The following is a 54,522-nucleotide window of genomic DNA, read 5'->3' as shown; positions in this document are numbered from 1 at the left end:
CGAGAGCCGCTACAACGGCGTGACGGCGATCTCGATCGGCATCGTCAAGACCGCGGTGGCCAACCCGCTCGACGTGGCCAGCGAGGTGAAGGCCCTGCTGCCGCGCCTCAACGGCGAATTGCCGAAGGGCACCTCGATCACCGTAGGCTTCGATTCCACGGTGTTCATCGACCGCTCCATCGACAATGTGTTCAAGACCATCCTCGAGGCCATCGGCCTCGTGCTGCTCATCATCCTGCTGTTCCTGCATTCCTTCCGCGCGGCGGTGATCCCCGTCGTCACCATCCCGGTGTCGCTGATCGCCACCTTCGCCATCATGTATGCGACCGGGCTCACCGTGAACACGCTGACGCTGCTCGCCATGGTGCTGGCCATCGGCCTCGTCGTCGATGACGCCATCGTGGTGCTAGAGAACATCTACCGCCACATCGAGGAGGGCATGAAGCCCTTTGACGCGGCGATCAGGGGCGCGCGCGAGATCGGCTTCGCCGTCATCGCCATGACGCTGACGCTCGCCGCGGTCTATGCCCCCATCGCCTTCACGCCCGGGCGCACCGGACGGCTGTTCATGGAATTCGCGGTGACGCTCGCCGGCGCCGTCATCGTCTCCGGCTTCGTGGCCCTCACGCTGACGCCGATGATGTGCTCGAAGCTGCTGAAGCATTCCGAGCGGCGCAACATCTTCGCGCGCCTCATCGAGGGCATGCTCGACGGGCTGGAGCGGGGCTATCGGGCCATGCTTTCGGCCGCGCTCACGCTGCGCTGGCTGGTGCTGCTGCTGGCGCTCGGCGTGGGGCTTTCCGGAGGCTGGCTGTTCACGCAGATGAAGTCCGAGCTGTCGCCCACCGAGGACCGCGGCACCATCATCATCAATGCCAGCGCGCCGGAAGGGGCGAGCTTCGGCTATACCCAGCGCTATGCCTCGCAGGCGGAAGAACTCCTCGCCCAGGTGCCGGAGCTGCAGTCCTACCTGATGATCGTGGGGCCCGGCGACGTCACCCAGTTCCTGTCCTTCGCACGGCTCAGGGACTGGGCGGAACGCGATGTCTCGCAGCAGCAGGTGGTGCAGCAGCTGTCGCCCAGGCTGAGGAAGATCGCCGGCGTGCAGGCCTTCGCCACCAATCCTGCGTCCCTCGGCGTGCGGGGCTTCGGCAAGCCGTTCCAGTTCGTCATCCAGTCGTCTGCGTCCTACGAGGAGCTGAATGCGCTGGCGCAGAAGCTGGTCGAGAGGCTGAAGGACAATCCCGGCCTCACCGACCTCGATACCGACATGCGCCTCAACAAGCCCGAGGTCGAGATCGAGATCGACCGCGCCCGCGTGGCTGACCTGGGGCTCGATATCTCGGTGATCGGGCGCACGCTGGAAACGCTGCTGGGCGGGCGCAACGTGACCACCTTCCAGATCGGCTCGCAGCAATATGACGTGACGGTGGCGCTGCCTGCCTCGGAGCGCACCAGCCCCGAGACTCTGGCCAACATCTTCGTGCGCGGCAAGAACGGCGAGATGGTGCAGCTCTCCAACATCGTGACGGCGAAAGTGGGCGTGGCACCGCGTGACCTGCGCCGCTTCAACCAGCTGCGCGCCATCACCATCCAGGCCAATCTGGCGCCCGGCTATACGCTGGGCGAGGCGATCGCGGCGGTGGACCAGGCGGCGGCCGAGGTGCTGCCGCAGGGCACGCTGACCGACCTCACCGGCCAGGCGCGCGAGTTCCGCGATGCAAGCTCCAACCTGGCGCTGGTCTTCGTCATGGCGCTGGCCTTCATCTATCTCGTGCTGTCGGCCCAGTTCGAGAGCTTCCGCGATCCGCTGATGATCATGGTGTCGGTGCCGCTCTCGATGACCGGCGCACTCGGAGCTCTGTGGCTCACCGGCGGCACGCTGAACGTCTATTCGCAGATCGGGCTGGTGACGCTCATCGGCCTCATCACCAAGCACGGCATCCTGATCGTCGATTTCGCCAACAAGCTGCAACTCGACGGCATGGAGCGGCGACAGGCCATCCTCGAGGCGGCACGGCTGCGGCTGCGGCCGATCCTGATGACCACGGCGGCGATGATCCTCGGTGCCATCCCGCTGGCGCTGGCCACGGGGGCCGGAGCCGAAAGCCGCCAGCAGATCGGCTGGGTGATCGTCGGCGGCATGAGCCTCGGCACGCTGCTCACGCTGTTCGTCGTGCCCTGCGTCTATGCCGTCATGGGCTGGCGGCCGAAGCCGGGCGGGGCGCCGCAGGTGGCGGCCCCTCACCCGGCGGAATAGTTACTGCGCGCGCTTGGCGGTCCAGCAGGCGATCACCTTGCTGTCCGGCTTCGAGTGGTCGTAGCACAGCTGCATGGTGTTGGCGTCGCTGAGGTTGAAGAAGTACTGGCCGTCGTCATCCAGCATCATGCCCGACTTGTTGTCGGGGTAGAGGTGGCCGATCAGCGTCTCGCTGCGCTTCGGCGCCACCATCTCGCCGCCGAAGCGCGCGCCCACCTGCTCCTTGATGTCGAAGGTGAATTGCAGGGTCTCGGTGGCGAAGGTGATCTTCTTGCCCGGTTCGGCATTGCGGTCCGGCGTGTTGCCGACCATCACGGCGCTGTCCACCATGCCCACCCACTTGCCCACCATGTTCGGGGCGTCATCGGCAAGGGCCGGGGCAGCAAGGGCCAGAAAGGCTGCGGCGGAAAGGACGGAACGGAAAAGCATGGCGAATCTCCTCTGTGAAGGAGCGCCACGCTAAGGCTGCATGCGGCGAAGGTCGATGGAACTCCGGTTGCGCCGGACGCCGGTTCTCAGGCGCTGCCGCTGTCGTCTTCGCCGGGCTCGTCGTCCTGCGCCGGGATGGCGTAGTTGCCGCCGAGCCAGCGGTTCAGGTCCACCTGCGCGCAGCGAGCGGAACAGAAGGGATGATATTTCTGCTGCGAGGCCTTGTTGCAGATCGGGCAGGGGCGGCGGGGACGGAGCCGGACGGGCTCGGTCATCTCAGACCTCGGATTGCGGCGCCGTCATCCAGCTGTGGAACACCGGGTAGCCGGCCCCTTCGAGAAGGCTGACCGTCTCGAAGAGCGGCAGTCCGATCACGCCGGAATAGGAACCGGTGAGAAGCCGCACGAAGGCCTCGGCCCGGCCCTGGATGGCATAGCCACCCGCCTTGCCCCGCCATTCGTTGGAGGCGATGTAGCTGTCGACGTCCTCGCGCGACAGGCGCTTGAAGCGCACCTTGGTCTCGACGCAGCGGGTCGAAAGCTTCTTGCCGGGCGCGACGAGACAGACGGTGGAATAGACCCAGTGCGAACGGCCCGAGAGCAGCGACAGACAGTCGAGCGCATCGTCGATGGTCTCGGCCTTGGGCAGGATGCGGCGGCCGAGGCCGACCACGGTGTCCGCCGCCAGCACGAAGGTGTTCGGCCCGAGTTCCTTCACCAGCGGCATTTCCAGCGCGCGGCTTGCCTTCTCCTTCGCGAGGCGGATGGAGAGGGCGCGTGGCGTCTCGCGCTTGTGCGGGATCTCGTCGACGTCGGACGGGTTGAGGAGGTCGGGCGTCAGCCCGACGCGCTCGAGCAGTTGCAGCCGGCGCGGCGAGGCACTGGCCAGCACCAGCTTGACGGGGGCATGCGCGCCCTTGGCTTTACTTGAAGCGGTAATTGATGCGGCCCTTCGTCAGGTCATAGGGCGTCATCTCGACCATCACGCGGTCGCCCGCCAGGACGCGGATGCGGTTCTTGCGCATCTTGCCGGCGGTGTGGGCGATGATCTCGTGATTGTTGTCGAGCTTCACGCGGAAGGTTGCGTTGGGCAGAAGTTCGGTCACGGTACCTTCGAATTCGAGCAGTTCTTCCTTTGCCATGTGGCTCCTTGGAGGGGGGTTCTGAAATTCGCGCGGAAAATGGACCTGTTCACCCGTAAAATCAAGCCATTCGGGCCTAAATCACCCCGGCATCCATGAGATAGAGCAGGATCGAGGCCGAGAGGGCCGCCAGGGCCGTCCCCAGCGCGATGGCGCCGGAAACCGCCGCCACCGCCTCGTTGTTCCGCTGCGAGAACAGGAAGGCATTGGCCCCCGTCGGCATGGCGGCGAAAAGGATCGCCACATGGCCCCAGAGCGGCGGGATCGAGACCACGTAGTGCACCAGGAGGAAGACGAGGAAGGGCATCAGCACCATCTTGAGCCCGATCAGGCTGAACATGCCGCTCCACGAGCCCCGGAGCGAATAACCAGCCAGCGAAACGCCCAGCGCAAAGAGCGCGGTGGGAACGGAGGCATCTGCCAGCATGTCGAGCATGGTGCCGAAGACGGGGTGGAGCCCCCAGCCGGTGAGCCGCCACAGCGTGCCGGCCAGCAGGCCCAGCACGATCGCATTGGTGGCGAGGTTGCGGAACAGGTCCCAGGCCGTCCTGCCGATGGAGAAACCGCCGGTGGTCTGGAACAGCGCCCGGTGCAGCATGGCGGTGAACCACAGGATGGGCGCATGGATCGACAGGATCATGCCCAGCGGGATCGCCACCTGCTGGCCGAAATGGGACAGCGCCAGCGGCGTGCCGAGCAGTGCCAGGTTGCCGAAGCCCGCCGCCATTGAGGCGGCAGCACCGCCCGAGACGTCGAGCGACGGCACCACGCGCGAAACCAGGGCGGCCGCCACCCAGGTGATGCCGAGGCCGCCGAAGAAGGCGATCCAGAGCTCCCAGGGTGCTCCCTGCTGGGCGCCCATGGTGGCCACGGTCTTGAACAGCAGCGCCGGGATGGCGAGGTTGAAGACGAAGAGTGAGAGGCCCCGGCCTGCCGCGGCGTCGAATACCTTGGCCTTGGTGAAGCCGTAGCCCAGCACGATCATGCCGAAGACCGGCAGGACGGTGTTGAGGATCGAGTCCACTTAGGCGGAACGAATGGGAGTGAGCATCATCCACCCCATCATGGCGTCACCCCGGCGAAGGCCGGGGTCCCGCTTTGCGTCCGCATGCAGGGTGAAGGAAGCGGGATCCCGGCCTTCGCCGGGATGACGGCATCTTCTGTTGCCTCTTCCCGCTACGCTCACGGGATCAAAGCCAGGGCTGGCTTGCCGCCTGCTTCTTCTCGAAGCTGTCGATCGAGGAGACCTTCTCGAGGCTCAAGCCGATGTCGTCGAGGCCGTTCAGCAGGCAGTGCTTGCGGAAGGGGTCGAGGTCGAACTTGATGGTGCCGCCGTCGGGGCCGCGGATCTCCTGGTTGGGCAAGTCGATGGTCATGGTGGCGTTGGCGCCGCGCTCGGCATCGTCCATCAGCTTCTTCAAGTCTTCAGGCGAGACCTTGATCGGCAGGATGCCGTTCTTGAAGCAGTTGTTGTAGAAGATGTCGGCGAAGCTCGTGGAGATCACGCAGCGGATGCCGAAGTCGAGCAGCGCCCAGGGCGCATGCTCGCGCGAGGAGCCGCAGCCGAAATTGTCGCCCGCCACCAGGATCTCGGCCTTGCGATAGGCCGGCTGGTTGAGCACGAAGTCGGCGATTTCCTTGCCGTCCTGCGTATAGCGCATCTCGAAGAACAGCGACTTGCCAAGACCCGTGCGCTTGATCGTCTTCAGGAACTGCTTCGGGATGATCATGTCGGTGTCGATGTTGACGATGTTCAGCGGAGCGGCGACACCGGTGAGCGTTTCGAACTTCTGCATCTCTTGTGGTCCTCAGGCAGCTTGCGGGAGATCGGTGCCGAGGGTTTCCTCCGCGCCGATCATGATGTTGAGATTCTGCACGGCAGCACCGGAGGCGCCCTTGCCGAGATTGTCGTAGATGGCCATCAGCAGCACGTGCCCGCGCGCATCATTGGCAAAGACGTGGAGGCGCATGCGGTTGGTGTTGTTCAGCGCTTCCGGGTTGATGTGCGGGGCGCGCTCGATCGGCTCGTAAGGCGCCACCTCGATGAAGGGCTGGTTGGCATAGGCCAGCGACAGGCAGTCGCGGATGTCCTGGCCCTTCGCCTTCTTCCTCAGGAGTTCTGCGAAGAGCGGCACGCAGCCCATCATGCCCTGCGCGTAGTTGCCCACCGCCGGCTGGAAGATCGGCGCATGGGCGAGCTCGGCATAGACCTGCATTTCGGGCAGGTGCTTGTGGGCGAAGCCGAGGCCGTAGGGGTGATAGGGAATGGCCGCCGTGCCCTTCGCCTCGTAGTCCTCGATCATCTTCTTGCCGCCGCCCGAATAGCCCGACACGGCATTGTAGGTGACGGGATAGTCGGTGGACATGATGCCGGCATTGACGAGCGGGCGGACGAGCGCGATCAGCCCCTGCGGATAGCAGCCGGGATTGGCGACGCGGCTCGCCGATGCAATCTGCTGGCGGTGGAGTGCGGAGATCTCCGCCATGCCATAGGCCCAGCCCTCGGCCACGCGGAAGGCGGTGGAGGCATCGATGACGCGGGTCTTCGACGCAGGATCGATCATCGCCACCGCTTCCTTCGCCGCATCGTCGGGCAGGCACAGGATCGCGACGTCGACGGAATTCAGCAGCTCGCGCCGTGCGTCCGCGTCCTTGCGGCGATCCGGGTCGATCGAGACGAGCGTCACGTCGGAACGGTTCTGCAACCGCTCGCGGATCTGGAGCCCGGTGGTGCCGGCCTCGCCATCGATGAAGATGCTGGTCATGAGGCGCTCCTATAGAGGGGAAGGGCAGTGGCTGCAACATGGGCGCCTTTCAGGGGAACCATTCCACCGCGACAGGGGTTTTCAGGGGCAGTGGAGACAGCCCGAAGCACTGTTCTCCCCGTCACTGCGGGTCCCGATCCCCTATCCCCTGCAAACCCCGTGACCGGAACTGCGCAGTCCCTGGAGAAGCCGGCCGTGACCCTTCCCTCCACGGCCGGTTTCGCCGTTTCAGGGGGTGCGATCCTCGATTCCGTACATGTCGTCGTCGGAGAGGCCGAAATGGTGGCCGATCTCGTGCACCAGGACGTGGGTGACGATGGCGCCCAGCGTTTCCTCATGCTCGGCCCAGTAGTCGAGGATGGCGCGGCGATAGAGGAAGACCATGTTGGGCATGCGGCCCGTCTCGGGCGTCGCTGAATCATGGGCGAGCCCGATGCCCTGGAACAGGCCAAGGAGATCGAAGGGCCCCGCGTCCATGTCCTTCTGCACCTCTTGCGTGGGGAAGTCGGCGACGGAGATGACCACCTCGCCGCAGAGCGCGCGGAAATCCGGCGGCAGGGACGCATAGGCCTCTGCCGCAAGCTCTTCGATGTCGCTGATGGAGGGGGCGGAGAGTCCGGCCAGCCGGTGGTCCGCCATGAAGGTCAGGCTATTCGCAGGCAACCGCGCAGCTGCCGGCGGAACCGGTCATCGCCTGCACGGTGGTGAAGCCGGCAAGCCCGCCGGTGACGAGGGTCAGGAACACCAGGCCGAGGAAAATGCGGCGCAGGAACTTCGCGTCCGCCTGAACAGATGAACTAGCCACTTTAACCCCCACTCGAATATTGGCGCCGGCCTTGACGTTGGCATCACCTTATCGCCACGCCGGTGACATAAGGTTTAACGAGAAGTTCAGCAACCGTTAATGATCTGCATCACAGTCGTGATGCGACCATTCAATTTCCCCAAGATGTCTTTGTTCCTGCCGAAGTCTTCCCCGTGCCGGAACGCAGTCGGGACTAGCCCCTAGCCGAGCCGCGGATTGTTCGCAAATGAACTTTCCCGGGTAGAAAATTCAAAGTGCAATCAAGGGGAAGGGCGAACCTCCCTGGCGGAATGCGAACGGCCCCGCGGGTGAGGCGGGGCCGATCAGCAGAATCACCGCAGGGGGACTCAGCCCAGGTTGCGCACGTCGACGAAGCGGCCGGCCAGTGCGGCCGCCGCCGCCATCTCGGGCGACAGGAGGTGGGTGCGGCCCTTGTAGCCCTGGCGGCCCTCGAAGTTGCGGTTGGAGGTCGAGGCACAGCGCTGTCCGGGCTTCAGCTGGTCCGGGTTCATGCCGAGGCACATGGAGCAACCCGGCTCGCGCCATTCGAAGCCCGCCGCCTTGAAGATCTTGTCCAGCCCCTCGGCCTCGGCCTGTTCCTTCACCAGGCCCGACCCCGGCACGATCATGGCATAGGCCAGCCGGTCGGAGACCTTCTTGCCCTCGACGATCTTCGCCACGGTGCGCAGGTCCTCGATGCGGCCATTGGTGCAGGAGCCGATCCACACGACATCGAGGTCGACGTCGGTCATCTTGGTGCCGGGCTTCAGTCCCATGTATTCGAGGGCCCGCCACTTGGACTGGCGCTTGCCTTCATCCGCGATGTCGTCCGGGTTGGGGATGACGGCCTCGATCGACATCACGTCCTCTGGGCTCGTGCCCCAGGAGACGATGGGTGGCAGGTTGGCGGCATCGAGCGTGATGACGCGGTCGAAATGCGCACCCTCGTCGGTCTTCAGGGTGTTCCAGTAGGCAACAGCCTTGTCCCAGGCCTCGCCCTTGGGCGCCATGGGGCGGCCCTTGAGGTATTCGTAAGCCTTCTCGTCGGGGGCGATCATGCCGGCGCGGGCGCCGCCCTCGATCGTCATGTTGCACACCGTCATGCGGCCTTCCATCGAGAGGTCACGGATCGCCTCGCCGGCGAATTCGATGACCGAGCCCGTGCCGCCCGCCGTGCCGATCTGGCCGATGACGGCGAGGATGATGTCCTTCGCGGTCGAGTGCCTGGGCAGCTTGCCGTCCACCTGGACGAGCATGTTCTTGGCCTTCTTCTGGATCAGCGTCTGGGTGGCGAGCACGTGCTCGACCTCGGAGGTGCCGATGCCATGCGCGAGTGCCCCGAAGGCGCCGTGGGTGGAAGTGTGGCTGTCACCGCAGACGATGGTGGTGCCGGGGAGCGTGAAGCCCTGCTCGGGGCCCACCACGTGGACGATGCCCTGGCGCTTGTCGAGCTCGTTGAAGTACTTGATGCCGAATTCGGCGGCATTCTTGGCCAGCGTCTCCACCTGGACGCGGCTTTCCTCCTCCGCGATGCCCTTGGAGCGGTCGGTGGTCGGCACGTTGTGGTCGACCACGGCCAGCGTCTTCTCCGGGTGGCGCACCTTGCGGCCGGTCATGCGCAGGCCCTCGAAGGCCTGGGGGCTGGTGACTTCATGGACGAGGTGGCGGTCGATATAGAGCAGCGCCGTGCCGTCCTCGGCCTCGTGGGCGAGGTGGTCATCCCAGATCTTGTCATAGAGCGTGCGCGGCTTGGCCATGGTCGAATGCCTTCGGAAATGGATTTTGGGGCGTATTTAGCGTGTCGGGGGCGCAAGTCAAACCCCGGGGGCGGGCACCAGCCATACGCAAATTCCCCTCCCCCTTGGCGGGGAGGGGACGTCGATCTTCAATCCGGGTTGATCCGGAAATCCGCCCCCTCGGGCAGCGTCTGGCCGCCGTCGACGATGATGGTCGTCCCCGTGATGTAGGAGGCATCGTCCGAGGCGAGGAACAGGGCGCAATTGGCGATGTCACGCGGGGTGCCCAGCCGCCCCAGCGGCACGGCCACCTCCATCGAGCGGATGAATTCGGGCGAGCGGTGCATCTGCATCCCTGAGGTGAGGATGTTGCCGGGCTCGATGCCGTTGACCGTGATGCCGTAGCCCGAGAATTCCAGCGCCGCCGACTTGATGAAGCCGTTGATGCCTGCCTTGGAGGCCGAATAGTGGCCGTGCCCGGGGCTCGTCACCCGCGGGCCGGTGATCGACGAGGTGAAGATCATGCGGCCCGCCTTCTTCGCCTTCATGTGCGGCAGGGCGGCGCGAGCGGCGAGGAAGGTGCCCTTGAGGTTGACGGCCAGCACCTTGTCCCATTCCTCAGGCGAGGTTTTCTCGATCAGCGTCCAGGGATAGATGCCGGCATTCTGGACGAGGATGTCGAGGCTGCCGAAGCCGTCGAGTGCGGTCTGGACTGCGCGCTGCGCATGGTCCATGCGCGAGATGTCGGTCTCGATGAAGAGGCCCTTCAGGCGCGCCGCCGTCTCCTTGCCGGCCTCCACCTCGGTGTCGGCGATGACGACCTTCGCCCCTTCCTCGACGAAGCGCTGGGCGATGCCCTCGCCGATGCCGCGCGCAGCACCAATGACCAGCGCGACCTTGCCTTCAAGCCGTCCCATCATGCGAACCTCTGGCGGATCTGGAGTTTCAGCGTGTCGAGCAGCACCGCCGCGAGAACCAGGAGACCAAGGATCACCTGCGTGTAATGGGCGGGCAACCCCATCAGGTTGATGGCGGTATGGATGGAAGAGAGCAGCAGCACGCCGGCATAGACGCCCGGCAGCTTGCCCACGCCGCCTTTCAGGCTGACGCCGCCGATCACCACGGCGGCGAAGGCGTTGAACAGCATGCCGGTGCCGAGATTGGCGGTGGCGCCGGAGGTGCGGATGGCGAGCAGCCAGCCCGCCAGCCCCGCGATGGCGCCCGCGAGGATGAAGGAGATGAACATCAGCCGGTCGACCTTGATGCCGGCACGGAAAGCCGCCACCGCATTGCCGCCGATCAGCGTGATGTGACGCCCGAAGGGCGTTCGCTGCATGATGAAGGAGAAGACGACGAAGCAGAGGATGGCGATCCACGCGATGAGCGGGATGTAGAGGAACTGCTCGATGCCGATGAAGCGCAGCGAGGGCGACAGGTCCTGCGCCGAGCGCCCGCCGGAGATGGCCACCACGAGGCCGCGCACCCAGATATAGGAGGCGAGCGTCACGATGAAGGCGTTCATCTTCATCTTGACGGTGAAGAAGCCGTTGAGAAAACCGATGACCGCGCCGACGGCGAGCGCGACGGCGAGCGACACGGGGATCGCCAGCCATTCCGGCGTCAGCACCAGCCCCATGCCGATGCCGCGCGAGCAGAACAATATGCCGGTGATCATGGCGGCCAGCGCGGCAGTCGATTCCACCGACAGGTCCATGTGCCCGGCGATGATGACGATGGCGAGCCCGATCGCCATCACGCCGACGAAGGTCGACTGCTCGATGATGTTGGCGAAGATGCCGATCTGGAAGAAGTTCGGCACGAAGAGCGAGAACGCGATCAGCACCACCGCCAGCATGAACCAGACGAGATGGTCGAGGATGAATTCGGCTGTCGCGCGCTGGCGGGGTGAGGTCATGGTCCGGATCCGTGTTTCGTTTCCCCCTCTGCCGTCACCCCGGCGAAAGCCGGGGCCCAGCTTTGGGCGTCATGAAGGAAGCTGGGTCCCGGCTTTCGCCGGGATGACGGTCGTTGGGGGAAGCGTCCCTACTGCACCGGGGTGATCTTGTCGGCGGGTGCCTTCAGGTTGCCCCAGAAGCGCGGCTCGTCGACATTGTCCTTGGTGATGGCAGCACCCGGGATCTTGATGTTGGGGCCCCAGCTCTCCACGGTCATCACCGAGTCGAGGCCGAGCACCTTGTAGTCGCCGGGCTTGATCTCCTGCTTGTTCACCACCTTGTCGGCGAACATGGCAAGCGCTGCTGCCTGGGCATAGAGCGGCTGCTCCACCTCGACGTTCTCCCAGCCCTTGCGGATCAGGTCGAGGCCGACGGGTGCGCCGTTGGAAGAAACCAGCATCACGTCGCCCGGCTTCTTGCCCTTGGCCTCGAGCGAGGCGACCGCGGCCACCGCGAGGTGCGCGGCGTGCACGAAGATGAGGTCGATGTCGGGGTTCGCAACCAGCTGGTCGGCGACGATGGTGCCGGCATTGGAGGCTTCCCACTGCATGGCCGGAAGCGAGATGATCTCGACGCCGGGGAAGGGCTTCATCTTCTCCTCGAAGCCCTTCTGGATGTCGAGCGTGTAGGGGTCGGACGGATCGCCCAGCACCTGCAGCACCTTGCCCTTCACGTCGCCGTTCTTGGCCTTGAGCAGCTTGGCGATCTCGTCGCCCGCCACATGGCCGATCTCCACCGTGCCGGCCACCGAGGTGAGGTCGGACGGCGTCGAGGTGATCTGGCGGTCGAAGATCATGACCGGGATCCCCGCGGCGCGCGCCTTCTCGATCGAGGGGGCGAGCGCGTTGAAGTCCACCGCGGCAAGGATGATCGCCGAGGGCTTCTGCAGGATGGTGTCGTTCATCTGGCTCTGCTGCAGGTCGGTCTTGTTGTCGGCATTCAGCGTGACCACCTCATAGCCCACGTCGCCCATGAACTTGGTGATGGCGGAGACCGACTCGGTCTGGAACTCGTCCAGCAGCGTCGGCACCATGTAGTAGATCTTGCCCTTGGACTGGGCGAAGGCGGGCGAGACCAGCCCCACCGCGGCAATCGCGATGGAGGCAGTCAAAAGACGGCGCAGTCGGTTCATGTTCGTCTCCTCTGTGGGTTGCTCTTGTCGTGGCTCAGTGCAGTGGGCCGTTCGGCCTCGTTTCTTGGGCTTGGCTGGTGAGAGCCTCGCCGGTGATGAGCCCCACGACCTCGTCGGGGCTCGTCTGTTTCGTCGGCACGTCTCCTGCGACGCGGCCCTGGCGGATGACCACGATGCGGTCTGCCACCTGGAAGGCCTGCTGCATGATGTGGGTGATGATGATGACGCCGATCCCCTGCGCGGCGATGCGCTTGATGAGGTCGAGGCCGCGCCTCGTCTGCTCCACGCCCAAGGCCGCGAAGGGCTCGTCGAGTAGCACCAGCTTGCCGCCCCAGTGGGCGAAGCGGTTGAGCTCGATGGCCTGGCGCTGGCCGCCGGACAGGTTCTCGACATTGGTGCGGAGCGACGGGATTCGCGTGCCGGCGTTCTTCAGTGCCTGCGCCACCACCTGCTCCATCTCCTTCTCCTGCAGCACGGGGATGAGGCCCAGCCACTTCTTCACCATCTCGCGGCCCATGAAGAAATTGCCGACGACGTCGACGTTGGTGCACAGCGACAGGTCCTGGTAGACGGTCTCGATGCCTTGCGCCTTGGCCTCCGCCGGGGTCGGGAAGAAGCGCTCCGCGCCATCGAAGACCATGCGGCCGGCACTCGCCTTGAGGCCGCCCGAGATGATCTTGACGAGGGTGGACTTGCCCGCGCCATTGTCGCCGAGGAGCGCCACCACCTCGCCCCTGCCGACCTTGAAGGAGACACCCTTCAGCGCCTCGATGGCGCCGAAGTTCATGCGGATGTCGTCGAGCTCGAGAAGGGTGGGAAAGCTCATGCAACACGGCTCCTTGCGAAGAGTGGGTCCTTCTCGCCGCCATCCTGGCCGAAGCGCGGCGACAGGACGCCGGAGAAGGCGAGCGAGGCCGCGCCCCGCAGCACCGCGTCCTGCCCGCTGGCCGAACGCATGATGCGCGGTGCGGTGCGTCCCTTGCGGTCGGCCACCGAGGTGGGCAACGGGTCGAGGGCGGCCACCAGCTCGCCGAGCAGTTCGTCGTCCATGATGCCGCCGATCACCACCGTCTCGGGGTCGAAAAGGTTTTCGATCGTCACGATGGCGTTGCGCAGAAGGGGCGCTGCCTCCTCGATCCAGGCGGGCTGGCCGATGATCGGCGCACGGCGCTGGAAGGCCTCGAGTGACACATAGCGTTCGAGGCAGCCCTTGTTGCCGCAGGAGCAGGGCCTGCCATTGGGCACCATCGGCACGTGGCCGATCTCGCCTGCATTGCCATAGAAGCCGCGCAGCGGCACCCCGTCCTTCACCATCGAGCCGCCGAGGCCGACCCCGAAATAGAGATAATAGAAGGCGCTGACATTGCGTCCCGCACCATGCAGGCTCTCGCCCAGGGCTGCGGCGGCCATGTCGGTCTCGACGAAGGCGGCAAGGCCGGTCGCTTCCGACAGTCGCTCGGCCACCGCAACGCCGCGCCAGCTTTCGAGCGTGGTGGGCCCCACGAAGCTCATCTTGTCGACGTCGAAGGGGCCGGGCATGGCAAGGCCGATGCCGAGCAGCATGCGCCCGCTGGTGGCGGCGCGGAAGGTCTCCACCAGCCGGCCGATCTCGCGGAAGCTGTCATCGGGGTGGGGCGGCGACATGGCGAGGCGCTGCACCTCCACGATGCTGCCGGCAAGGTCGACCAGGGCCGCCTCGATGCCGCGCGGCGTGACATTGACGCCGATGGCATAGGCGCCCTGCGGGTTCAGCGTCAGGCTCATGGGCGGCGAGCCGCGGCTCTTGCGGTGGGTGCGCTCGCCGGACACCAGGCCCAGCTCCTCCAGCTCGCGGATGATGTTGGCCACCGTCTGGACGGTCAGGCCCACCTTCTGCGCGATGCCGGCGCGTTCGATCGGCCCGTGCTGCCGGATCGTCTCGAGCACGATCCGCCGGTTATAGGGCCTGCCGAATTCCTGGTTCGTCCCCTTGAGGGACATGGCTCCATCCCTGTTTCTTGACGGGGATCATGCGCCGAATCCGGAATAATGCAAATGAATTTATAATTCCCGCAGAACGCGCGCGATCTGCTCGCCTGTAACCTGCGCTTCCCCCGGCCTCAGGCACATGGGGTTGACGGTGACGATGCCCTTGTCGCGCTGCCCCGGGTCGAGGACCACGGCCGGCTCCCCCGTCTGCAGCCTGAGGCACAGTTCGGTGGGGCTCATCTGCTCCGGGTCGAGGGTGATCTCCACGATGGGCACGGCCCCCGTGTCGTTGCTGCCGGTGATGGTGACGAGGAAGCCGTCGAGGGCGGCGGCCACCGTCTCGCAGTCCTTCAGCCAGCGGGCATGGCGCGCCGCGTCGCCCTCGGCGATGAACAGGCGCAGCGCCGTCAAGAGCCCGACGATTTCCTCCTTCCCGGCCTTGCAGCTCCGCCCGATGCCGTGGGCGGGGGCACCCTTCAGGCGATATTTGTCGATCAGCGTCGGGGGCGGTGACCACATGTCCCAGAAGATGTCGAGGTCGAGGTGCTGCAGCGCCGCCGCCATGACGAGGTCGCGCCGCCCGGCGAGGATGCCGCTGGCCTGGGGGCCGCCCAGCGCCTTGCCGCCGGAGAAGGCCACGAGATCGGCGCCCTCGGCAATGAAGCGCCTGAGGTTGGATTGCGGCGGCAGCTGTGCCGCGGCATCGACCAGCACCGGCACGCCGCGCGCATGGGCCACGGCGGTGACGTCGGCCAGCGGCGGCCGCGCCTGCGCATCGGCGACATAGAAGACGCAGGCGGTCCGGTCGGTGATCGCGTCGTCGATCTCCCAGCCTTCCGCATCGCGCACGCCGGCGCCTGCATAGCGGTCCGGCAGGCCCACCTCGATGATCCTCAGTCCCGCGGCGCGGATGGCGTGGTCATAGAAATTGCGCTGGCTGCGCACCATCACGCATTCGTTCTTCATGCCGGCGGCATCGGGAAGCCGCGCCATCCTGCCCGGGTCGAGCCCGGTGATGCAGGCGGCAGCCCCGAGCAGCAGGCAGGCCGATGCGCCCGAGGCGACATAGCCCGCTTCGGCGCCGGTCGCTTCCGAGATGATGCGCGAGGCCGCCGCCTGCAGCTCGGCAATGTCGACGCAGGCCTGCGAGGCCGCCACCATGGCAGCCGAAACCTCCGGCCGCATGATGCCGCCCGAAAGCCTGGTGGCCGTGCCCTTGGCGTTGATGAGTGTCCTCACACCCAGGTCGTCATAAACCGTCACGGCACCCTCCGGAATTGGCCGAGCTTAGGCGCGCCCGTCACGGCCGATCAAGCCAGTCGCCCACCGCCGCGAACTCGGGGCGGAAATAGGCGATCATCCGGCCTTCCGGCGGCGCGGCCGCTCCGTCCTCCCAGGGCGCCACGCCATGCAGGAGATGGCGATGCACAAGCACCGCCTCGCCGGGTGCGGAGGCCAGCACCACCCGCTCGCAGCTGTCGAAGACCCGGCGCCGTGCATCCTGGTAGGCAGCGGTCACGTCGATGTCCTTCCAGGTCTCCGGCGTGTGGCCGGCGAAGGCCTGTGCGAACATCGCCCGCATCACCTGGTGCGAGCCCCGCCACACGGTGAGCGGGGCTGCCCCGGCGGCGTGCTCGGTGAGCGTCACGCCAAGGACATAGGCATGGGGTTCGCGCAGGTAGCGCCGCTTCTCCGGCCCTTCGGCCAGCAGGCCGTCGACATGGGCGGCATCGCGGGTGCGGCGGAAGGCAAAGGCAGCGGCACTTTCCTCCTCCGAAGGGCGCGGGTAGCCCGGGTAGCACACCGAGACCTGTGCCCGGTGCAGGGGCAGGGAAAGGCCCAGCCCGTGCCGGATGAAATCCATGGCCGCCCCGGCCAGCGGCGGGCCGTCCGCCACCCGTCCGGCATGGTCGTTGGGCAGGGCATCGACGCCGACGAACCACGTGCCGCCGCAGCGCAACCAGTGGGCCTGGGCCTCATCCTTCGCGGCCACCGCGGCCAGGGGGCGGGCATGGCGGGCCCATGCAAGCATCGGCTCCTCCGCCGCAAAGCGGAGGAAGCCATTGTCGAGAAAGCTGTCGAGACGGCGCATGCCGTTCCCTAGCACGGGCCGCGCCGCCTTCAACGGCCTGCAGCGGCACCAAAACAGCGGGTCATGGTGAAGTATCTCTGAATCGTTTGCAGCCCGAGGCCGAGTATAATCGCCACAAACCGGCTAGAGAACGGAGACGAATGCCCGCATTGCGCTAGAATGCGCGAGTACAGCCAATGAATACAACTGAACAGTGTGGCAATACTGCGCTTTTGATCGACATCAACGAGACATTAAGCCATGTGATCCCCATATTTCGACCACATGGGGCTGCCAAAGGGGCGTCCGAAAACCAAACGGGCAAGCGGCCAGGGGGCCTTGGCTTGCCGCAAACAAGGGGCTTCATCACCATGAACCTTCGCACCGCTCTTGCGGCAAGCCTGATTGCTGCCACCACTCTCCCCCTCGCCGGCATGGCTGAGGCGGCACCCCTCGGCCGTGCCGAGGTCACCAAGCTGTTCCCCGGCCAGTTCGAGGCCCAGGTGAAGGGCTACCGCGTGAATTTCACGGGAAGCCGTGGCGGATCGATCACCGGCGTCGCCTATGGCCAGCAGGACACCGGCCGCTGGTTCATGAAGGGTTCGGCGCTGTGCGTCTCCTTCGACAAGTGGACCAAGGGCGAGGCCAAGTGCGGCCGCATCAGCCAGCAGGGCGGCTGGTACGTTGCCAAGGGCAATGACGGCGACGTGCTGAAGTTCCGCCGCACCGACCTGGCGCAGAACTGATGTTCCGGCAGCGGGCCTGAAAGACCCGCTGCACCGCCTCCTGCGATTGACGCGGCAGGTTCCTCGCGCCAAGGTGAGTCGATTCCCGAACTGGAGACTTGGCGGCGTTGGTTTCGATCACGATGGGCGGCGCGGTGCTGCGCCCAGGCATGCGGCAGGCGATGGCCGCCCTCGTCAGCATCAGCCTTCTGGCCGGCTGTGCCAGCCTTCCCAAGGGTGAACTCCAGACGCTGGGCTCGGAAGTCGTCCAGGAAAAGATCGACTTCGCCACACTCGACGTGAACGCCAAGCGCGCCAAGGCGGCCTATGCCAGCCCGGCGCAGATCCGCAGCGCCTATCCGAAGGCCACCCGGGTGGCGACGCCCGGCGGCCGCGACGTGCAGTACTTCATCGAGACCGACGACAAGGCCAAGGTGCAGTATCTGGTGGTGCGCGGCACCACCGACGACACCACGCTGAAGGAAGACTTCGATGCCAAGCTGCGCGTCGACCGCGCCACCAAGATCCCCATCCACACCGGCTTCGACCAGGATGCCCGCGCCGTGTGGAAGGATGCCCAGCCCTACCTGAAGACCGGCTACAAGACCTACCTCGTCGGCCATTCGCTCGGCGGCGCGGTGGCGGCCATACTCGGCATCTACATGATCGAGGACGGCTACAAGGTGGACAAGATCTACACCTATGGCCAGCCGCGCTTCACCACTTCGGAAGGCGTGGCGCAGCTTGGCTTCCTGCCGCTGCTGCGGGTGGTGGACGAGAATGACGTGGTGCCGCTGCTGCCGCCCGGCGCGATGGCAAACAGGAAGTATGGCCGTTACGAACAGTTTGGCCCGGAGGTCATCCTGCTGGAAGGGCCGGACTATGTCTACCTGCCCTCCCAGGCCGCGACCGAGCTGAGCCTTGGCGAGTTCTGGCGCGACCTGAACGTGGCCGACCTCAAGGACCACAAGCTCAACAACTACATCCGCCGCATCGAGGACAAGATGAACGGCGGACGCCAGGTCGCCTACAATGCGCGGGAGAACTATGTTGCCAAGCAGAACACGGTGGCGGCGCTGAAATCGCGGCAATGACCGACGCCGAAACGCTGATCCTCACCTATCCCCTGGCCGAGATGCTGATCGGCCTTGCCATTCTCAGTCTCGTCATCCTGGTGCATGGCGTGGGGGTCCGGCTGGTCTACCGCCACTTCACCCGAAGATGGTCCGCCGACCACGCTCCCTGGCACCGCAATGCCGTGCTCTCGGTCGCCACCGCCTCGCTTGCCGGGCTGCACCTCGTCGTGACGCTGATGTGGGCCTGGCCCATCTGGTGGAGCGGCCTCATCCCCGGCCTGAGGGATGCCTATTACTTCGTGCTCGAGAACTACACCACGCTGGGCGACAATACGGTGAGCTTGCCCCCGGCCTGGCGGCTGATCGGTCCGGTCATCGCCATTTCCGGGCTGTTCAACTTCGGCTGGACCGCCTCGATCTTCGTCAACATGATGCACGACGTCGGCACCGCGGACCGCGCCGAGGTCCGCCGCGAACACCACTGAGCCCCGCCGCCGCCCCCGGCCGTTAACTTAACTTTTCGTTTACGATTGCCCGTCCGGCGGCCCCAAGGCATGTTTACGCCATATTAACGATATGGCCGGGGCATGGGGATGGGTAAGATCGGAAAGGGAGTGGCACTGCTGCTGGGCTGCCTTCTGGCGCTCGCCGCCCCGTCGCTCGCCGCTGCCGCCCAGAAATCAGCGGCCTTCGCCCGCGAGTATTCCGAAACCCTGCCGCCCATCGGTTTCGTCGAGTTCTGCCAGCGCAACCCCGAAAACTGCCAGCCCGACGGTGCCCACAAGCGCCGCGCCTCGATGAGCGAGGAGAAGTGGCTGCTGGTGCGCATGGTCAACGCCTTCGTCAATGGCGCCATCGCACCGGTCACCGACGAAACCCTCTATGGCACGCCCGAATACTGGACCATCCCGACCGATGCCGGCGACTGCGAGGACGTGGTGCTGCTGAAGAAGAAGATCCTGGTGTCGAAGGGCATTCCGGAAGAGGCCCTGCGCATCACCGTGGTGCTGGACGAGCATGGCGAGGGCCATGCCGTGCTGACGCTGACCTCTGCCGCCGGCGACTACATCCTCGACAACCGCCGCAACGAGATCCGCGCCTGGGGCGACACGGGCTACACCATGCTGAAGCGCCAGTCGGCGCAGGACCCGCGCAAGTGGGTGTCGCTGGAACCGGCCCGCACCGGTTCGGCCATCGCCGGCACGGCCAGCAAGTAGGCGCTGCCCATGATCACGCTGCCCTTCCGCATCCTTGCCACCGTCGCCATCGCGCTGTTCTTCGCCAGCAAGTGGGTGCGCCGCGGCGTGGCTGCCCTCGTGGTGTCCGCCGTCCTGGTGGCTGCCCAGAACCCCGATACGCTGCAGGCGCTGGCTGGCGGCCCGTCCGGGCAGCTGTCCCTGCTGCAGGCCCTGTCGAGCCTCGCGGGCGGCTGAACCTCCCTGCGACCCCGGCGCGGTTTACACGCCCAGCGCCTTGCGCTTATGTGGGCCGATGCGCGGGGGAATCGTCACCAGGCTGAGAGCACTGCGCCGCTGGTTCGCCCAGGCGGTGGCGCTTGCCCTGCTGCTGCCTGCCCTCATCGGTCTTCTGCCGCAACCCGCCCTCTCCGCCGCCTTGGCGCTGGAACGTGACCTGCTGCTGTCGGTCTGCGGCCAGGACTTGCCGCAGCCGGGTGGCGGCCAGCACCAGACCAGCCACGACCATTGCGTGCTGTGCGGCAATCATTGCCCCGGCTGCAGCCCCAGCCTGGCCACGGCAGCGCCCGCCTTCACGGCGGTGCCACGCCGATCCGCCACGCCGGAGGCGAGCGCCGCGGATGCCATCGCACCGCCGCTGCAGGCGCTGCTCGACGCCAGTCCGCCGCGCGGACCCCCCGCTTCCACCTGATCGACCTGTGCTGAAACCGGCGCGGCTCCGCGGAGCCGTGCCCGACCACGTCATCGATTCCGGGGGAAACCCATGTCTTCAACCATCATGCCGCAGCAGGATGCTGTGGCGAGTACCAGGCTCTATCGCGCCGTGTGGCGCTGGCACTTCTATGCCGGCCTCATCGTGGCGCCGTTTCTCGTCATCCTCGCCGTTTCCGGCCTCGTCATGCTGTTCGTCACCGGCGTCGCGCCGGAATATGGCGACTGGCTGAAGGTCACGCCGCAGGCCCGGCAGCTGACGGTCACCCAGCAGGTGGACAAGGCGCTGGCCGCCCATCCTGGCGGCAGGCTCGGCAAGTACGTCACGCCCTGGGGGCCGGACTATCCGGCCCTCGTGCGCGTCGACCTCGACACCGGCAACCGCATGCTGGCGCTCGACCCTCACGACGGCGCCATCCTGCGTGACGTCGCCGAGGCCGGCACGTGGAACGAGTTCATGACCAACGTCCATGGCGAGCTCCTGGTGGGGGGCAATGGCGGCCCGGGCGACTATGTCGTCGAGACGGCGGCCAGCCTCGGCATCACCCTGCTGCTCACCGGGCTGTACCTGTGGTGGCCGCGCAATGGCCGCGGGCTCGGCGCGGCGCTCAAGCCCGACCTGGCGCTGCGCGGCCGCGCCCTGTGGCGCAGCCTGCACCAGACGCTGGGCGCCTGGATGTCGGTGGTGCTGCTGTTCTTCCTGCTCTCAGGCCTTGCCTGGGCCGGGGTGTGGGGCGGCAAGATGATGCAGGCGTGGAGCACCTTCCCGGCGGAGAAGTGGGACAACGTGCCCCTCTCCGACAAGGCCCATGCCAGCATGAACCATGGCGCGACCAAGGAGGTGCCGTGGACGCTGGAGCAGACGCTGCTGCCGAAGTCCGGTTCGACGGCGGGGATCGAGGGTCTGCCCGAGGGCGTTCCCGTCAATGCCGAATCCCTTGCGGCGCTGGGGCGCGCACTCGGGATCGCGGGCCGCTTCCAGATCGCCGCACCGGCCGACGAGGCCGGCGTGTGGACGCTGAGCCAGGACTCGATGAGCTATGACAGCACCAACCCCACCGCCGACCGCACGGTGCATGTCGACCAGTATACCGGGCGCATCCTCGCCGACGTGAAGTTCGCCGACTACCCGGTCTTCGGCAAGCTCATGGCGGTGGGCATCGCGCTGCACGAGGGCCAGCTCGGCTGGTGGAACGTGGCGCTCAACGCGCTGTTCTGCCTCGCCGTGATCTTCGCCTGCGTGTCGGGCGTGGTGATGTGGTGGCTGCGCCGACCGGTAGGCCGGATCGGCGTTCCCGCCTATCCGCGAGACTTCCGGCTGGGCTTCGGCGTGGCGCTGATCGCGCTTGCCGTGGGGCTGGCCTTCCCGCTCGGCGGGGCCGCCATCCTGGCGCTTGCCATCCTCGACTTCCTGCTTCCCGCCCGCCTCAAGCAGGCCGGCGCGTCCGGCCACTGACAACCAATACTGCAACGAAAGGACATTCGACATGAAACTGTTCAAGGAAATCGCCTTCGCCTCGGCACTCTCGCTTGCTGCGCTGTTCACGCTGGGTGACGCCCAGGCGCATGAAGTGAAGCTCGGCGATCTCGTCATCCATCATCCGTGGTCGCGCCAGTCGCCCATGGCCGCCAGCGTGGCGGCGGGCTTCATGACCATCACCAACACCGGCAAGGAGGATGACCGCCTGGTCAAGGCCACCTCCGAGATCGCCCCGGTGACGCAGATCCATGACATGAAGATGGAAGGCGACGTGATGAAGATGGTGGAATTGCCGGACGGCATCGTCATCCCTGCCGGCGGCACTGTGAAGCTGAAGCCCAAGTCACTGCACATCATGTTCATGGACGTGAAGCAGCAGCCGGCAGAGGGCACCAGCTTCACCGGCACGCTGACCTTCGAGAAGGCCGGCACGGTGACGGTCGACTACGAGGTGGCCGCCCCCGGCGCCGACATGGGCGACATGCACTGAGACTTGATATCATGAGGGGTGAGAGGGGCTATGCTCCTCTCACCTTGCTCCGGAAGGTTGCGTGCGATGAAACAGACAAGACTGATGACGGCCGCCATCGCGGCCGCGGTGCTTGCCCTTGGTGCGGCGGGCTGGCTCGGCGTGGAGCTGCTGCGCGGCCAGCAGCAATCCGCCATGTTCCAGGTGGGCGGCCCCTTCGTTCTCGCCTCGTCGGCGGGCGGCACGGTCGATTCGGCCACGCTGGCGGGCAAGCCCTATGCGGTGTTCTTCGGCTTCACCCATTGCCCCGAGGTGTGCCCCACCACGCTCTACGAGATGAGCAGCAACCTCGCCGCGCTGGGCGAGGCCGCGAAGGATTTCCGCGTGTTCTTCATCACCGTCGACCCGGCGCGCGACACGGTGGCGGCGATGAAGGACTATGTCGCCAACTTCGACCCGCGCATCGAGGCGCTGGTACCGACCGACGATCAGCTGAAGCAGCTCGCCTCCGACTTCCGCGTCTACTATGCCAAGGTGCCCACCAGTGACGGCGGCTACACCATGGACCACACGGCGACCATTTTCCTGTTCGGCCGCGACGGGCGCTTCGCCGGAACCATCGGCTATGGCGAGGCAGCCGAGATGCGGCAGGCCAAGCTCGCCAGGCTTCTCAAGGGGTGATGAAACTGCCGGACGGCGCGCGCTCCGCGTGCGGGCCGCGCTGTAAAGCATATACCAAGCGACGGCTTTTGTCGGCACATCGCATCGGCTAGACTGGTTCTCACAGGGGATGTGGCCGGGACCGTGCCTGCACGCCCGAACAGGGGCCACGCGTGGGGATGATGGAAGCAAGCAGCTTCGTCGATTATTACAAGATCATGGGCGTGAAGCCGGATGTCGCCTCGGCTGACCTCGAGCGGCGCTTTCACCGGCTCGCCAAGCGCTATCACCCCGACAACCCGCAGACCGGCAACCGCGAGCGCTTCGACCTGCTGATCGAAGCCCACAACATGCTGAAGGACGCAAGCCGGCGCTCGCAATACGACATCCTCTACAAGCAGGTCGTCGGTTCCAACCAGCCCTTCGGCAACGACGGCAACGGCAGCGACACCGTGGGCCAAGACGTGGACATCCAGTCCAAGCTCCTGTCCGTCTTCTACAACAGGCGGCGCCACAACATCCGCGATCCCGGCGTGCCGGAGGTCGAGCTCGAGCGCATCTTCGGCTGCAAGATCGAGAACCTCGAGTTCCATCTCTGGTACCTCAAGGCCAAGCGCTGGATCGAGCGGCTGGAGAACGGCATGTTCTCGATCACCGTGGAGGGGATCGACCACATCAATTCCGAGCACAACCGCAAGACGACGACCATGCTGCTGATGGATCGCAGCCAGGAGAACGACGACCTCGACTAGGCTGGTAATTCTCCCGTACTTGTTGCAGGCGGCGCTTCATAGTAAGCTCGGCTTGTAAACCGAATCCGCGAGGTCGCCATGGGAGAACTGGATGGCTGGGCGGTGGCACTGGGCCAGACGGCGTGCCGCTATCTCTCCCGCAACGACCATGACACGCTCTATCAGACGATCTGCTCCGACGGGTCGTCGGCCGCCGGCTGGAAGCTGGTGTTCTTCGCCGTCGTCTTCGTTCTCGTCAGCTTCGGGCTGTGGCGGCTGTTCAGGCCGGCCTGAGGGCCTTACCAGTTGGTCTGCTGCGGGAAGTGCTGGAACAGCCAGGTTTCGCTCAGCGCCTTGCCGTCCCTGGTGCGCAGATAGGCGCGCAGGTCGACCGGTTCGCCGCCCTCGACGTCGAGATCGAAGATGATGCGCCAGTGGTCGGTTCCCGCCACGCGGATGGCAAACGGACCGACCACGCGCCCGCGTGACACGGTGATGTCGGGGATCGCCTGGTTCTTCGTGCTCTCGCGCGTGGCAAGGTCGCCGCCCGCGAAGTCGATCACGTATTTCACATAGCCGGTGGCCTTGTCGCGCACCGCCGGGTTGCCGCCATTGCCGCGTCTCGTCGCGATCACCCGGCCGATGGCGGGTGAAAGGTAGGGCTCGGCATCCACCCAGTGCAGCCGGTAATCGAGCGCGAAGGACTGGCCTGCCTTCACCGCGGCGCGCGGCGTCCAGAACGCCACGATGTTGTCGTGCACCTCGTCCTCGGTGGGGATCTCGACCAGCTGCACCTCGCCCTCGCCCCAGTCGCCGCGCGGTTCCACCCACAGGGTGGGGCGCCTGTCGTAGAACACGCCGTCATCCTCGTAGTTGCGGAAGTCGCGGTCGCGCTGCACCAGCCCGAAGCCGCGCGGGTTCTTGTCGACGAAGCTGTTGGTCATCACCCGCGGCGGATTGTTGAGCGGCCGCCAGATGCGCTCTCCCGCCCCGGTCCAGATCGCGAGGCCCTCGGAATCATGGACCTGCGGACGCCAGTCGCGGGCCTGGCGGCGGTTGGTCTCGGTAAACCAGAACATCGAGGTGAGCGGCGCGAAGCCGAGCTGCTCGATGTCCTTGCGCGTGAAGATGCGCGCCTCGACGTCCATGATCACCGCCTTGGGCCTGCTGCAGGTGAAACGGAAGGCACCGGTGGCGCTCTGGCTGTCGAGCAGGGCGGTGATCACCAGCGCGTCCGCCTTCTCCTCGAGATAGAACTCGGTGAAGCGCGGAAACTCCTCGGGGCCCGAGGCCGTGGTGTCGATGCTGAGGCCGCGCGCCGAGATGCCGTACTGGTTCAGCTCGCCCGACGAGCGGAAATAGGCCGCGCCGAGAAAGGCCAGCCAGTCATTGTTGGTGTCGCCCTCATGCACGCGGAAGCCGGCGAAGCCGAGGTCCTTCGGCAGCCTGGTGGCGATCGCACCGGCCTTGGGGCCGAAGCTGAAGATCTCCGGATCGTAAAGCACGTCGCGCGACTGGCCGCCCTCGACGATGGCGATCTTCACCGGCGACTTGAAGTAGCGCCCGAGGTGGAACAGCCGCACCGGATAGCGCGAGCCCTTGAACAGCGCATCCTCCGGCCGGAAGGTGATCTGCTGGTAGGCGTCGAAGTCGATCTTCTCGAGCAGCTCCGCCGCGCGCACCGGCGTTGGCGTGAAGGGCTTCATCGCCATTTCGCGCGCCGTGGCAACCAGGCTGTCGAAGCTGAACGGCACCGGGCCAGACAGGGTGAGGCCTGTGACCTCCTCCGCCATGGCGGGTGCTGCGGCGGCAAGGCCCGCGGCACCTGCGGCGAGGAGAAGGGCACGTCTGGAGAGGGTGTGGTTCATGGGGATTGCCGCCGGAAAGGGAAGGAGGTTGCGTTACCGAATGGTCCTGCCGCATGCAATTGAAAAGCGGCGGAGACATGGCAGCCGCGGCGCCCCTCAGGCCTCCACCGGCCGCAGGCTGGCGCGCGCCGCGATCCAGCAGCTGACGATGATCAGGCCGGCCCCGGCCAGCGTCTCCCAGGTCACCGTTTCATCGAAGAAGAACCAGCCGAGCGCGATGGCCCAGATGAAGGCGGTGTATTCGGTGCTGATCAGGTATTGCGCCTCGGCCCTGGCATAGGCCCAGCTCATCAGGTACTGGCCGGAAAGCGACAGCGCGGTCACGCCCACCAGTGGCAGCCAGAATTCGCGCGGCAGCAGCACCGCGATCCACGGCGCGGCAAGGCCCATGATGACCAGCAGGAACAGGTTCTGGAAGAACATGATCTCGATCGGCTTGGCGATCTGCGCCTGCTTGCGCGTGAGCACCAGGTTGAAGCCGTAGAACACGGTGGACACCAGGATCGACAGCGTGCCCAGCAGCGTCTCGTGCGTGTGGGTCTCCGCCCCGAACTGCCCGGCCACGATCACCCCCACCCCCGCGAAGCCGAGGACGGCCGCCCACACCGCCTGGGCGCGGATGCGCTCGCCCAGCAGCATGGCCGCCAGGAACAGAGCGAAGAGCGGTGCGATGAAGCTGAGCCCGATCGCCTCGGCCAGCGGCAGCCGGGCGAGGCCCCAGAAAAAGGTGATGAGCACGATGCCCACGATCAGGGCGCGCAGCGCGTGAAGGCGGAGGGCCCCCGGTCCCGGCATCACGCGCGACTGCGCTGCCCAGCCGGCCGCCGAGGCCAGTGTCGCCAGCACGCTGCGCCACAGCACGATGTTGTAGACCCCCACCGCGATGACCAGCGACTTCATGCCCGCGTCCATGGCGGACAGCAGGAAGATGGCCAGCGTGCAGACCAGCACGGGGATCGTCGCGGATGCGCTTTTCAAGGGGTCAGGGTCCGAGGGATTGATGAACCGGTGGAACGGCAGCCTCTATGGCATGGAACGCCGGGGCCACCTACGGGGGCCGCGGAATGGAGGGATGCGGCGGAAGCGGGAATGCAGGTCAGGCCGACGGGCGCGTGACCTTGGCCGCCGGTGCGGCGGCAGCCCGGCGGCGGCGCAGCCGCCGTGCCATTTTGACGAAAGGGTGGAGAAGCTGCATCAGGTAGTTGCCGCTCACCGGCTCGGCAATGCCATAGCGCGCCGGCATGGTGTCGGGCAGGTAGGCGGTGCCGAACACGATGTCCCACAGCGGCAGCTGGCCGGAGAAGTTCTTGTTGTGTCCTTCCGCCTCGCTGGCGTGATGCCAGTGGTGGAACGCGGGCGTGGCGACGAGCCATTTGAGGGGGCCGGCCGGAAGCCGCAGGTTGCTGTGGATGACCAGCGCCTGCCACTGGTAGATGAACCCGGCGAGCAGGATCGCGGGCATGGAGAAGCCCAGCGCGAAGAGCGGGATGAGGGCGGTGCCGCGCTCGATGACCTGGTCCACCGGGTGAACCCGGAAGGCGGCGAGCCAGTCCAGCTGCTCGCTGCTGTGGTGCACGGCATGAAAATCCCACAGCCAGGGCACCTCGTGCTGCAGGCGGTGGCCGAAGTAGAAGAACAGGTCGCCCAGCACCGTGCCGACGGCGACCTGCAGCCAGACAGGCTGCGCCGCCACCCAGTCCCGCGCCGCCGCCGGCACCACCAGATGGCCGAGCACTACGGAGCCGCCGATCACCGCCGACAGGCCGAGGCCGACGGGGATGACGGTGAACAGGAAATGCAGGAGGTCGGTGGTCCATCCCGGCCGGAAGAAGCGGCGGCCGCGCTGCGCCGGAAGCAGGTATTCGAGCGGGGTGAAGATCAGCAGGCAGAGGCCGAGCATGGAAAGCTGCCCCCAGCCGGGGAGGAAATGCCAGAGCGTGCTCACCGTGCCACCCGCGTGATCCGAACCGGTCTTTCTCTTACCAGCCCGGCGGCGGATTTCAACTTTGCACCCTAAGCAAGGCCGAGCGCCTGGCGCAACGGGCCGAGATGGCGCTCGTAATGGCGCCAGCGCCCCACCGAACGGTCATAGAGCGGCTGCCGCACCTGCCAGCGCGACGGCGTGTCGACCCGGCGCTCCTTCAGGTGGAAATCGAGGCAGGCGGCATCCCAGTCGAGGCCGATGAAGGAGACGAGGGCCCGCGCCTCCGCCTCGAGGTCGGCCACTACATTCTCGTAGACGACCTCGTGGATGGCGATCGGCAGCACTGCGTGCCAGTGTGCCATCAGCATCTCGTAGTTGCGGTAATATCCTCCGAGTACGGAGAGATCCTGGTTGTATCCGTGGTTGCCGTTGAACTTCTGCATGTACATGGACAGGCAGGTGTCCAGCGGGTCGCGGCGGCAGTGGATGATGCGGGCATTGGGGAACATCAGGGCAATGAGCCCCAGCCACTCATAATTATGCGGCTGCTTGTCGACCAGCCGCAGGCTCTCCGGTGCCACCCGTGCATAGGCCTCGCAGTAGCGGCGCGCCAGCGCCGCCGCGGCGCCGGATGAGAGATCCGCTGCCGCTGCGGTGAAGCGTGCGGCGTCGAAAGGCTCCCCGCCCAGCGCCTTCGCGAGGCGCGGCAGGTCCGGCAATTCGCCCAGGCCTTCGACGCGCGGGTGGCTGGCCAGGATCTGTTCGGTGAGCGTGGTGCCCGAACGCGGCATGCCGACGACGAAGACGGGCCGCTGGTCGGCGCTGCCGAAGCCCTGGCGCGCCGCGAAGAAGGGCTTGTCGAAGGTCGCCATCAGGGCCTCATAGGTCCTGGCCTGTCCGGCGAGGTCGAAGCGCGTGGAAAGCAGCCGCTTGCCGCGCCCATAATGCGTGATCGCGTCATCGTGGCGCGCGAGGTCGTTGCTGATCTTGCCGAGGGCATGGTGCAGGCGGGCGCGGTCCTCGTCGGTCAGGTGGCGCAGGGCGAGCAGCCGGTCATATTCGGGAATGAGGGGGTCATCCGTCTCGAACCTCCGGTTCTCGGCGATGCCGCACAGCGCCTCCACCCGGTCCGGGTCGATGCGGCGGGCCTTTTCATACATCTCCAGGGCCTCGGGGAAGCGCCCCGTCTCCGACCTGATCCGCGCGAGGCCCAGCCACGCCTCGGCCGGCCCGCCCGCTGCGGCCGCGTGCTGGTAGCTCGCCTCCGCCTCATCGAGGCGGTTGAGATCGCACAGCACATTGCCGCGGTTGCTCAGCGCCTCGGCATAGTCCGGCCTGAGGCCGATGGCGGTATCGTAGCTTGCCAGCGCCTCGTCGAAGCGGCCGAGGTCCTTCAGCAGGTTGCCCAGGTTATTGTGGGCCTCGGCCTGGCCGGGGCGGAGGGTGATGGCTTGCCGGTAGCTCGCCAGGGCCTCGTCCTGCCGGCCCAGCAGGCGCAGAACGCGGCCGCGGTTGACATAGGCTTCGGCATGGCCGGGCTTCAGGCGGATGGCGCGCTCGAAGCTTTCAAGTGCCGCCTCGTGGCGGTGCAGCGCGGTGAGCGCATTGCCGCGGCCGTTGCAGGCTTCGGCGAGGGAGGGGTCCGCAGCGCTTGCGGCCTCCAGCGAGATCAGCGCTTCACCGGCCTTGCCGAGCTTCAGCTGCACCACGCCGAGCTGCAGCAGCAGCAGCGGGTTGCCGGGTTCCGCCTTCACGGCCGCCTGCGCCAGGGCGAGGGCCTCCTCCAGCCGTCCCTGCCGGGTATGGACGATGGACAGGTTGGTCAGAACCGACGGCCGGCCGGGAACAAGCTCAAGCGCCGCGCTGAAGCATGACTCCGCCGTGCGCAGGTCGTCCTTGCCGAGGGCGTGGAGCCCCTTGAAGAACAGGTCGGATGCGGTCGCGGCGGTGTCCATCGGTTCGTTGCCAGTGCCATGTGAAAGTTGCGCGCGTGCAACGCTCGCCGCCCAGCTTAGCATCAGTTCGCGCAAATCAAACCCGCTTTCCGTGCAGGCAATGTCCTTGCCGCATGTCATGCTCATGCCATAGACTTCCGCTGTGAAGGGCCGATCAGCCGGTAGGCTCGTCAGCTTGGCGTGGAGGATCGTGTCTTGGCCAGATATTCGATGTCATGCGTGTTGCTCGGTGGCCTGCTGGCCGGCACCCTCGGCGGAATGGCCCATGCGACCGAGACGGCAGCACCGGCGCCCACCGCTGCCCAGCAGGCCGCGCCTGCACCTGCGCCCGCCACGCCGGCGGCGCCAGCGCAGTCGCCATGGGACCTGTTGAAGGCGGGGCAGGCCCTGGCCTCCGGCGAAGGCGTGGCCAAGGACACGGCAAAGGCACGCGCCATCTTCGAACAGCTGATGGAGCAGGACAACAAGCAGCTGGCGGCCGCGGCGGCCTACAACCTTGCAAAGCTGGCGGCCGGCGACCTGAAGGATCCGGACCTCTCCACCCGCGCGCTGGAGCGCGGCATCGCGCTTGATGATCCCTGGGCGATGATCATGCGGGCGCAGGCGCTCGCCAAGGGAACCGCCAAGGACCAGGCGAAGGCCGCCGAACTCTACCTGCGCGCCAAGGAGGTCGGACAGAAGAACCCGGATGTGCAGAAGGCGGCGGACTATGCCCTGGGCCAGCTCTATCTCACGCCCGGCCTGCTCTCCGCCAAGAAGGCGCTGGCCTATCACCAGAGCGCGGCGGACCTGGGCAATGCCTGGTCGCTCATGGCGATCGGCGGCATCTATGAGAAGGGCACGGGCACCAAGGCGAACTGGACGAAGTCGCGCGACGCCTATCTGAAGGCCTATGATTCCGGCGTGGCGGAGGTGAAGGGCGCTGCGGCACTCGCCTTGGCGCGGCTTTATTCCCAGCCCGGCCATAGCGCGCCCAAGCGCGCCGTCGAGTATCTTCTCGTCGGCCAGCAGAGCGGCAATGTCTGGGCGACGATGATGCTCGCCGACCGCTATCTCAAGGGCCTCGGCGTCAAGAAGAGCACCGCCACCGCCCGCCGCCTCTACACCGAGCTCAAGGCCGGCAGCGATCCGGGCGCGTCGGGCGCAGCGGCCTTCCAACTCGGCCGCCTCTATTCCACCGTCAAGCCGCGCAACCTGAAGCTGGCCGAGGAAAATTTCAAGTTCGGCGCGGCGCGCGGCGATGTCTGGTCGTCCTTCTTCCTGGCCCAGCTCTACATCAACGACATGCGGAGCAAGGCCAACCGCCGCAAGGCCCGCGAGCTGCTGCAAGGCGTGGCCAAGAGCGATGACCCCCAGGCCCGCAAGGCTGCCACCGCGCTTCTGAAGAAGGTCCGCTGACGCAGCTGGACAAACCGGTTGCGACCGTAGCGGCGCTGAACAAAGATCGAATGCCGTGAATGGTGCCCAGGGCCGGAATCGAACCAGCGACACGCGGATTTTCAATCCGCTGCTCTACCAACTGAGCTACCTGGGCGCCCGAGAGGTGGCGCGGATATAGAAGATCGCCCCGCGGCTGGCAAGAGGAACCTTGGCGGCCCGAAGTGTGGCTGATCCTCCCGCAAAATCAAGCACCTGCCGCAAGTGCGAAAACATTCCTGCGCGGTCCCTGCGAAAGTCCAATAAACGGCGCCGCGCAATGCAGATATGACTCCTCGCCAAGGATGGACCGCCTTGGGAGAGGTTCGGTCCTCCGCGGCAACCACGCCAGGCGCAAGGCCTTGCGGTTCAAAGGGGAGACATATGGCAAACGTATCGGCTGGTCATCCGAAGGGTGATCTCGATCAGGGCAAGGCGATGGTCGTCTTCGCCTCCTCGCTCGGCACGGTGTTCGAGTGGTACGACTTCTACCTTTACGGGTCGCTGGCGGCCATCATCGCCAAGCAGTTCTTCTCCGGCGTCAACGAGACGGCGGGCTTCATCTTCGCCCTTGCCGCCTTCGCGGCGGGCTTCATCGTGCGCCCCTTCGGCGCCCTGGTGTTCGGCCGCCTGGGCGACCTCGTGGGCCGCAAGTACACCTTCCTCATCACCATCCTGATCATGGGTCTCTCGACCTTCGGTGTGGGTCTCCTGCCGACCTATGCGACGATCGGCATCGCGGCGCCCATCATCCTGGTGCTGCTGCGCGTGCTGCAGGGCCTGGCGCTGGGCGGTGAATATGGCGGTGCCGCCACCTACGTGGCCGAGCACGCGCCGGACAACAAGCGCGGCCTCTATACCGCGTGGATCCAGACCACGGCCACGCTCGGCCTGTTCCTGTCGCTGCTCGTCATTCTCGGCTGCCGCACCTGGTTCGGGCCCGAGTTCGACACCTGGGCATGGCGCATTCCGTTCCTGCTGTCAGTCGTGCTGCTCGGCATCTCGGTGTGGATCCGCCTGAAGCTCAACGAGTCGCCGGTGTTCCAGAAGATGAAGGAAGAGGGCAAGGCCTCCAAGGCCCCGCTCACCGAAGCCTTCGCCAACTGGGGCAACCTCAAGATCGTCCTCCTCGCGCTGTTCGGCCTCGTCGCCGGCCAGGCCGTGGTGTGGTACACGGGCCAGTTCTATGCCCTGTTCTTCCTCACCCAGACGCTGAAGGTCGATCCGGTCTCGGCCAACCTGTGGATCGCCGCCTCGCTGGCGCTGGGCACGCCCTTCTTCATCTTCTGGGGCTGGATGTCGGACAAGATCGGCCGCAAGCCGATCATCATGCTGGGCTGCTTCCTCGCGGTTGCTTCCTACTTCACGATCTTCGACCAGATCACCAAGAACGCCAACCCGGCGCTCTATGATGCCATGGCGAAGTCGAAGGTGGTCGTCGTCGCCGATCCGAAGGACTGCTCGTTCCAGTTCAATCCCGTCGGCACCTCGAAGTTCACCTCGGCCTGCGACATCGCCAAGACGGCGCTGGTCAAGGCCGGCGTGCCCTACAGCAACGAAGCTGGCCCGGCGGGCTCGGCACAGGTCAAGATCGGCGACGTGACCATTCCGTCCTTCTCGGCGGCCCAGGTTGCCGAGCAGACCAAGGCGAAGAACGAGGAGCTCGCTGCCTCGCTCAAGGCCGCGGGCGTTGATGGCATCGCTGCTGCGGCGGCGGCTGCCGACACCGCGATCGGCGAGTTCGTCACCGCCGCCGGCCTGAAGGACGGCCGTGCCAATGACGACCCGACCAAGAACAAGACGCTCGCCGGCCTCATCGCCGCGGGCATGGCGACGGATGCCTTCAAGTCTGCCTCGGATCCGGCCGCTGCGCTGGGCACGGTGGTCGACGGCGCCGTCAAGGCCGGCGGCTTCGCTGCGGGCATGACGGAAGGCTTCAACGCCGCCCTCGGTGGTGCGCTGAAGGCTGCGGGCTATCCCGCCAAGGCCGATCCTGCCGCATGGAACGCCCCGATGGTGATCTTCCTGCTGTGGCTCCTGGTGATCCTCGTCACCATGGTCTACGGCCCGATCGCCGCCATGCTGGTCGAAATGTTCCCGACCCGCATCCGCTACACCTCCATGTCGCTGCCCTATCACATCGGCAACGGCTGGTTCGGCGGGTTGCTGCCCACCTTCGCCTTCGCGATCGTGGCGGCCACGGGCGACATCTACTCCGGCCTCTGGTATCCGATCATCATCGCCGGCATGACGCTCGTCATCGGCATGCTGTTCGTCAAGGATACCCGCAACGTCGACATCCACCGCTAAGCGGACCGGCATGTGAGACAGGACGGCCGCATGGACACTCCATGCGGCCGTTTCCTTTTGCAGGATTGATTCAGTTCAAGGCGGAGCGCCCGGCGCGCCTGCCAAGTGTGAGCAACGGGAGACGACGCCATGCTTCTCGGCATCATCAGCGACCTGCATGCCAATGAACTGGCGCTCGAGGCCAGCCTCGCCGCGCTGCAGCGCCTGGGCGTCGACCGCCTCGTCATCCTCGGCGACGTGGTCGGCTACGGGCCTGACCCGGAGGTGGTCACGCAGCGCATCGCGGCCCTCGCGGGGCAGGGCGCCATCTGCCTCATGGGCAATCATGATTCGGCCGCGGTCGGCGCCAGGTCCGCGATGAACGACATGGCCGCCGCGGCGATCGCCTGGACCAGGCCGCGGCTGTCGGAGGCCTCGCGCCAGTTCCTCGCCGGGCTTCCGATGACGGCGACGCTGGAGGACATGCTCTTCGTCCATGCCGATGCCTCGAACCCCGAAGCCTGGAACTATGTGGTCGATGCCGCCGCCGCCATGCAGTCGCTGACGGCGGTGAGGGCGCAGGTGACCTTCGTGGGCCACGTGCACCGCCCGCAGGTCTATTGCCTCACCGCCACCGCCAAGGTCATCGCCCATACGCCCGTCACCAACACCGCCGTGCCCCTGAGCCCGCAGCGCCAGTGGCTGGCCGTGGCGGGGGCGGTGGGCCAGCCGCGCGACGGCAATCCGGCAGCCTCCTTCATGACCTATGAGACGGCGGCCCGCGAACTCACCTTCCACCGCGCCACCTATGATTATGACACCACCGCCCGGCGCATCCGCGACGCCGGCCTGCCGGAGCGGCTGGCCGAGCGCCTTGTCAACGGAACCTGACCCATGGCCAAGTCCAAGCTCGAAACCGGCTCCATCCTCGACGGCTTCACCATCGGCGAACTGATCCACCGCGGCGGCATGGCCAGCCTGTGGGAGGTGAAGCGCGAGGGCGATCCCACCCACTACCTGATGAAGATCCCGGTGCTCAACGAGGGCGAGGATCCGGCCGCCATCGTCAGCTTCGAGATGGAGCAGATGATCATGCCGCGCCTCAAGGGCGCGCATGTGCCGCGCCACGTGGCCAACGGCGATTTCGCGGTGCAGCCCTTCATCGTCATGGAGCGGCTGGCGGGCGAGACGCTCCTGCCGCAGCTGAAGCACCTGCCGCTGCCCGTCGACAAGGTGGCGGAGATGGGGGCTGCCATTGCCGATGCGCTGGAGTCGCTGCATCGCCAGGGTGTCATCCATCTCGATCTCAAGCCGTCCAACATCATGTTCCGGCCTTCCGGCGAGGCGGTGCTGATCGATTATGGCCTGGCGCATCATCGCGACCTCCCCGACCTCCTGCAGGAGGAGTTCCGCCTGCCCTATGGCACCGCGCCCTACATGGCGCCGGAGCAGGTGATGGGCATCCGCACCGATCCGAGGAGCGACATCTTCGCGCTCGGCTGCCTGATGTATTTCTTCGCCACCGGGGTGAGGCCTTTCGGCGACCCGCAGAAGCTGAAGGGCCTGAAGCAGCGGCTGTGGCGCGACCCCGTGCCGCCGCGCAAGCTGAAGCCCGACATCCCGCCGTGGTTCCAGGAGATCGTGCTGCGCTGCCTCGAGGTCAAGGCGGGCAGGCGCTATCCGACGCCCGCACAGCTCGCCCATGACCTGCGCAACCCGACCCAGGTGCAGCTCAGCGCGCGTGCCGAGAAGCTGCAGAAGGACGGCTTCTTCGCCGTCCTCAAGCGCAAGGGCGAGCCGCCGCGCAGCCTGATCGACAAGCCGCCGGAGCGCGAGGCGGAGGCCTCCGACGCCCCCATCGTCGCCGCCGCCATCAACCTCGACGACATGACGCCGGAGCTCGCCGACAAGCTGCGCCGCACGCTGCTGCGCATCCTCGAGCGCTCGCCCGAGGCGCGGCTCGCCGTGCTCAACGTGCTCAAGCTCAACCGCATCGCCATGGACCAGACGCTCGATGAGGAGGGCAACAACAAGCATGTCGCCCGCCTCGTCGGCCTCAAGGACTGGGCCCGGCCGATGAAGATCGCCCAGGGCCGCGTCACCTATCACGTGCTGGAGGCGATCGACCCCGCCGACACGCTGCTGGACTATGCCCGCGTCAACAATGTCGACCACATCGTCATGGGGGCCCGCGCCAACTCGACGATGCGCAAGATCCTCGGCAGCGTTTCGGGCAAGGTGGCGATGGAAGCACCCTGCACGGTCACCGTCGTGCGCGTGCGCGGCGCGGAGGAGTGATCAGGGCTTCCTGGCCTGCAGCGAATAGGCGACCGGCATTTTCGGAAAGCCCTCGGGCAGCATCCACATGCGGCGGCGGCCCTCGACCGGCACCATCCAGGGGGCGAATTGCCAGGCGAGCCGCTCATGCTCGTTCAGCCGCGTGATGGCGAGGCCCGCATCGATCACGGAATTCACCACTTCGGACAGGGGGTGAATCCACTCGTGGGTGACCGGGTGCGCGATCCGCGTTGTGTCGCCGGTATAGGTCGTCTCCTCCTGCGTCGTCAGCGGCCGGTCTGGCGGATAGCGCCAGTCGAAGCCGATGCGCAGCTGCTCCGCCTTCTCGTCGAGCTGCATGAAGGACGGGTGGCCCTCGAGCAGGTAGAGCCTGCCGCCCGGCTTCAGCAGCGAGGCCACCACCCCGGCCCAGCGGCGGATGTCCGGCAGCCAGCCGATGGCGCCCCAGGTGACATAGACCATGTCGAACATGCCATCGATCAGCGACCGCGCGTCATAGACATTGCCCTCGACGAAGCGGGCATCGAGGCCCGTCTGCGCCGCCAGCAGGCGCGCCGCCGCGACGGATTTCGGCGAGAAGTCGAGCCCCACGCAACGCGCACCGCGACGCGCGAGGCACAGAGTGTCGATGCCGATATGGCACTGCAGATGCGCGATGGACAGGCCCGCGACGTCGCCGATCTCCTCATGCTCGATGTCATGAAGATTGTCCGCACCGGCGAGGAAGGCAGCGATGCGATAGCCGCCGGCCGCATCCTTCAGGTGGATCTCGGCGCGGTCGTCCCAGTTCAGGCGGTTCTGCGCGAAATACTCATCCGTCATGCGTCGCCTTCTCCACGCTTCGCCGGAAACCGGATCGCGAAGCGCGTGCCGTTCCCGCGGGCGTAGTCATAATCGTTCCCGAGCTGCTGGGCAAAGGCCCGGATGAGGCGGCTGCCCATGCCGGTCTCCTGGCCGCTCGGCATGAAACCCTCTCCATCATCGGTCACTGCGAGTTCGGCCCGGTCCGGCGCGATCATCCGCAGGCTGACGGTAATGGTGCCGCCCTCGCGCGCACGGAAGGCGTGCTTCACGGCGTTGCTCACCACCTCGTTGACGATCAGCCCGAGCGGCTGGGCGAGGTCGCGGTCAACCTCCGCCGGGTCCAGCTCGGTTTCGAAGGTGATGCCGTCGGGGCTGGTGCGGCGGATGGTGTCGATCAGCGTCAGCAGATAGTCGTGGAGGTTCACCTCGCTGTACTGGTCGGAGCGATAGGCCTGCTCATGCAGCGTGCTCATCGCCGTGATGCGGGCGGTCATCGCCGACTTGGCGTCCTCGGAGATGGGTTGCAGCTTGAGGAGCGAGGCGACGCTCTGCAGGTTGTTCTTGGTGCGGTGGTGGATTTCGCGCATCAGCAGGTTGTTGCGCTCCACCGCTGCGGCAAGGCTGGCCCGCATCCTTTCATCGCGCTTCAGCAGCCTGATCACCCAGACGGACAGCGCGCCGAGCCCCAGCAGCACCGGCAGCAGGAACAGCGCGAGTTGCTCCATCTGGTCGCGCAGCCGCCCCATCGAGACATCGCGCGCGATCGACGAGATGACCACCAGCGGCGCGTTCGGCACCTTGCGGTAGCCGACGACACGGTGTTCGCCATCGACCGGCGACACGGCGTCATAGACGCCGGAACTGGCTGTCTTCAGATAATCGGTGAACAGGACATATTTGGCGAGGTTCGCCGGTGCGTCCACCGCGGGGTGGCGGGCCACCTGCCAGCCATCGTCACGCAGCAGCCCGACGGTTGAGCCGGGCCCAAGGTCCAGCGAGCGCCACACGGCCGCCATCACCTCCACCGGAATGCGCACGATGGCCACTCCCGCGAGGCTGCCCCGCCGTTCCAGGCGCTGCGCCAGCAGGAACACCCGCTCGCCGTTGCCGGGGTCCTTCACCATGGCGGAGACATACCAGGGTCGTTGCGGGGTAAGATCGGCCGGTGTCAGGCCATAGGCTTCACTCAGGCCGCTCGCGCCTTCGCCGTTGCCCACCGAGAGGACGGTGCGGCCTTGTGCATCGGCAATGGACACGCTGACACCGGGTGGCATGTGCCGCAGGTGCAGTTCCAGTTCCTCGCGGGCATGGGGAAGCACGGTGGCAATGTCGTCTCCCACCAGGTGGTTGGCCTCGTCCATCAGCAGCAGGCTGGCGGCCGTCAGCCACTCGACATGGGTGGACACCACCTGCGTTGCGGTCAGTGCCCGCACGCGCGAGCGCTCCACCGCATCCTGGTAGCTGTTCCAGGCCAGCAGGGCCACGGCGGAGACCAGAACGAACAGCAGGGCCAGCGCCACTGCCAGAACGGCCCAGGCGGCCGGAAGCCTTTTCCGGGGCAGCGTCGCAGCCTGCATGTGGTCTCCCTGCATCGCCGGTCGGGGGCCGATTTGCCGGCCGGCGTGGCGCATCTTGTTGTGGTTGCGGCAAGCGTCAAGCGCAGGATGGGGCAAACTGTGCACTTGTGCTCACAGGGAGACACAAAAACAAAGAGGGCCGGAAAGTTCCGGCCCTCTCGAATTTATTTGCGCGCGGAGGCGTTGCGTTACTCGGCGGCCTTCTCGGCGGAGGCGAGGCCCATCGAGCGCTGCTTCTCGGCGATGCGCGCCGACTTGCCGGTGCGGCCGCGCAGGTAATAGAGCTTGGCGCGGCGCACGGCACCGCGGCGGACGACCTTGATCGAGTCGATCATCGGGGAGAAGATCGGGAACACGCGCTCCACGCCCTCGCCGTATGACATCTTGCGGACGGTGAAGTTCTCGTTCAGGCCGCCGCCGGAACGGGCGATGCACACGCCTTCATAGGCCTGCACGCGCGAACGGTCGCCTTCCTTGACCTTCACATTGACGATGACGGTGTCGCCCGGGCCGAATTCCGGCACGGCGCGCTGGGCGGCCACGACTGCGGCCTGCTCTTTTTCGAGCTGAGCGATGATATCCATGACTGACTGTCTTCCTTAAAGGGATGGGGGCCTATAGCCCCAACCCGGTTCAAAATCAAATCTTTCCCGTCTTGTGGCGCTGCCACAGGTCGGGCCGTCTTTCCCTGGTCAGGGCCTCCCGCCGCTCCTGCTTCCACCGGGCGATCGCCTTGTGGTCGCCGGAGAGGAGAATCCCCGGAATTTCAACACCTTCCCACGAATTGGGCTTGGTGTAGTGCGGGTGCTCCAGAAGCCCCCCTTCGAAACTTTCTTCCTCGCCCGAAGCCTGTTTCCCCATGACCCCGGGCAGCAGCCTCACGATGGCGTCGAGCAGCACCAGTGCCGCCGGCTCGCCGCCCGAGAGCACGTAGTCCCCGATCGAGACCTCGCGGAGCCCGCGCTTCTCGATCACCCGCTCGTCCACGCCCTCGAAACGGCCGCAGACGATCAGGCAGCCCGGACCCGCGGCCAGCTCGCGCACCAGCCCCTGGGTCAGGGGTTCGCCGCGCGGGCTCATCAGCAGCCTCGGCCCCTCGGAGGGCGCGGCGTCGATCGCTGCCGCCAGCACGTCGGGCTTCAGCACCATGCCCGCCCCGCCGCCCGCCGGGTGATCGTCCACCGTGCGGTGGCGGTCCGTGGCCGAAGCCCGGATGTCGCGGGCCTCCAGCGACCAGATGCCCTGTTCGAGCGCCCGGCCAGCGAGAGAAAGACCCAGCGGCCCCGGAAACATCTCCGGGAACAGGGTCAGCACGGTCGCCCTGAAGCTGGGGGCGTGGAAGCTCATCGCTCATCGTCCTCGCGCTGCGCCTCTGCATCGAGGTAGCCCTCGGGCAGGTCGACCACGATCCTGTCCTCCGCCGTCTCCAGCACATACTGGGAGGCGAAGGGGATCAGCACCGTGTCCCTGCGGCCTTCGACCTTCACGTCGATCAGGTCGCCCGCACCATAATCCGCAACGTCGACGATCTCGCCCAGGAGCGAGCCATCGGCCAGGTGAACCGGCAGCCCGATGAGGTCATGGACATAGACCTCGTCATCCTCCGGCTCGGGAAGGCGTTCGCGCGGCACGAAAAGCTCCGTGCCCCTGAGCGCCTCCGCGGCGTTGCGGTCGGCGACACCCTTCAGGATGGCGATGAAGCCCTCCTTCTGCGCGCGCAGCTTCGCGATCTCGATCTTGCCGCCCGACGCTGTTTCCAGCGGCGAGTAGGAGGCGATGGCCGCGGGGTCGGCGGTGAAGCTTCTCAGCTTCACCTCGCCCCGGATGCCATGCGCAGCCGTGATGGCGCCGACGAGAACCATGTCGCGCGGCGCCATCGCTCAGCCTTAGCCGTTGGCGGCGGCGGCCGCAGCGGCAGCCTTCTCGCGCTCCTGGCGCTTCTTGCCGGGCTGGGCCTTGTTCGGGTTGTTGCGGGCTTCGCGCTTGGCGAGGCCGGCCTTGTCCAGGAAGCGCAGCACGCGGTCGGTGGGTTGCGCGCCCTTCTTCAGCCAGGCGGCGGCCTTCTCGCCATCGAGCTTCACGCGGTTGGCGTCGTCCTTCTTCAGCATCGGGTTGAAGGCGCCAACCACGTCGATGAACTTGCCGTCGCGGGGTGCTGCCGCGTCGGCGATCACGATGTGGTAGTAGGGGCGCTTCTTCGAGCCAGCGCGGGCGAGTCTCATCTTAACGGCCATAGTCGATCTCCTTTAGTCCGTGTTCTGATTACTTCACTTCTTCTTGCCGAAACCCGGCAATCCCTTGAAGGGCGATCCGCCGCCCAGTCCCGGCAGGTTGCCGAGTCCGGGGAGCTTTCCCGCCCCGAGGCCCGGAAGCCCCGGCATGGACGGCAGGGAGCCGCCCTTCATCATCTCTTTCAAATCCTCGGGCAGCGCATTGGGATCGAGGTTGGCGAGTTCCGCCTGCATCTTCTCGAGCTCCGCCGCATCGGGCGCGCCCTTGCCCATCATCTTGCCGAACAGGCCCTTGCCCTGGCCCATCTGCTTCATCATGCCGGCCATCTGGATGTGCATCTTGAGGAGCCGGTTGATCTCCTCGACCTTGGTGCCGGAGCCCGCGGCCACGCGCTTCTTGCGCTTGGCGTCCATGACCTTGGGATTGCGCCGCTCATAGGGCGTCATCGACGAGATGATGGCCATCTGGCGCTTCAGGAGCTTGTTGTCGAGGTCCATGCCCTCGACCTGTTTCTTGATCTTGCCCATGCCGGGCAGCATGTTCATCACACCACCCATGCCGCCCAGCTTCTGCAGCTGCTTCAGCTGGTCGGAGAGGTCGTCGAGATCGAAAGCGCCCTTCTTCATGCGCTCGGCGATCTTCTTCGCCTTTTCCTGGTCGATGTTCAGCGCGGCCTTCTCGACGAGCGACACCACGTCGCCCATGCCGAGGATGCGGCCGGCGATGCGCTCGGGGTGGAAGTCTTCGAGGCCGTCGAGCTTTTCGCCCGTGCCCATCAGCTTGATGGGCTTGCCCGTCACCTGGCGCATCGAGAGGGCCGCACCGCCGCGGCCATCGCCGTCGATACGGGTCAGCACGATGCCGGAGACGCCGATCTTTTCATCGAAGTTGCGCGCCAGCACCACGGCGTCCTGGCCGGTGAGCGCGTCTGCAACGAGCAGCGTCTCGTTCGGCTTCACGATGTCGCGCACCGCGGCGGCTTCGGCGAGCAGTTCCTCGTCGATCGAGAGCCGGCCCGCGGTGTCGAGCATCACGACGTCGTAGCCGCCCTTGCGGGCTTCCGACATGGCACGCTTCGCGATCTCGACCGGCTGCTGGCCGGGAACGATGGGGAGCGTGTCGACGTGAACTTGGCGGCCGAGAATGGCGAGCTGCTCCTGCGCCGCGGGGCGGCGCGTGTCCAGCGAGGCCATCAGCACGCGGCGCTTCTCGCGCTCGGTCAGGCGCTTGGCGATCTTGGCGGTGGTCGTGGTCTTGCCCGAGCCCTGCAGGCCCACCATCAGGATGGCGACGGGCGGCGAGGCGCGGAGATTGAGGGCGGAGGCTTCGCCGCCACCCAGCGTCTCGACCATCGCGTCATGGACGATCTTGACCACCATCTGGCCGGGCTTCACGGACTTCACGATCTCGGCGCCCACCGCCTTCTCGCGCACCTTGTCGGTGAAGGTCTTCACCACCTCGAGCGCCACGTCGGCCTCGAGCAGCGCGCGGCGCACTTCGCGCAGGGCCTCCTCGACGTCGGATTCCGACAGGGCACCGCGTCCGGTGATCTTGTCCAGAATGCCCGACAGGCGATCGCTTAAGGTGTCAAACATGTTCCATTCCTCTGGCCAAAAGCACTTCGCACCCGGGGGCGAATCTCGCTGCCGGATGTTGGCCGCCTCACCCCCCGGGAATGTCGAAACCCCATGTGTGAGACCGCCTGAAGACGTTCAAGCCGTCGTGTGATGGGAGGCGCATAGGGGAAACGGGCGGCAGAGTCAAATTTCCCGGGGCTGGAAACCCCTGCGGGGCCGGGGCGTTGCGGACGGTTCAGCAGGGGAGACCGACATGTTATCCGACCAGACGCCCGACATCGAGCTTTCGGTTTCGACCGAGCAGGTCTGCTTCATCATCGCCAAGGCGCGCCAGTTCGAGGTGAAGGACCTGCCCACCGTCTCCGACCCCGGCTCGAACGCCACCGACGACCGCATGGTGAGCGTGCTCGAAGCCCGCGGCAACGACCCCGCCGCACGGGAAATCCGCAGCTTCGTCAATGCCATGGACGAAGACAGGCAGATCGACCTTGTGGCGCTGACCTGGGTGGGCCGGGGCGACTACGACATCGGCGAATGGACCGAGGCGCGGGCCCAGGCCGCGGCCGCGCATGATGCCCGTACCGCCGACTATCTCCTTGGTTTGCCTCTGCTTTCCGAGTTCCTGGAGGATGCACTGAGCGACTGCGGCCGGAGCTGCGAGGATGAGGGGATGGGGCGGATGTGACCGCTCCATCATTTTCCATAATATGCCGTCATCCCGGCGAAAGCCGGGACCCCGCTTCCTTTGTGCCGCCAAAGCGGGGCCCCGGCTTTCGCCGGGGTGACGAAATGAGGGAAGAATGCACCAGGAGTGGCGAGGACGGCCATTCGGGATCTTTCGGCTAGGGGGGTAGCGGCCTCTATAACCTGCCAAAAGCAATCGTTACGAACTCGATCTCGGCCGGAGCCTCCGGGCCTCAGTTTTCCCTCCCCACAAGGGGGAGGGGAATGGCTTGCGGGTAAGTCACTGTTCAGGCGCCGAAAATCCGCTCCAGCTCGGCCCGCATCGCGGCCGGGTCGACATCCAGGCCGGTCCAGTACTTCACGCCGATCACCCCCTGGTTGACCAGCATGCCCAGCCCATCGATCACCGTGCAGCCCCGGGCCCTGGCGTCGCGCAGGAAGCGGGTGTCCGGCGGGTCGACGATGACGTCGGCCACCACCATGCCGGGCTTCAGCGAGGAAAGCTCCACATCCAGCGGCTCATTGCCGTTGCCGAGCCCGATGGAGGTGGCGTTGACCACGATGTCGGTGCCATCCGGCACGCGGTAGTGCTTGGGCCATACCACCCCTGTCGCGGGGGTTTTCGTCTTCTCGTTCAACAGCTTCACGAGGGGCTCGGCCCGCGCGGCCGAGCGGTTGACGATGATGAGCGACCTGGCGCCCGCCAAAGCCAGTTCCACCCCGATCGCCCGCGCGGCCCCGCCCGCCCCGAACATCACGATGGCCTTGCCCTTCGGGTCCACCACCTCCATCAGCGACTTGAGGAAGCCCTTGCCGTCGGTGTTCTCGCCGATGAGCTTGCCGTCGCGGTTCACCGCGCAGTTGACGGCCCCCATGATGGCGGCACTCTCGCCCAGCCCGTCGAGGTGCTCGATCACCGCCACCTTGTGCGGGATCGACAGGTTGAAGCCGCGCCAGCCCATGGCGCGCGCGCCTTTCACGGCATCGGCCAGCCGCTCCGGCGGCACCTCGCAATTGATGTAGCGCCAGTTGAGGCCGTGGTGGCGGAAGGCGGCCTCGATCATGGCCACTGTCGGGTTGCCGTTGGAACCTTCCGAGAAGGAACCCACCAGTTCGCTCGTGAAATCCCGCGCCGCCATTGCCTGCCTCTCCATTTTTGCCGCACGCTACCATCTCTTGGCGGTCTAGCAATCCTCAAGGCTTTTCCCATATAAGCCCCCTCATGACTGCCGCTGCGCCACGCCATTTCCGCAAGATGAACGGGCTCGGGAACGACTTCGTCGTTTTCGATGCGCGGACGCATGCGGTCGCCATGGACGAGACGAAGGCCCGCGCCATCGCCGACCGCAAGACGGGGATCGGCTGCGACCAGCTGATCGTGCTGGAGCCGTCGAAGAAGGCCGACGTGACCATGCGGATCTGGAACAACGAGGGCGGCGAGGTCGAATCCTGCGGCAATGCCACGCGCTGCATCGCCGACATTCTCTTCGACGAGAAGAAGTCGACCCGCGCCACGATCGACACCAAGGGCGGCTTCCTCGTCGCCGAGAAGGGCGGCGAGCGGCTGGTGACGGTCGACATGGGGGCACCCCGCTTCGACTGGCAGGACATTCCGCTCTCCGAGAAGTTCCACGACACGCGCTACATCGACCTGCACGTCGGGCCCGTGGACGCGCCGCTGATCGACCGGCCTTCGGTGGTCAATGTCGGCAACCCGCATTGCATTTTCTGGGTCAAGGACCTCGACGTCGTGGACCTTTCGAAGGTCGGCCCGATGCTGGAGCATCACCCGCTGTTCCCCAGGCGCGCCAACATCACGCTGGCGCGCATCGATGACCGGTCACATGTCGTGATCAAGGTGTGGGAGCGCGGTGCCGGCCTCACCAAGGCCTGCGGCACGGCGGCCTGTGCGGTGATGGCGGCGGGCCATAGGCTGAAGCGGCTCGATGCGAAGGCGACGATCACGCTGCCCGGCGGCGACCTCTTCATGGAAATCCGCGAGCGCGACGGGCATGTGATCATGACCGGCCCCGTGGCCTATGAATTCGAAGGCGATCTTCCGCCGCATCTCGCGGTCTAGGCCATGAGCGAGCCCAAATTCGTCACCTTCGGCTGCCGCCTCAACACCTATGAGACCGAGGTGATGCGGAACCATGCCGAGGCCGCGGGCAAGTCCAACGCCATCGTGTTCAACACCTGCGCGGTGACGGCAGAGGCGACCCGCCAGGCCCGGCAGGCGATCCGCAAGGCGAAGGCGGAGAACCCCGATGCCGAGATCATCGTCACTGGCTGTGCCGCACAGACCGAGCCCGAGATGTTCGCCAAGATGCCGGAAGTCTCCCGCGTGCTCGGCAACGAGGAGAAGCTCAAGGCGTCGAGCTGGCAGCACGGTGCCAATGCGCGGGTCTCCGTCTCCGACATCATGGAGGTGAAGACCGCGACGCCGCATCTCGTCGATGGCCTGAAGGAGCGCACCCGTGCCTTCGTGCAGGTGCAGAATGGCTGCGACCACCGCTGCACCTTCTGCATCATTCCCTTCGGGCGGGGCAATTCGCGCTCGCTACAGGCGGGCGACGTGGTGGAGCAGGTGCGCCGGCTCGTCGCCTCGGGCTATTCCGAAGTGGTGCTGACGGGCGTCGACCTCACCTCCTGGGGGGCTGATCTCGAGGGCGCACCGAAGCTGGGCAACCTCGCCAATCGCATTCTCAGGACCGTGCCGGAACTGAAGCGGCTCAGGCTTTCCTCCATCGACTCGATCGAGGCGGATCCCGAACTCATGGACGTGATCGCGGGGGAGGAGCGGGTGATGCCGCATATCCATCTCTCGCTGCAGTCCGGCGACAACATGATCCTGAAGCGCATGAAGCGCCGCCATGCGCGGGAGGACTCGATCGCCTTCTGTGCGGAGCTGCGCGCGCGGCGCCCCGGCATCGTCTTCGGCGCCGACATCATCGCGGGCTTCCCGACCGAGACGGACGCGATGTTCGAAAACTCGCTGAAGCTCGTCGATGACTGCGGCCTCACCTATCTCCATGTCTTCCCCTTCTCGCCCAGGCCCGGCACGCCGGCGGAGCGCATGCCGCAGCTCGAGAAGCAGGTGATCAAGGAGCGTGCGGCATTGCTGCGCCAGAAGGGCGAGCAGCGGCTCGACCAGTTCCTCGCCTCCGAAGTGGGTGCCACGCGACAGGTGCTGGTCGAGACCGAGGCCATGGGCCGCACCGAGCATTTCGCACAGGTGAAGTTCTCCTCCCGCATGGCGCCCGGCGCCATCGTCACCGCGCAGGTCACCGGGCGCGGCCAAACCCATCTCGAGGCCAGGCTCGCCGCATGAGTTTCTTCCGCAAGCTGTTCAACCGCTCCACCCCCAAGGAGGAGCAGGCCCCGCCGCCTGCGGTGGAGGAACATGTCGAGGACCTTGCCGCCGAGATCGAGGCAGACGTTCCGCTCGTTGCCGAAGCCCCGGCCCCCGCGCCCGCACCGGAACCCGAGCCGCAGCCCGCAGCCGAGCCCGAGCGCCGCGGCGGCTGGTTTTCCCGGCTTTCGGAAGGCCTGTCCAAGTCCTCACGCTCGATCACCGGCTCCATCACCTCGATCTTCACCAAGAAGAAGCTCGACAAGGCCACGCTGCAGGACCTCGAAGACGTGCTGCTGCAGGCCGACCTCGGCCTCCCCATGGCGGAGCGCATCGTGCGCGAAGTCTCCTCGGGCCGCTATGACAAGGAGATCGACCCGGAGGAGGTGAAGCGCATCCTCGCCTCCGAGGTGTCGAAGGTTCTGAAGCCCGTGGAAGTGCCCTTCAGCTTCAGCGCGGCGCAGAAGCCGTTCATCATCCTCGTCGTCGGCGTCAACGGCGCGGGCAAGACCACGACCATCGGCAAGCTCGGCGCCATTGCGCGGGGCGAAGGCTACAAGGTGATGTTCGCCGCCTGTGACACGTTCCGCGCGGCGGCCATCGAGCAGCTCAATGTCTGGGGCGGGCGCATCGGCGCCAAGGTCATGTCGAGGCCCACCGGGGCCGATGCCTCGGGCCTTGCCTTCGACGCCATTGCGGAAGCCAAGGCCGACGGCACCGACATCCTGTTCATCGACACCGCGGGCAGGCTGCAGAACAAGCAGTACCTGATGGACGAGCTCGACAAGATCGTGCGCGTCATCAAGAAGCAGGACGAGGCGGCACCGCACGCCGTGCTGCTGGTGCTCGATGCGACGACGGGCCAGAACGCCATGGCCCAGGCCGAGATCTTCACCAAGGTCGCGGGCGTCACCGGCCTCATCATGACCAAGCTCGACGGCACGGCGCGCGGCGGCATCCTCGTCGCCATCGCGGAGAAGTACAAGATCCCCGTCCATGCCATCGGCGTGGGAGAGCAGGTCGAGGACCTGCAGCCCTTCGATGCGGATGGTTTCGCGCGGGCGATCGCCGGACTGGAGGAGAGATGAGCAGCTTCACGTCAGCCCCGAAGATGGGGCAGGGCACCAAGCTCCTGATCGAGATGGGGCCGCTCGTCTGCTTCTTCATCGCCAACTGGAAGGCCGGCATCTTCTGGGGCACCGGCATCTTCATGGTGGCGACCGCGGTGGCGCTCACCGCCTCCTGGGTGCTGACGCGCAAGATCGCCATGGTGCCGCTGGTCTCGGCGATCTTCGTGGCGCTGTTCGGCGCGCTCACCCTGTGGCTCCACAGCGACCTGTTCATCAAGGTGAAGGTCACGCTCATCAATGCGCTGTTCGGCGCCGTGCTGCTGGGCGGCGTGGCCTTCGGGCGGAGCTACCTGAAGCTCATCATGGGCGAGGCGGTGAAGCTGACGGAGGCCGCCTGGCGCACCCTGTCGATCCGCTGGGGCCTGTTCTTCCTGTTCCTCGCCGTGCTGAACGAGGTGGTGTGGCGCAACTTCACCACCGACCAGTGGGTGAACTTCAAGGTGTTCGGCCTGCTGCCGCTGACGCTGGTTTTTGCGGTGGCCAATGCCCCCTTCATGTCGAAGCACATGATCGAGGACGAGAAGGCCTGATCAAAGCCGTCATCCCGGCGAAAGCCGGGACCCCGCTTTCTTTTCACGTGCGCTGAACCAAAGCTGGGCCCCGGCTTTCGCCGGGGTGACGGACCTAGGGAGCGGGATTCGAAAACGGCGCGAACTCCGCAACACCCTCGATGGTTCGATATTGCTCCAGTGCCCATGTCACCGAGGGAAATGCGATCTCGTCCCACGGGATCTCGTCCCAGCCGACCATCATCACCTCGAGGCTCTCGGGGCCGGGCGAGAAGGAAGGCTCCGCAAGGTGTGCCAGATACATGATCTGCACCTGGGCGATGCGCGGGATTGTGTAGACGGCGAGCAGGCGGTCGATGACGATCGCGGCATTGGCCTCCTCGCGCGCCTCGCGCATGGCGGCCTGCTCGGTTGTTTCGCCGACCTCCATGAAGCCTGCGGGCAAGGTCCAGAATCCGATGCGCGGTTCGATGGCGCGGCGGCACAGCATGATCTTTCCATCATGCCTGACGATCGATCCTGTCACGATCTTCGGGTTCACATAATTCACGAAGCCGCAGGTGGCGCAGACGTCCCTTTCATGGCTGTCGCCATCGGGAATTTCACGGCGGAAGTCGGGGCTCTGAGTCTGAATGGCCATCGCTTGTCAAGTGTTGAAATCTGTGTGCGGATCATCTTAACTCAGGACCGGGCAAAGGGCATCCACGGAATTTCCACACCGCTTTTTGCTTGCAGCGCAAAATCCGAGCCGCTACTTGTGCGCGGCTCCGCTGGGGTGGGTCCCCACGCTGTTGAGCATCGGACAAGCCAGAGATGGCACCAGAATTTTACGCGCAGCGTGAGGCAGACCTCGGGCGCGCGGGCAGGAGACGGGGCGCATGACAACGACCAAGGACGTGAAGCAGTTCTCGCGTTCACCATCCCACCTGTTGAAACGGGCGGCGCAATACTCGAACCTCATCTACATGGGCGAGGTGGGGAAGTCTGGCCTCACGCATCGCCAGTTCACCGTTCTGCTCGCGGTCGATGCCAATGACGGCAAGAGCCAGACCGAGCTCGTCAAGCTCACCGGCATCGACCGCTCGACGCTGGCCGATCTCGTGGCACGCCTGCTGGCCCAGGGCTATCTCCAGCGCAAGCGCACCAAGGACGACGGCCGCACCAACTCGATCCGCATCACCACGGTGGGCAAGAAGATGCTGAAGATGGCCCAGCCCGGGGCTGACGAGGTCGACAAGCAGCTGCTCTCCCTCATCCCGTCTTCCGACCGCAAGTCCTTCATCGACAATCTGGCCGTGCTCGCCGCCGAGATGGACCGCATCGAGGAAAAGGAACCGGCCAAGCCTGTCCGCAAGATCAAGACCCGCAAGCGGGCCTGACCCCTCCACCCCTAAGCCGAATAGACCCGCGCCCTGAAGCCCGCCGCCAGGCTGGCGCAGCGCTGGCCCATGGCCGTCACCTCGCCATCATCCGGGAAATGCTGCCGGATCTGGGCGGCGAGCGGCCGTAACGCCTCCGGAACGGGGCGCCCCGTCACGTCGAAGGCGCGCAGGGCGACGGGGGCAAGGCTGGCGAGCGAAAGCTCCAGCAGTTCGCCCGCCTTCTCCTGCTTGGTCCAGGCGAGGAAGACGGGCGAGGCCACGTCATCCTGCGCGAAGCCGCCGGATTCGGAGCCGGGCAGCAGGGTGGGCTGCGCCAGCATGCGGATCTCCTCCTCATAGCCCACCATCGCCATGGCGAGGCAGCCAAGATAGTCGCGGCCCTCCGGATAACCGAGGAAGGGCGGCAGCAGCGACACCGGTCCATCCTGCAGCTTGGATGCGACGCGCGAACAGAGGACGGCGAGATTGGCATCCGCTGCGGTGAGCGCATCCATGGCGGCCGGCGCCTGGGCGTTGTGATAGCCCCCTGTCGAGACCACCTCGTCCGGGCCAAGCCGCTCGCCCGCGGGGAACACCACCGGATTGTCGCTCACCGCGGCGAGTGACTGGGCGGCGATGGTTTCGGCGGCCGCCATGGCGCGGTGCGCCTCGCCCAAGATGCGCGGCATGATGCGGATCGACACCGGCGCCTGATAGGGGCGGCGCTCGCCGCCATGGCCGCCGCCGATGCGGCGGCGCAGGGCGTCGAGCGCCCAGGCATCATGCGGGTTGTTCCACAGCGTTTCGAGTTCCGCCGCGAAATGACCGAGCGGTGCGTTGAAGGCTTCTGCCGCAAGGGCGAAGACATCGGCCACCAGCTCGAGCCTTGCGCGCGCGGCCAGCGCGGCATCGGTGACCAGTGCCGAGGCCGCGGGCGAGCCGTTGATCAGCGAGAGAAGGTCCTTCTCGGCCAGTTCCACAGTCTGTGAGAGTGGCAGGAAGAGATAGGACAGCGACAGGATCTCGCCGGCACCACCCTGGCCGCGCGCGGGCACGGGGGGTAGCGACTCGCCACCCAGCATGGCGACGACCGCGTCCGCCACATGCGGCGAGAGTGCGGCATGGCCCTCGATGACATTGGCGAGCCGCGCGAGGACGATGCCGCGCAGCACGCGCTGCGGCAGCGGGTCACCCCAGGAGGCGGCGCGGTGGTGGGTGGGCGCCTTCGCCTGCTCCGTCCGCTCCGCCGGCGTCAGCCGCCGCTTGGCCTGGTGGCCATAGCCGGTGTTGACGCCATAGATCACGATGTCCTCGCGCGCGATGAGCGTGAGGAAGTCCTGCCGGGCCTGTGCGATCTTCAGCTTCGCGGCATCGCCCAGGGCCACGGGCTCGCCACCCCAGGCGACGCGCCGGGCGGCCTCCAGCGTCAGGTCGGCGCGGCTGCCGAGGGTGACGGTCATGAGCCGCTGCCGGCGAGCGGTGCCTTGGCCTTCTCGATCTCGCGCGCCATTTCGCCGGCAATGGCTTCGGGCGTCAGCGGGCCGATGTGCTTGTAGCGGATCATGCCCTGGCCATCGACGATGAAGGTTTCGGGCACGCCATAGACGCCCCAGTCGATGCCGGTGCGGCCGTCGCGGTCCATGCCCACGGCGGCGAAGGGCTGGCCCAGGGTGGAGAGGAATTCCACCGCATTCTGCGGCTCGTCCTTGTAGTTCATGCCGAAGAGCTGGATGTCGGGCCGCCTGGCGAGCTCGGTGAGCAGCGGGTGCTCGATGCGGCAGGGCGCGCACCATGAGGCCCAGACATTCACCACCGTCACCTTGCCCTGCTTCAGCGTCTCGTCGTCGAAGCCCGGCACGTTGAGGCCGGGCACGGCGTTCAGCACGAAGTCCGGCACCGGCTTGTTGATGAGGGCGGAAGGGATCTGGTTCGGCGTGCCGGAGAGGCCCTTCCAGAACAGCGCCGCGAGCGCTGCGAAGACGATGACCGGCAGCAGCACCAGCCACAGGCGGGACCGCTTCTCAGGCGCTTCGGCGGTGCTCATCAGCGGGGTTTCCTGCGCTGGGTGTCGAGTCGCTCCACCTGCGCGCGGAGTTTCCGGTCACGCCCCAGCGTGGCGATGATCAGGCCGGCGAGGCACAGGAACGTCAGCGCATAGGAGGCGATGACGAAGCCCACATGGTTGGCGGAAAAATCCATCAGCGCTCTCCGATCTCGGCAATGTGGATCTGGCGGATCTTGCGCGCCGCGATCTCGGCGCGCATCGCGGTCAGGTGCAGGGCCAGGAACAGGAAGGTATAGGCAAGGCCCATCACCAGCAGCGGCCACAGCATGGGGCCGGCGATCGTCGGCCCGTCCATGCGGAAGACGCTGGCCGGCTGGTGCAGCGAGTTCCACCAGTCCACCGAGAACTTGACGATGGGGATGTTGATGAAGCCAACGAGCGCAACGACGCGCGCCACCATGGCGGCGCGATGCGGCTCCTCGATCGCCGCCCAGATGGCCATGTAGCCGATATAGAGCAGCATCAGCACGAACATCGAGGTGAGGCGCGCATCCCACACCCACCAGGCGCCCCACATGGGCTTGCCCCAGAGCGAACCCGTGGCGAGTGACAGGAAGCAGAAGACGGCGCCGATGGGGGCGGCGGTCTTGGCGGCAACATCGGCCAGCGGGTGGCGGAAGATCGCGGCGACGGCACTTGCCAGCGCCATCACGGTATAGACGAAGAGCGCCATCCAGGCGGCGGGCACATGCACATACATGATGCGCACCGTCTCGCCCTGCTGGTAGTCGGGCGGTGCGGTGACCAGCGCGCCATAGAGGCCCACGGCGAAGAGGGCCACGGTGATGGCCCAGACGTAAGGCAGCACCGCATTGGCGATTCTGAGGAAACGGGTCGGGTTGGCAAGGAACTGCATGATGGAGCTTATCTAATGGGTGCCGGTCACTTGAGATAGGACCTCAGTGCCGCAGCCGAGGCAAGGGGGGAGACGACGAGGCTGACCAGCGCGATGGCCCCGAGAATGAGGAGCGAGGCGGCCGTGAGGCCGGGCGCGGCATTGGGCTGGCTGGCGGAGAGCCCGAAGATCAGCACTGGCACATAGAGCGGCAGCACGAGGATCGAGACGAGCAGCCCGCCGCGCCGCAACCCCACCGTGACGGCCGCCCCGATCGAGGCGATGAGCGAGAGGGCGATGGAACCCACCACCATGGCGATGGCGAGCGGCAGGATCGCCTCCGGCTCGAGATTGACGAGAAAACCGAGGATGGGGGCGGCGATGGCCAGCGGCAGGCTGGTCGACAGCCAGTGCGCGACCGACTTGGCGAGCGCCACCATCTCGAAGGGCACGGGGCCCATGGTCATGATGTCGAGCGAGCCGTCCTCGTAGTCCTGCTGGTAGATGCGGTCGGCCGAGAGCAGCACGGAAAGGAGCAGCGAGATCCACAGGGCGCCGGGTGCAATGCGGGCGAGCAGCGCCTGGTCCGGCCCGATGCCGATGGGCAGCAGCACGACGACGCAGAGGAAGAAGCCGAGTGCCGTGCCGACACCACCGCCCTGGCGCAGCGTGAGCGTGAGGTCGCGCCGGATGAGGGCGAGGATGAGGTTCATGGCGCCCCCCCCAGGTCGAGGCGCACATCGGGTTCGCGGCCGAGCGGCACATGGGTGGCGGCGATGATCATGCCGCCCTGGTCGAGCTGTGCCGCCATCACGCCCACGAGGCGGGCGAGCGATGCTGTGTCGAGTCCCACCGTCGGCTCGTCCAGCAGCCACAGCACGCGCGGCACGAGCACGAGGCGGGCGAGTGCCAGGCGGCGCTTCTGGCCGGCGGAGAGCAGGCCTGCGGGATAGGAAGAGAGCCGCGACAGGTTGAAGGCCTCGAGCGCCTCGTCGACATCGCCGCCGCCGAGGAAGTCGCGCCAGAAGGCCAGGTTCTCGAACACGCTGAGCGCACCCTTCACCGGCTCCTGGTGCGCCACGTAATGCGCCTGCTGGCCGATGCTCAGGTCCTCCGATCCACCGGCAAGCGTTACGGAGCCGGTCTGGCTTTCGTTCAGCCCGGCGATCAGGCGCAGGAGCGAGGACTTGCCGGAGCCGTTCGGCCCCGTCAGCTGCATGAGCTGGCCTGGCTTCAGCGACAGCGACACGCTGCGGAAGACGATGCGTCCGCCGCGTTCGCAGGTCAGGTCCTGTGCGCTGAGTTCCATGAACCCTTGTTCCGAAAAGAAGAAGCCCGCGTCAAGCGCGGGCTTCGGACGGCTGAATGAGGGCGTGCCTCACATCATGTACTGGCCGCCATTGGCGGAAATGGTCGAGCCGGTGATGAAGCCCGCGTCGTCGGAGGCGAGGAAGACCACCGCGCGGGCGATTTCCTCCGGCTCGCCGAGGCGGCCCACCGGGATCAGCGGCAGGATGCGCTTTTCCAGCACGTCCTGGGCGATGGCGCGGACCATTTCGGTGCCGATATAGCCCGGGCAGATGGCGTTGACGGTGATGCCCTTGGCGGCCCCTTCCTGGGCCAGCGCCTTGACGAAGCCGATGTCTCCCGCCTTGGCGGCGGAATAGTTGGCCTGGCCCATCTGGCCCTTCTGGCCATTGATGGAGGAGATGCAGATGACGCGGCCGAAGCTCCTGTCCCGCATGCCGCCCCAGACGGGCTGGGTCATGTTGAACAGCGAGTTGAGGTTGGTGTTGATCACCTCGTTCCACTGCTGGGCGGTCATCTTGTGGAACATGGCGTCGCGCGTGATGCCGGCATTGTTGACCAGCACCTCGACGGGGCCGAGATCGGCCTCGACCTGCTTCAGGCCGGCGACGCAGGCCTCGTAGTTCGAGACGTCCCACTTGTAGACGGGAATGCCCGTCTCGGCCTTGAACTTGGCCGCGGCCTCGTCATTGCCGGCATAATTGGCGGCCACCTTGTATCCCGCCGCCTTCAGCGCCTTCGAAATCGCCGCCCCGATGCCACGGCTGCCGCCGGTCACCACTGCTACCCGTCCCATTGTGTCCTCCTCGGTGATTATCATGTCTGTTGCCCTCCCCCTTGTGGGGAGGGGAAGGGGTGGGGGTGATTCCGGAGCCAGGTTTCAGGCACCCGTCACCCGGCGCCACCCCCACCCTTTGTCCCTCCCCGCAGGGGGGAGGGAAAGTTCATGTTACCGCTCGACGCACATGGCGATGCCCATGCCGCCGCCGATGCACAGCGTGGCGAGACCCCTCTTGGCGTTGCGGCGGCCCATCTCGAAGAGCAGCGTGTTGAGCACGCGGGCGCCCGACGCGCCGACCGGGTGGCCGATGGCGATGGCGCCACCGTTCACGTTCACGATGTCGGTGTTCCAGCCCATGTCCTTGTTGACGGCGCAGGCCTGCGCCGCGAAGGCCTCGTTGGCCTCCACGAGGTCGAGGTCGGCGACATTCCAGCCGGCCTTCTTCAGCGCCGCGCGGGAGGCGGGGATGGGGCCCGAGCCCATGATCGCCGGATCGACGCCGACCGACGCCCAGGACGCGATGCGGGCCATGGGGGTCAGGCCGCGGCGATTGGCTTCCGCCTCGCTCATCAGCAGCACGACGGCCGCACCGTCATTGATGCCGGAGGCATTGGCGGCGGTGACCGAGCCGTCCTTGGCGAAGGCGGGCTTCAGCTTCTGCACGCCCTCGAGGGTGACACCCTTCTTGATGTATTCATCGCTGTCCACCACCACGTCGCCTTTGCGGGTGGAGATGGTGACGGGGGCGATCTCGTCCTTGAACTTGCCGGAGCCTTGAGCGGCCTCGGCCTTGTTCTGGCTCTTCACCGCGAACTCGTCCTGCATGTCGCGGGTGATCTGCCACTGCTTGGCGACGTTCTCGGCGGTGGTGCCCATGTGGTAGCCGTTGAAGGCGTCCCACAACCCGTCCTTGATCATGGTGTCGACCATGGAATAGTCGCCCATCTTCACGCCCTCGCGGAGATAGGCGGCGTGCGGCGCACGGCTCATCGATTCCTGGCCGCCGGCGGCGACGATCTTGGCGTCGCCCGAGAGGATCTGCTGCATGCCCAGCGCCACGGCGCGGAGGCCGGAGCCGCAGAGCTGGTTGATGCCCCAGGCCGGGGTTTCCTTGGGGATGCCGGCATTGACCGAGGCCTGGCGGGCGGGGTTCTGGCCCTGGCCGGCCGTCAGGATCTGGCCGAGGATCACGTCGTCGACCTCCGCGCCGTCGACCTTGGCGCGTTCCAGCGCCGCCTTGAGGGCGA

At 66.4% G+C, this 54,522-nt stretch carries 60 protein-coding genes and 1 tRNA gene (2 of these 61 cut by a window edge); 22 read left to right on the top strand and 39 right to left on the bottom strand.

What is annotated here, in order from left to right; all coding sequences use genetic code 11:
* Positions 1-2,260: the 3' portion of an efflux RND transporter permease subunit gene (locus tag DK847_RS07790; protein ID WP_111197511.1), read on the top strand. 809 nt of this gene lie to the left of the window's left edge; only the last 2,260 of its 3,069 coding nucleotides appear in the window; its start codon lies off the left edge, out of view; it ends in the stop codon at positions 2,258-2,260.
* On the opposite strand, the gene DK847_RS07785 is transcribed toward DK847_RS07790, so the two are convergent.
* The 17 genes from DK847_RS07785 to DK847_RS07710 form a co-directional block, all read right to left on the bottom strand.
* Positions 2,261-2,689: a hypothetical protein gene (locus tag DK847_RS07785; RefSeq protein WP_111197510.1), complete on the bottom strand. Its 429-nt coding sequence runs from the start codon at positions 2,687-2,689 to the stop codon at positions 2,261-2,263. It abuts the gene before it with no gap.
* 86 nt (positions 2,690-2,775) lie between these two features.
* Entirely contained in the window at positions 2,776-2,964 is a 189-nt protein-coding gene (gene yacG / locus DK847_RS07780) for a DNA gyrase inhibitor YacG (RefSeq protein ID WP_111197508.1), read from the bottom strand.
* A 1-nt stretch (position 2,965) separates the two neighbouring features.
* Positions 2,966-3,580, bottom strand: a complete 615-nt coding sequence (locus tag DK847_RS07775) for a Maf family nucleotide pyrophosphatase (RefSeq protein WP_245414552.1) — start codon at positions 3,578-3,580, stop codon at positions 2,966-2,968.
* 31 nt (positions 3,581-3,611) lie between these two features.
* Positions 3,612-3,830 carry a translation initiation factor IF-1 gene (gene infA, locus DK847_RS07770; protein WP_111197504.1) on the bottom strand — a complete coding sequence of 73 codons (219 nt, stop codon included), beginning with the start codon at positions 3,828-3,830 and terminating at the stop codon, positions 3,612-3,614.
* Between the two features lie 76 nt (positions 3,831-3,906).
* Positions 3,907-4,854, bottom strand: coding sequence for an AEC family transporter (locus tag DK847_RS07765; RefSeq protein WP_111197502.1), 948 nt, complete (start codon positions 4,852-4,854; stop codon positions 3,907-3,909).
* Positions 4,855-5,020: 166 nt separating this feature from the next.
* Positions 5,021-5,626 carry a 3-isopropylmalate dehydratase small subunit gene (leuD, locus tag DK847_RS07760; RefSeq protein WP_111197501.1) on the bottom strand — a complete coding sequence of 202 codons (606 nt, stop codon included), beginning with the start codon at positions 5,624-5,626 and terminating at the stop codon, positions 5,021-5,023.
* A gap of 12 nt (positions 5,627-5,638) precedes the next feature.
* Entirely contained in the window at positions 5,639-6,595 is a 957-nt protein-coding gene (gene argC / locus DK847_RS07755; RefSeq protein ID WP_111197500.1) for an N-acetyl-gamma-glutamyl-phosphate reductase, read from the bottom strand.
* Positions 6,596-6,823: 228 nt separating this feature from the next.
* A complete protein-coding gene (locus DK847_RS07750; RefSeq protein WP_111197498.1) occupies positions 6,824-7,234 on the bottom strand; it encodes a metallopeptidase family protein in 411 nt (136 codons plus the stop codon).
* Between the two features lie 10 nt (positions 7,235-7,244).
* Positions 7,245-7,400, bottom strand: coding sequence for a hypothetical protein (locus DK847_RS20580; RefSeq protein ID WP_161957190.1), 156 nt, complete (start codon positions 7,398-7,400; stop codon positions 7,245-7,247).
* A gap of 347 nt (positions 7,401-7,747) precedes the next feature.
* The gene (leuC, locus tag DK847_RS07745; RefSeq protein WP_111197496.1) at positions 7,748-9,157 is read right to left on the bottom strand and encodes a 3-isopropylmalate dehydratase large subunit; all 1,410 of its coding nucleotides are present in this window, start codon (positions 9,155-9,157) and stop codon (positions 7,748-7,750) included.
* Positions 9,158-9,285: 128 nt separating this feature from the next.
* Positions 9,286-10,056, bottom strand: a complete 771-nt coding sequence (locus DK847_RS07740; protein ID WP_111197494.1) for an SDR family NAD(P)-dependent oxidoreductase — start codon at positions 10,054-10,056, stop codon at positions 9,286-9,288.
* Positions 10,053-11,051, bottom strand: coding sequence for an ABC transporter permease (locus DK847_RS07735; RefSeq protein ID WP_111197493.1), 999 nt, complete (start codon positions 11,049-11,051; stop codon positions 10,053-10,055). Before DK847_RS07735 ends, DK847_RS07740 begins: the two co-directional genes overlap by 4 nt.
* Positions 11,052-11,179: 128 nt before the next feature.
* Positions 11,180-12,223: a sugar ABC transporter substrate-binding protein gene (locus tag DK847_RS07730; RefSeq protein ID WP_425358686.1), complete on the bottom strand. Its 1,044-nt coding sequence runs from the start codon at positions 12,221-12,223 to the stop codon at positions 11,180-11,182.
* A 34-nt stretch (positions 12,224-12,257) separates the two neighbouring features.
* On the bottom strand, positions 12,258-13,049 hold the full coding sequence (locus DK847_RS07725; RefSeq protein WP_111197491.1) for an ATP-binding cassette domain-containing protein: 792 nt from the start codon (positions 13,047-13,049) through the stop codon (positions 12,258-12,260).
* Positions 13,046-14,203, bottom strand: a complete 1,158-nt coding sequence (locus tag DK847_RS07720; protein ID WP_111197489.1) for an ROK family transcriptional regulator — start codon at positions 14,201-14,203, stop codon at positions 13,046-13,048. The genes DK847_RS07725 and DK847_RS07720 overlap by 4 nt, the downstream gene beginning before the upstream one ends.
* 60 nt (positions 14,204-14,263) lie before the next feature.
* Positions 14,264-15,454: an aminotransferase class V-fold PLP-dependent enzyme gene (locus tag DK847_RS07715; protein WP_111197487.1), complete on the bottom strand. Its 1,191-nt coding sequence runs from the start codon at positions 15,452-15,454 to the stop codon at positions 14,264-14,266.
* A 37-nt stretch (positions 15,455-15,491) separates the two neighbouring features.
* Entirely contained in the window at positions 15,492-16,283 is a 792-nt protein-coding gene (locus DK847_RS07710; protein WP_111197485.1) for a hypothetical protein, read from the bottom strand.
* 350 nt (positions 16,284-16,633) lie between these two features.
* Here DK847_RS07710 and DK847_RS07705 point away from each other — a divergent pair, with 350 nt between their 5' ends.
* The 11 genes from DK847_RS07705 to DK847_RS07655 all read left to right on the top strand — a co-directional run bounded on the left by DK847_RS07705 (position 16,634) and on the right by DK847_RS07655 (position 23,604).
* On the top strand, positions 16,634-17,008 hold the full coding sequence (locus tag DK847_RS07705) for a hypothetical protein (protein ID WP_146256072.1): 375 nt from the start codon (positions 16,634-16,636) through the stop codon (positions 17,006-17,008).
* A 107-nt stretch (positions 17,009-17,115) separates the two neighbouring features.
* Positions 17,116-18,081, top strand: a complete 966-nt coding sequence (locus DK847_RS07700) for a lipase family protein (RefSeq protein ID WP_111197482.1) — start codon at positions 17,116-17,118, stop codon at positions 18,079-18,081.
* Positions 18,078-18,548, top strand: a complete 471-nt coding sequence (locus tag DK847_RS07695; RefSeq protein WP_111197480.1) for an ion channel — start codon at positions 18,078-18,080, stop codon at positions 18,546-18,548. Before DK847_RS07700 ends, DK847_RS07695 begins: the two co-directional genes overlap by 4 nt.
* Positions 18,549-18,656: 108 nt before the next feature.
* On the top strand, positions 18,657-19,280 hold the full coding sequence (locus DK847_RS07690; RefSeq protein WP_161957189.1) for a transglutaminase-like cysteine peptidase: 624 nt from the start codon (positions 18,657-18,659) through the stop codon (positions 19,278-19,280).
* Positions 19,281-19,289: 9 nt separating this feature from the next.
* Entirely contained in the window at positions 19,290-19,496 is a 207-nt protein-coding gene (locus tag DK847_RS07685) for a hypothetical protein (protein ID WP_111197477.1), read from the top strand.
* A gap of 58 nt (positions 19,497-19,554) precedes the next feature.
* Positions 19,555-19,950, top strand: coding sequence for a hypothetical protein (locus tag DK847_RS07680; RefSeq protein WP_111197475.1), 396 nt, complete (start codon positions 19,555-19,557; stop codon positions 19,948-19,950).
* A gap of 72 nt (positions 19,951-20,022) precedes the next feature.
* Complete coding sequence (locus DK847_RS07675) at positions 20,023-21,426, top strand: PepSY-associated TM helix domain-containing protein (protein WP_111197473.1); 1,404 nt, start codon at positions 20,023-20,025, stop codon at positions 21,424-21,426.
* A gap of 31 nt (positions 21,427-21,457) precedes the next feature.
* Positions 21,458-21,940: a copper chaperone PCu(A)C gene (locus tag DK847_RS07670; RefSeq protein ID WP_111197472.1), complete on the top strand. Its 483-nt coding sequence runs from the start codon at positions 21,458-21,460 to the stop codon at positions 21,938-21,940.
* A gap of 66 nt (positions 21,941-22,006) precedes the next feature.
* Complete coding sequence (locus DK847_RS07665; RefSeq protein WP_161957188.1) at positions 22,007-22,600, top strand: SCO family protein; 594 nt, start codon at positions 22,007-22,009, stop codon at positions 22,598-22,600.
* 158 nt (positions 22,601-22,758) lie between these two features.
* A complete protein-coding gene (locus DK847_RS07660; RefSeq protein ID WP_245414551.1) occupies positions 22,759-23,331 on the top strand; it encodes a DnaJ domain-containing protein in 573 nt (190 codons plus the stop codon).
* 78 nt (positions 23,332-23,409) lie between these two features.
* Positions 23,410-23,604, top strand: coding sequence for a hypothetical protein (locus DK847_RS07655; RefSeq protein WP_111197468.1), 195 nt, complete (start codon positions 23,410-23,412; stop codon positions 23,602-23,604).
* Between the two features lie 5 nt (positions 23,605-23,609).
* Here the strand turns inward: DK847_RS07655 and DK847_RS07650 are convergent, their stop codons facing one another.
* The 4 genes from DK847_RS07650 to DK847_RS07635 form a co-directional block, all read right to left on the bottom strand.
* Positions 23,610-25,178, bottom strand: a complete 1,569-nt coding sequence (locus DK847_RS07650) for an OpgD/OpgG family glucan biosynthesis protein (RefSeq protein ID WP_111197467.1) — start codon at positions 25,176-25,178, stop codon at positions 23,610-23,612.
* A 96-nt stretch (positions 25,179-25,274) separates the two neighbouring features.
* Positions 25,275-26,156 (bottom strand): DMT family transporter, encoded by an 882-nt coding sequence (locus DK847_RS07645; protein ID WP_280956391.1) that lies wholly within the window; start codon positions 26,154-26,156, stop codon positions 25,275-25,277.
* A 118-nt stretch (positions 26,157-26,274) separates the two neighbouring features.
* The gene (locus tag DK847_RS07640; RefSeq protein ID WP_245414550.1) at positions 26,275-27,123 is read right to left on the bottom strand and encodes a sterol desaturase family protein; all 849 of its coding nucleotides are present in this window, start codon (positions 27,121-27,123) and stop codon (positions 26,275-26,277) included.
* Between the two features lie 68 nt (positions 27,124-27,191).
* A complete protein-coding gene (locus DK847_RS07635) occupies positions 27,192-29,057 on the bottom strand; it encodes a tetratricopeptide repeat-containing sulfotransferase family protein (protein ID WP_161957187.1) in 1,866 nt (621 codons plus the stop codon).
* 195 nt (positions 29,058-29,252) lie between these two features.
* Here DK847_RS07635 and DK847_RS07630 point away from each other — a divergent pair, with 195 nt between their 5' ends.
* Positions 29,253-30,455: a tetratricopeptide repeat protein gene (locus DK847_RS07630; RefSeq protein WP_146256071.1), complete on the top strand. Its 1,203-nt coding sequence runs from the start codon at positions 29,253-29,255 to the stop codon at positions 30,453-30,455.
* A 60-nt stretch (positions 30,456-30,515) separates the two neighbouring features.
* Here the strand turns inward: DK847_RS07630 and DK847_RS07625 are convergent.
* Positions 30,516-30,591: transfer RNA gene (locus tag DK847_RS07625), tRNA-Phe, on the bottom strand.
* Between the two features lie 266 nt (positions 30,592-30,857).
* Here DK847_RS07625 and DK847_RS07620 point away from each other — a divergent pair.
* The 3 genes from DK847_RS07620 (at position 30,858) to DK847_RS07610 (ending at position 35,060) form a co-directional block, all read left to right on the top strand.
* On the top strand, positions 30,858-32,783 hold the full coding sequence (locus tag DK847_RS07620; RefSeq protein ID WP_111197459.1) for an MFS transporter: 1,926 nt from the start codon (positions 30,858-30,860) through the stop codon (positions 32,781-32,783).
* A 129-nt stretch (positions 32,784-32,912) separates the two neighbouring features.
* A complete protein-coding gene (locus tag DK847_RS07615) occupies positions 32,913-33,653 on the top strand; it encodes a metallophosphoesterase family protein (RefSeq protein ID WP_111197458.1) in 741 nt (246 codons plus the stop codon).
* Positions 33,654-33,656: 3 nt separating this feature from the next.
* Entirely contained in the window at positions 33,657-35,060 is a 1,404-nt protein-coding gene (locus DK847_RS07610) for a bifunctional serine/threonine-protein kinase/universal stress protein (RefSeq protein WP_111197456.1), read from the top strand.
* On the opposite strand, the gene DK847_RS07605 is transcribed toward DK847_RS07610, so the two are convergent.
* From DK847_RS07605 to ffh, 7 genes are all read right to left on the bottom strand, one after another.
* A complete protein-coding gene (locus DK847_RS07605) occupies positions 35,061-35,882 on the bottom strand; it encodes a class I SAM-dependent methyltransferase (protein WP_111197454.1) in 822 nt (273 codons plus the stop codon).
* Positions 35,879-37,441: a sensor histidine kinase gene (locus DK847_RS07600; RefSeq protein ID WP_161957186.1), complete on the bottom strand. Its 1,563-nt coding sequence runs from the start codon at positions 37,439-37,441 to the stop codon at positions 35,879-35,881. The genes DK847_RS07605 and DK847_RS07600 overlap by 4 nt, the downstream gene beginning before the upstream one ends.
* 188 nt (positions 37,442-37,629) lie before the next feature.
* The gene (gene rplS / locus DK847_RS07595; protein WP_111197451.1) at positions 37,630-38,025 is read right to left on the bottom strand and encodes a 50S ribosomal protein L19; all 396 of its coding nucleotides are present in this window, start codon (positions 38,023-38,025) and stop codon (positions 37,630-37,632) included.
* 55 nt (positions 38,026-38,080) lie between these two features.
* A complete protein-coding gene (trmD, locus tag DK847_RS07590) occupies positions 38,081-38,788 on the bottom strand; it encodes a tRNA (guanosine(37)-N1)-methyltransferase TrmD (RefSeq protein WP_111197449.1) in 708 nt (235 codons plus the stop codon).
* Positions 38,785-39,318, bottom strand: a complete 534-nt coding sequence (rimM, locus tag DK847_RS07585) for a ribosome maturation factor RimM (protein ID WP_111197448.1) — start codon at positions 39,316-39,318, stop codon at positions 38,785-38,787. Before rimM ends, trmD begins: the two co-directional genes overlap by 4 nt.
* 9 nt (positions 39,319-39,327) lie before the next feature.
* On the bottom strand, positions 39,328-39,675 hold the full coding sequence (rpsP, locus tag DK847_RS07580) for a 30S ribosomal protein S16 (protein WP_111197446.1): 348 nt from the start codon (positions 39,673-39,675) through the stop codon (positions 39,328-39,330).
* A gap of 33 nt (positions 39,676-39,708) precedes the next feature.
* The gene (gene ffh, locus DK847_RS07575) at positions 39,709-41,268 is read right to left on the bottom strand and encodes a signal recognition particle protein (RefSeq protein ID WP_111197444.1); all 1,560 of its coding nucleotides are present in this window, start codon (positions 41,266-41,268) and stop codon (positions 39,709-39,711) included.
* A 235-nt stretch (positions 41,269-41,503) separates the two neighbouring features.
* On the opposite strand from ffh, the gene DK847_RS07570 reads away from it, so the two are divergent.
* Positions 41,504-41,935: a DUF3775 domain-containing protein gene (locus tag DK847_RS07570; RefSeq protein WP_111197442.1), complete on the top strand. Its 432-nt coding sequence runs from the start codon at positions 41,504-41,506 to the stop codon at positions 41,933-41,935.
* Positions 41,936-42,221: 286 nt separating this feature from the next.
* Here the strand turns inward: DK847_RS07570 and aroE are convergent, their stop codons facing one another.
* Positions 42,222-43,073 (bottom strand): shikimate dehydrogenase, encoded by an 852-nt coding sequence (gene aroE, locus DK847_RS07565; RefSeq protein ID WP_111198123.1) that lies wholly within the window; start codon positions 43,071-43,073, stop codon positions 42,222-42,224.
* An 83-nt stretch (positions 43,074-43,156) separates the two neighbouring features.
* Here aroE and dapF point away from each other — a divergent pair, with 83 nt between their 5' ends.
* The 4 genes from dapF to DK847_RS07545 are packed head-to-tail and all read left to right on the top strand — an operon-like array spanning position 43,157 to position 46,946.
* Positions 43,157-44,014, top strand: coding sequence for a diaminopimelate epimerase (gene dapF / locus DK847_RS07560; protein ID WP_111197440.1), 858 nt, complete (start codon positions 43,157-43,159; stop codon positions 44,012-44,014).
* A 3-nt stretch (positions 44,015-44,017) separates the two neighbouring features.
* Positions 44,018-45,265: a tRNA (N(6)-L-threonylcarbamoyladenosine(37)-C(2))-methylthiotransferase MtaB gene (gene mtaB, locus DK847_RS07555; protein WP_111197438.1), complete on the top strand. Its 1,248-nt coding sequence runs from the start codon at positions 44,018-44,020 to the stop codon at positions 45,263-45,265.
* Positions 45,262-46,374, top strand: coding sequence for a signal recognition particle-docking protein FtsY (gene ftsY, locus DK847_RS07550; protein WP_111197436.1), 1,113 nt, complete (start codon positions 45,262-45,264; stop codon positions 46,372-46,374). The genes mtaB and ftsY overlap by 4 nt, the downstream gene beginning before the upstream one ends.
* On the top strand, positions 46,371-46,946 hold the full coding sequence (locus DK847_RS07545; RefSeq protein ID WP_111197434.1) for a septation protein A: 576 nt from the start codon (positions 46,371-46,373) through the stop codon (positions 46,944-46,946). Before ftsY ends, DK847_RS07545 begins: the two co-directional genes overlap by 4 nt.
* 94 nt (positions 46,947-47,040) lie before the next feature.
* Here DK847_RS07545 and DK847_RS07540 read toward each other — a convergent pair whose 3' ends face one another.
* Positions 47,041-47,565: an NUDIX hydrolase gene (locus DK847_RS07540; RefSeq protein ID WP_111197433.1), complete on the bottom strand. Its 525-nt coding sequence runs from the start codon at positions 47,563-47,565 to the stop codon at positions 47,041-47,043.
* A gap of 238 nt (positions 47,566-47,803) precedes the next feature.
* Here DK847_RS07540 and DK847_RS07535 point away from each other — a divergent pair, with 238 nt between their 5' ends.
* Entirely contained in the window at positions 47,804-48,304 is a 501-nt protein-coding gene (locus DK847_RS07535; protein WP_111197431.1) for a MarR family winged helix-turn-helix transcriptional regulator, read from the top strand.
* 11 nt (positions 48,305-48,315) lie between these two features.
* Here the strand turns inward: DK847_RS07535 and DK847_RS07530 are convergent, their stop codons facing one another.
* From DK847_RS07530 to DK847_RS07490, 8 genes are all read right to left on the bottom strand, one after another.
* Entirely contained in the window at positions 48,316-49,746 is a 1,431-nt protein-coding gene (locus DK847_RS07530; RefSeq protein WP_111197429.1) for an aromatic amino acid lyase, read from the bottom strand.
* Positions 49,743-50,330 carry a DsbE family thiol:disulfide interchange protein gene (locus DK847_RS07525; RefSeq protein WP_111197428.1) on the bottom strand — a complete coding sequence of 196 codons (588 nt, stop codon included), beginning with the start codon at positions 50,328-50,330 and terminating at the stop codon, positions 49,743-49,745. The genes DK847_RS07530 and DK847_RS07525 overlap by 4 nt, the downstream gene beginning before the upstream one ends.
* Positions 50,330-50,485, bottom strand: coding sequence for a heme exporter protein CcmD (ccmD, locus tag DK847_RS07520; protein ID WP_111197426.1), 156 nt, complete (start codon positions 50,483-50,485; stop codon positions 50,330-50,332). Before ccmD ends, DK847_RS07525 begins: the two co-directional genes overlap by 1 nt.
* Positions 50,485-51,207: a heme ABC transporter permease gene (locus DK847_RS07515; RefSeq protein WP_111197425.1), complete on the bottom strand. Its 723-nt coding sequence runs from the start codon at positions 51,205-51,207 to the stop codon at positions 50,485-50,487. Before DK847_RS07515 ends, ccmD begins: the two co-directional genes overlap by 1 nt.
* A 26-nt stretch (positions 51,208-51,233) precedes the next feature.
* Positions 51,234-51,899, bottom strand: coding sequence for a heme exporter protein CcmB (gene ccmB / locus DK847_RS07510; RefSeq protein WP_111197423.1), 666 nt, complete (start codon positions 51,897-51,899; stop codon positions 51,234-51,236).
* Positions 51,896-52,495, bottom strand: a complete 600-nt coding sequence (ccmA, locus tag DK847_RS07505; protein WP_111197421.1) for a heme ABC exporter ATP-binding protein CcmA — start codon at positions 52,493-52,495, stop codon at positions 51,896-51,898. The genes ccmB and ccmA overlap by 4 nt, the downstream gene beginning before the upstream one ends.
* A 69-nt stretch (positions 52,496-52,564) precedes the next feature.
* Positions 52,565-53,290 (bottom strand): beta-ketoacyl-ACP reductase, encoded by a 726-nt coding sequence (phbB, locus tag DK847_RS07500; protein ID WP_111197420.1) that lies wholly within the window; start codon positions 53,288-53,290, stop codon positions 52,565-52,567.
* 153 nt (positions 53,291-53,443) lie between these two features.
* Positions 53,444-54,522 carry the 3' portion of an acetyl-CoA C-acetyltransferase gene (locus DK847_RS07490; protein ID WP_111197416.1) on the bottom strand. Its footprint extends 106 nt past the window's final position, so the window shows 1,079 of its 1,185 coding nt (coding positions 107-1,185); the start codon falls outside the window, past its right edge; it ends in the stop codon at positions 53,444-53,446.

Origin of the sequence: Aestuariivirga litoralis, from assembly GCF_003234965.1 — a bacterium.
GTDB lineage: Bacteria > Pseudomonadota > Alphaproteobacteria > Rhizobiales > Aestuariivirgaceae > Aestuariivirga > Aestuariivirga litoralis.
Note: the sequence above shows the minus strand (reverse complement) of the source record. Positions and strands in the feature narration are given on the sequence as shown.

Bases quoted from the DNA above. Each gene is read 5' to 3' on its own strand.
- DK847_RS07785 (WP_111197510.1), bottom strand. From the start codon at position 2,689: ATGCTTTTCCGTTCCGTCCTTTCCGCCGCAGCCTTTCTGGCCCTTGCT.
- yacG (WP_111197508.1), bottom strand. From the start codon at position 2,964: ATGACCGAGCCCGTCCGGCTCCGTCCCCGCCGCCCCTGCCCGATCTGC.
- infA (WP_111197504.1), bottom strand. From the start codon at position 3,830: ATGGCAAAGGAAGAACTGCTCGAATTCGAAGGTACCGTGACCGAACTT.
- leuD (WP_111197501.1), bottom strand. From the start codon at position 5,626: ATGCAGAAGTTCGAAACGCTCACCGGTGTCGCCGCTCCGCTGAACATC.
- argC (WP_111197500.1), bottom strand. From the start codon at position 6,595: ATGACCAGCATCTTCATCGATGGCGAGGCCGGCACCACCGGGCTCCAG.
- DK847_RS07750 (WP_111197498.1), bottom strand. From the start codon at position 7,234: ATGGCGGACCACCGGCTGGCCGGACTCTCCGCCCCCTCCATCAGCGAC.
- leuC (WP_111197496.1), bottom strand. From the start codon at position 9,157: ATGGCCAAGCCGCGCACGCTCTATGACAAGATCTGGGATGACCACCTC.
- DK847_RS07740 (WP_111197494.1), bottom strand. From the start codon at position 10,056: ATGATGGGACGGCTTGAAGGCAAGGTCGCGCTGGTCATTGGTGCTGCG.
- DK847_RS07735 (WP_111197493.1), bottom strand. From the start codon at position 11,051: ATGACCTCACCCCGCCAGCGCGCGACAGCCGAATTCATCCTCGACCAT.
- DK847_RS07730 (WP_425358686.1), bottom strand. From the start codon at position 12,223: ATGAACCGACTGCGCCGTCTTTTGACTGCCTCCATCGCGATTGCCGCG.
- DK847_RS07725 (WP_111197491.1), bottom strand. From the start codon at position 13,049: ATGAGCTTTCCCACCCTTCTCGAGCTCGACGACATCCGCATGAACTTC.
- DK847_RS07720 (WP_111197489.1), bottom strand. From the start codon at position 14,203: ATGTCCCTCAAGGGGACGAACCAGGAATTCGGCAGGCCCTATAACCGG.
- DK847_RS07710 (WP_111197485.1), bottom strand. From the start codon at position 16,283: ATGCGCCGTCTCGACAGCTTTCTCGACAATGGCTTCCTCCGCTTTGCG.
- DK847_RS07705 (WP_146256072.1), top strand. From the start codon at position 16,634: ATGAACCTTCGCACCGCTCTTGCGGCAAGCCTGATTGCTGCCACCACT.
- DK847_RS07695 (WP_111197480.1), top strand. From the start codon at position 18,078: ATGACCGACGCCGAAACGCTGATCCTCACCTATCCCCTGGCCGAGATG.
- DK847_RS07690 (WP_161957189.1), top strand. From the start codon at position 18,657: ATGGGTAAGATCGGAAAGGGAGTGGCACTGCTGCTGGGCTGCCTTCTG.
- DK847_RS07685 (WP_111197477.1), top strand. From the start codon at position 19,290: ATGATCACGCTGCCCTTCCGCATCCTTGCCACCGTCGCCATCGCGCTG.
- DK847_RS07680 (WP_111197475.1), top strand. From the start codon at position 19,555: ATGCGCGGGGGAATCGTCACCAGGCTGAGAGCACTGCGCCGCTGGTTC.
- DK847_RS07675 (WP_111197473.1), top strand. From the start codon at position 20,023: ATGTCTTCAACCATCATGCCGCAGCAGGATGCTGTGGCGAGTACCAGG.
- DK847_RS07670 (WP_111197472.1), top strand. From the start codon at position 21,458: ATGAAACTGTTCAAGGAAATCGCCTTCGCCTCGGCACTCTCGCTTGCT.
- DK847_RS07665 (WP_161957188.1), top strand. From the start codon at position 22,007: ATGAAACAGACAAGACTGATGACGGCCGCCATCGCGGCCGCGGTGCTT.
- DK847_RS07660 (WP_245414551.1), top strand. From the start codon at position 22,759: ATGATGGAAGCAAGCAGCTTCGTCGATTATTACAAGATCATGGGCGTG.
- DK847_RS07655 (WP_111197468.1), top strand. From the start codon at position 23,410: ATGGGAGAACTGGATGGCTGGGCGGTGGCACTGGGCCAGACGGCGTGC.
- DK847_RS07650 (WP_111197467.1), bottom strand. From the start codon at position 25,178: ATGAACCACACCCTCTCCAGACGTGCCCTTCTCCTCGCCGCAGGTGCC.
- DK847_RS07635 (WP_161957187.1), bottom strand. From the start codon at position 29,057: ATGGACACCGCCGCGACCGCATCCGACCTGTTCTTCAAGGGGCTCCAC.
- DK847_RS07620 (WP_111197459.1), top strand. From the start codon at position 30,858: ATGGCAAACGTATCGGCTGGTCATCCGAAGGGTGATCTCGATCAGGGC.
- DK847_RS07615 (WP_111197458.1), top strand. From the start codon at position 32,913: ATGCTTCTCGGCATCATCAGCGACCTGCATGCCAATGAACTGGCGCTC.
- DK847_RS07610 (WP_111197456.1), top strand. From the start codon at position 33,657: ATGGCCAAGTCCAAGCTCGAAACCGGCTCCATCCTCGACGGCTTCACC.
- DK847_RS07605 (WP_111197454.1), bottom strand. From the start codon at position 35,882: ATGACGGATGAGTATTTCGCGCAGAACCGCCTGAACTGGGACGACCGC.
- DK847_RS07600 (WP_161957186.1), bottom strand. From the start codon at position 37,441: ATGCAGGCTGCGACGCTGCCCCGGAAAAGGCTTCCGGCCGCCTGGGCC.
- rplS (WP_111197451.1), bottom strand. From the start codon at position 38,025: ATGGATATCATCGCTCAGCTCGAAAAAGAGCAGGCCGCAGTCGTGGCC.
- trmD (WP_111197449.1), bottom strand. From the start codon at position 38,788: ATGAGCTTCCACGCCCCCAGCTTCAGGGCGACCGTGCTGACCCTGTTC.
- rimM (WP_111197448.1), bottom strand. From the start codon at position 39,318: ATGGCGCCGCGCGACATGGTTCTCGTCGGCGCCATCACGGCTGCGCAT.
- rpsP (WP_111197446.1), bottom strand. From the start codon at position 39,675: ATGGCCGTTAAGATGAGACTCGCCCGCGCTGGCTCGAAGAAGCGCCCC.
- ffh (WP_111197444.1), bottom strand. From the start codon at position 41,268: ATGTTTGACACCTTAAGCGATCGCCTGTCGGGCATTCTGGACAAGATC.
- DK847_RS07570 (WP_111197442.1), top strand. From the start codon at position 41,504: ATGTTATCCGACCAGACGCCCGACATCGAGCTTTCGGTTTCGACCGAG.
- aroE (WP_111198123.1), bottom strand. From the start codon at position 43,073: ATGGCGGCGCGGGATTTCACGAGCGAACTGGTGGGTTCCTTCTCGGAA.
- dapF (WP_111197440.1), top strand. From the start codon at position 43,157: ATGACTGCCGCTGCGCCACGCCATTTCCGCAAGATGAACGGGCTCGGG.
- mtaB (WP_111197438.1), top strand. From the start codon at position 44,018: ATGAGCGAGCCCAAATTCGTCACCTTCGGCTGCCGCCTCAACACCTAT.
- ftsY (WP_111197436.1), top strand. From the start codon at position 45,262: ATGAGTTTCTTCCGCAAGCTGTTCAACCGCTCCACCCCCAAGGAGGAG.
- DK847_RS07545 (WP_111197434.1), top strand. From the start codon at position 46,371: ATGAGCAGCTTCACGTCAGCCCCGAAGATGGGGCAGGGCACCAAGCTC.
- DK847_RS07540 (WP_111197433.1), bottom strand. From the start codon at position 47,565: ATGGCCATTCAGACTCAGAGCCCCGACTTCCGCCGTGAAATTCCCGAT.
- DK847_RS07535 (WP_111197431.1), top strand. From the start codon at position 47,804: ATGACAACGACCAAGGACGTGAAGCAGTTCTCGCGTTCACCATCCCAC.
- DK847_RS07530 (WP_111197429.1), bottom strand. From the start codon at position 49,746: ATGACCGTCACCCTCGGCAGCCGCGCCGACCTGACGCTGGAGGCCGCC.
- DK847_RS07525 (WP_111197428.1), bottom strand. From the start codon at position 50,330: ATGAGCACCGCCGAAGCGCCTGAGAAGCGGTCCCGCCTGTGGCTGGTG.
- ccmD (WP_111197426.1), bottom strand. From the start codon at position 50,485: ATGGATTTTTCCGCCAACCATGTGGGCTTCGTCATCGCCTCCTATGCG.
- DK847_RS07515 (WP_111197425.1), bottom strand. From the start codon at position 51,207: ATGCAGTTCCTTGCCAACCCGACCCGTTTCCTCAGAATCGCCAATGCG.
- ccmB (WP_111197423.1), bottom strand. From the start codon at position 51,899: ATGAACCTCATCCTCGCCCTCATCCGGCGCGACCTCACGCTCACGCTG.
- ccmA (WP_111197421.1), bottom strand. From the start codon at position 52,495: ATGGAACTCAGCGCACAGGACCTGACCTGCGAACGCGGCGGACGCATC.
- phbB (WP_111197420.1), bottom strand. From the start codon at position 53,290: ATGGGACGGGTAGCAGTGGTGACCGGCGGCAGCCGTGGCATCGGGGCG.